This is a genomic window from Acinetobacter sp. CWB-B33 (assembly GCF_039655955.1).
In the GTDB taxonomy this organism is placed as follows: Bacteria; Pseudomonadota; Gammaproteobacteria; order Pseudomonadales; family Moraxellaceae; genus Acinetobacter; species Acinetobacter bouvetii.
Genome location: NZ_JAGFEU010000004.1, coordinates 1 through 57,671 on the forward strand (window position 1 = coordinate 1; position 57,671 = coordinate 57,671).

Below are 57,671 nucleotides of genomic sequence, written 5' to 3' on the forward strand. Positions count from 1 at the left end.
TCTTAGCGCTGATGGTAGTGTGGGGTTACCCATGTGAGAGTAAGTCATCGCCAGCTCATTATTCGAAAAACACCCCTAACTCAAGCAGTTAGGGGTGTTTTTTTATGCATTAAATAAAAATAGAAAGGATGAAGCGGAAGGACGGGCAGAGTCAGAAAGCCAGCATAAGGTTAATCTGCTGTTTCAATAGAATTCAGCTGCCGGCGCGCATGCTTTAGTGCGGTGCGGAGCCTAATATTGATGAACAGATTATTGAATTTTGCCGCCGCATTGACAATTTTTACGGTATTGATTATCGCTTAGGAAGTGATTTCGACACTTGAATAAGCCGCATTTTACTTAATTTCAGTAAGTTCTTTTAATGCGGATAAAGTCGAATTATTGAATCTCGAAATCGACACTAAATGTTAAAAATGAGACTTTGTATTTGTTTATCTCTATTTTATTTATAGAATTTCATAGAAATGTGAATAATATGAATTGATATGTGATTCTTTGAAAATAATTGAAAAAAATGACTTAATTTAATCAATGTATCGATTAATACCTGTTTGTTTAAAAAGTTATAATATTTTGATAAATAATGATATTTTTTTAAATTTGCTTTGTTTTATACCTTCCGATAAATGGCTTTGATTTTTATTATTAATTTATCTTTAATAATTATGAAGCGATTATTTTAATGGCCAAGGTGATTTATGAAGAATATTATATTTTCAATAATGACATCAGGCTGTTTATTATTTTCTGGATGTATGAGTACAACCAATATGGGCACCGCTGGCGCAGACCGTAAACAATTTATGGTCATTCCTGAAAAAGTATGGACCGCCCAATCAGAGCAATCCTATACACGGTTTGTGAATAGGGCGAAAGATCAGCAGGTTTTGGTCATTGATGCAAAGCTGAATCAAGTTATGGAACAGCTTCGCACTGAAGCAGATGCATTCCGCACAGGATCAGAGCAGTGGAAGTGGGATATTAAAGGCAATTTAAATGGTGAATTAAATGCACATAGCTTGCCTGGCGGAAAAATTATTGTGAATACCGGCCTATATTGGGGGCTGAAGCTGAATCAAGATGAGCTGGCTTTTGTTGTGGCGCATGAAATGGCGCATTCGCTGCGGGATCATAATCGGGAAAAAGCATCGATGCTGCTGGCAAGCAATCTTGCCATATTAACTGCTACAGCAGGTGCAGGCGCAATTGCTTCGGCAGCCGCCAGTGTCACCAGCCAAGCGGCTTTGATTCCGAAGGGCTGGAATTTAGAAGTTGAAGCAGATGTGATTGGCTTGGATATTATGTCCCGTGCCGGCTATAACCCCAAAGCAGCTGTAGACTTCTGGACAAAATTTCAGAATGAAAGCAACCGCCGCAAAGCTTTCGATATAAAGCCGCTGATGAATGATGCGCTATATGCAAAACGCATCGCAAACATTGAAAAATATTTGCCGGAGATGCAGGCAAGATATGCACAGGTTCTAGCCACCAAAGCCCATTCAAGCCAATATGCAGCGCGGAATATCGCGCAGTAAGTTTTGGATTGTAATCGGTCTAGGTTTTCAGCATCCGCAAGGGTGCTTTTTTTTGATTATCAATCGAGGCGTTTTGTATAAATTATAGTCAAGCAAGATGAATGGAATTCATGTTAAAATGATCGGCTTTCATCTTTGATCTGATCTTCAGGTCTTTCATCTGCCAGCCGAGAATTGCTAGCCATGTCTACTGCTTATACCATGCAGACCGCGCCGAAAGCGCTGTTTGATTACGACAAATATTGGGCGTCGTGTTTTGATCCTGCGCCATTTTTGCCGATGTCGCGCGAGGAAATGGATCAACTCGGTTGGGACAGCTGTGACTTTATTCTGGTCTGCGGCGATGCTTATATTGACCACCCGTCTTTCTGTTCAGGCATCATCGGGCGTACCTTGGAAGCACAGGGTTTTCGTGTCGGGATCATAGCGCAGCCTGACTGGACTTCGGCTGAAGCATTTAAAGTTTTAGGCAAGCCGAATATTGCCTGGGGTGTCACTGCAGGCAACATGGATTCGATGATCAACCGTTATACGGCTGACCGTAAAATCCGTTCAGATGATGCCTATTCTCCTGATAATCAGCCGAATAAGCGGCCAGACCGCGCAGCAACGGTGTATTGTCAGCGTGTGCGTGAAGCCTATCCGGATGTGCCTGTATTGTTAGGCGGGATTGAAGCTTCATTGCGCCGCATTGCCCACTATGACTATTGGTCAGACAAAGTGCGCCGGTCTGTGCTGATGGATTCCAAAGCCGATTTGCTGATGTACGGCAATGGTGAACGTTCGATCACTGAAGTCATGCACCGTCTGGCTCGCGGTGAAAAAATCACGGACATTACGGATGTTCGCGGTACCGCATTTATTGTCAATAAACATAACCGCGCCTCTAAAGCGAAGTTCGTGGAAATTGCTTCCAATGACGTCGATGCGATTGGCCGTGTTGATCCAATCATCAATCCTTATGTGATGACTGAGGATCTGGACGGTTGTGAAATTGAGCAGGGCAAGGGCAATTCTTTAACGCAATACCAAAATTTCCAAAAAGAAATCGTTACGAATCAAATTGTCCGTGAAGGCGATAATCTGGATGAAAATACCCAGATTGTGCAGCTGCAGCCTGCATCGAAAGCGATTAAACATAAGTTGCCGCCGCGTGAATTGGCGGTGATTCGCCTGCCTGCATTTGAAGCGGTGGCAGATGATCCGGTTTTATATGCACATGCCAACCGGATCTTGCATCTGGAAACCAATCCAGGCAATGCGCGCGCCATGGTGCAAAAGCATGGCGAGCGCGATGTGTGGCTGAATGCGCCGCCGATTCCGTTGACCACCGAAGAAATGGACTATGTGTTTGACCTGCCTTATGCGCGTCTGCCGCATCCTGCCTATGGTGAAGCGCGTTTCCCTGCCTTTGACATGATTAAATTCTCTGTGAATATCATGCGCGGCTGTTTTGGCGGCTGTACCTTCTGTTCGATTACGGAACATGAAGGCCGTATTATTCAGAACCGTTCTGAAGAATCGATTCTGCGCGAAGTGGAAAAAATCCGTGATACCGCGCCGGGCTTTACCGGCATTATTTCAGACTTGGGCGGCCCAACCGCCAATATGTACCGTCTGGCATGTAAAGATCCTGAAATTGAAAAGAACTGCCGTAAGCCGTCATGTGTCTTCCCTGGGGTATGTCAGAACCTGCATACCGATCATGCGCCATTAACCCAGCTGTACCGTAAGGCGCGTGCGATTAAAGGCATTAAAAAGATTTTGATTGGTTCAGGCTTGCGTTATGACCTTGCAGTATTGAACCCTGAATATGTCAAAGAGCTGGTGCAGCACCATGTCGGCGGTTATTTAAAAATTGCCCCTGAACATACCGAAAAAGGCCCATTGTCGAAGATGATGAAACCGGGAATTGGGACGTATGACCGCTTCAAGCAGATGTTTGAGCGGTTCAGTAAGGAAGCCGGCAAGGAACAGTATTTAATTCCGTATTTTATCGCAGCGCACCCGGGCACCACAGATTATGACATGATGAATTTGGCCATTTGGCTGAAGAAGAACGGTTTCCGTGCCGATCAGGTGCAGACCTTCTATCCGTCGCCAATGGCAACTGCAACGACCATGTACTACACAGGGAAAAACCCGCTGGCGAAAGTCGCGCGTTATACCGAAGATGTGGATATTGTCAAAGGTGAGAAGCGCCGCCGCCTGCATAAAGCATTCTTGCGCTACCATGATCCAAACAACTGGCCGCTGCTGCGCGATGCCCTGAGAGAAATGGGCCGTCAGGACTTGATTGGCAACTCGAAACAGCATTTGATTCCAACCTATCAGCCTGCAAGTATTGAAGGTGAATATAAATCTGCACGTAAGAAAAATTCGAGCGTAGCAGGGGATTCACAGAAACGTACCGGTGAGCAGGGAAATCGTGGAAAAGCGGCACAAGGTCAAAGCCGTCCATCGAATACTAAAAAGCGCCCTGAACGCGGTCAGATTTTGACGCAGCATACGGGCTTGCCGCCGCGTGAAACAGGCGATAAAAAGCCGTTTGGCGGCACAAAGAGCAAAGCAAAAGCCAAATCCAAGGCTTAACTAATTAAAGACTAAGGGCGCTGCGGCGCCCTTAGTCTTTGGTAAAAATCAGTTTATCGGAATTGTTAGACAATCATCTAAAACAGCCTTGCCAGATTTTCCTGAAATAGCATACAGTAAGAAGATTAGCCGGTGATGGGCTATATTTCTCATATAAATAAGCATGTGCAGTTACAAATAAGTGACACAGCTGTTGATCCGTTTTAGTGGATAATTAAGCTTGGTGAGAAATTTTTAAATCGCAATTTTAACAATAAGACCCGTTGCAGACTGAGTTGAATGAACACGCTGCAGCTTAAAACGATTATAAAAAATGTAAAGGATTATGAGAGATGGCAATTTATATTGTGATCGCGAGCATACTGCTCGGCTGCATGCTCATAATGGCTTGGAAAAGTCTAGAAAATAATGCCAAGCAGCAAGATAGCGCATTGAAACAGCGCGCTATTTTCAATATTAATGAGCAGCTGACCTATACGCGCCTCAAGGAGATTCTGCCAAATCATACTATTTTGGCGCATGTTTCTTTTGATGCACTGCTGACAACCAAGTACTACCGGACGCGCAATAAGTACCGGAATATGGTTGCAGATTTTGTTGTGCTGGATGAAAGCCAGCAGATAAAGGCGATTATTGCTTTGGATGATCCTATGATATTAAAGCGCATACAGCGTTCACAATATCAGGATGCTTTGCTGCAAATGGCTGGCTACCGTGTGATCCGCTATGATGATGTGCCGGAGTATGCTCAGCTGAGGGATGATTTTTTGAATGGGCATGCGCGATTTAAGCCAATAGCGCCGGTGAGCGGCCTGAAAAAATATCATCTGTATTCGGATTTGGAACGCAAGAAGCTGAAAGCGCTGAGCTGAAGCCAATAAAAAAGCATGCCCTAAAACGCATGCTTTTTTATTATCAATGCAGGCTTATTGGGGATTTATGCCGCTTTAACCGCAACCACGGTCAGTTCTACCAAAACATTGGGATCATAAAGCTTGGCTTCTACACACGTGCGCGGCAATGCTTCAATGTCTGAAACCCATGCATCCCAAACTTCATTAAACGCTGCATAATCTTTTTCAATATCTTTTAAATAGATGGTCACAGACATGATATGGCTTTTGTCTGTGCCTGCATCTGCTAAAAATTGATCAATGATATCAAGTGTCTGTTGGGTTTGGCCTTTGATGTCTAAGCTGAAATCACTGGCCAGTTGACCTGCCAAATGAACTAAATTTCCTGAAATGGCAACTTCAGAAAAGCGTTTTGCAACATGCAGGCGTTGTACAGTCATGATCATTCTCAAATCTTGTTTATCTTTTAAAGTTTACGTGAACATTGCCATTCTGCAAATCTGCTTTTCCAGACTTTGTGTTATGTGTTGGTGAGTGCGGCAATGCGAACCAAGGTTTTGTATTTAAAAATAATCAGGCAGTTTTGCGCAGGGCAGACAATTAAATTGCCGAGGTTTAAGAATTGTATTTTTGCAGTCCGCAATTGGTTTAAGCACAAGGCCATGGAGCATTGGAGCGGGCAAAGCTGCTGGATATTTTCGATATTTGGCTGTTTTTGAATGGTGGCAATATTCATTTTAGAACCTATTGATTTGATGATTTTTTTGGTTTAAAAAACCGTTAAAAAGTGGATGGTATTGCACCATCCACAGCGTTGAGATGAATTATTGAGGCGGGGTGTAGGATTCAAGTTCGCGCTCCGGCCTGTTGCTGATTTGATACCAGTCAATATGCCGGGTAATGAACATCACCACAGCAAGCACAATGAAGGAGATCACAGAACCGATCAGGAAAGTTTTGCCTGAAGACTGCAATAGCATATACATGATGGCGTAGAGTGTGCTGAGAATAATTCCAAATAAAATCGCAGGCTTAATACCTTTCATGACGAAGAATAAGTACCATGTCATCAGGCCCACGCAGGCGATGCAAGCCACCGCATATGCCCATGCAAAGGCATAGTATTCACTGATTGAAAGCAGCAGGACAAAGAAAATGCCCTGCGCCATGGCCACCAAGGAGTATTGAATTGGGTGGATACGCAGGCTTTTCAGCACTTCAAACAGGAAGAAGCAGCCAAAGGTTATGATGATAATGACGATCCCGTATTTAATCGCGCGGTCTGTTTGGGTATAGACATTCACCGAATCTAAGAATTCAGTGCTTAAACCAATTTTCTGATTATTTTCAGTTTCATATGCTGTATTTTTTGCAATGTAGCCATTGCTGAATTGGCGGATGCATTCACTATTATCACAGTCAATGAGCCGGTTGATGTTTTGATGGCCGAGTGCAATGTTTTTCCAGCCGGCCGTAAATTGCTGGTGACTGCTGGTTTTTTCAAAGGGCAGGTTTTGCCCTGAATATTTGGTGTCTGCCCAATTGCCTTTGGCTTGATAGTTCACGCTGCGGCTGGTTGGAATCAGCGTGAATTTGCCTAAACCTGTGATATTTGCAGTGAGATGAAAATTAAAACCATTTTGAATCGCAGGAATTAACTCAGGATATTTCTGCGCAGAAATACTCATGAAGTCAAAACCTGCATCGTCATGGCCTTGCGTACTGAGTTCAAAAGCATAGTTTTTATTGAATATACTGAGTGACGGCTGTGTGTCTAGCCCGCGCGGGTCATGCACTGGGAAAAGGATTTCAGCTTTGTCCCATTGGTAATTTTTATTTTCCAATGCTGGTTTTTGAAAGATGCCTTTTGCCGTTAAGTTGGCCTGGTAACTGATTGCGCGATAGATGGTGCGCTTATATTTATGGTCTGTAACATCAAAGCTGGATTGCCATTGGGTGCTGTCAGCACTGATATACATCGATTTTTCTTGGGTACAAGCGTAGGCAACTTTTTGTTCATCTAGGCAGCTGGCTTGTTCTTGATAAGGCACGCGCACATAAGGTGAGATAATGGTTTGCGGGCTGATATTGTTTTGGGTAATTTCTTGAAGAAATGCCTTTTGGTAGCCTTGCCGTTCAGAAACAAGGCTGCTGATAAAGAATAAACCTATCCAAAATATAGCCACTAAAATCACGATGGCGATGATTTTGAGGGTGAGGAAGCTGGATCGCATCACTGATTTCCTGAGCGGTTGTTTTTGTCAGTGGTCAGTGTGCGAAATTGACATGTGTTTTGTTTGAGCGGGGCTTGTGCTTTATATGAAGTTTGGGTGAAGCCGCAATTACGGCAATTGAATTTTCACCAATACACCTTGTCGATGCGGTTGAAGAATCGAAATCGCATTCTCGCGGATATTTTGAATTTGGATGCGCCCATGATGCTGTTCAATCACTTGTTTGACAATGCTTAGACCAATGCCTGAACTGCGCTGCTGACTCAGCGGGCGGGGCAAAGAAAAGTAGGTATCAAAGACTTGGGAAAGGGCATAGTCAGGAATCCATTCCCCCTCATTAAAAAGATTCAATTCAATGCGCTGCTTGTTTTGCAGATGATGTGAACGATGCAGCTGAATCAAAATTTTCGCCGTATCGGCTGAAAAATCTAAAGCATTATCTAAAAGATTGGCAATGGTTTGCTGCATCCAAAAGCGGTCTGCGCGAATCAAGCAATTGGGTTCAAGATCCAATAAACACTGGATTTTTTTGGCCTGAATCTGGCTGGCATGCTGGTCTAAAATTTGCTGAATCAGTTCAGATAAATTAAAACTGTGAATTTCAATTTGATGCTTGGATTTTTCTAAGCGGGTCAGTAAAAGCATCCGATCGATCAAACTGCGCAGGCGATGGCTCTGCTCATGAATATGTGCAGCAAATTGCTGTTGATCCTGCAGCGGCAAGTCTTCTTTAAGCAGTTCCGCACTGGCTTGAATTGCGGTGAGCGGGCTTTTTAACTCATGGGTCAGCGTGTTGACATAGTGTTCGACATAAGCGCGGTCTTCCAGTTTTTCACGCATATTTTCAACCGCTTGCGCCACAAGATTGAGTTCTTTGGCTGAACGGAAATGCGGCGTTTGATTGACGGGCGCCAGCGCTTGGGCATATTTTCGCACCCGGTCAATGCTGTGTTTCAGCCAATAGGCCACCAGACTGGCTAAGAATAGACTGAGTAAGGCAATCCAAGCGGCTTGGCGGATCAGCTGATTTTCGGCACGTTGGATATAAGGCTGCACGGAAATATTGGGTTTGCCGATACTGACTACACCAATGAGTTTGGGCTGCTGATTCACCTGATAATAAATCGGGGCAGCAATAAACATGGTGCTGTTATTGCTGCCAAGATCATTGCCCTTTGCATCGTAATTGCGGGTGGAGCGAACGCCGTATTTTCCTCTCAATGTCAGATATACATCATTCCATTGTGAATAGTCTTGCCCCGTTGCCATCCCTTGTGAATCATAGATCACCATGCCTTGGCCATTGGTAATATAAATCTGCTGATTGATTTCTTTTTTATTAAATTGCCAAATTTTTGCATTCAGTTTTCGGTTGAGCGCTTTTTGAATTTTTTCATCAAATTGCGGTGTAGTGACCTTATTTTCATAGACATCTTCAGCGACGAGCATCGCAATGATATTGGCATTTTCCGCAAGCGTGTCTTCAACGACCTGCCTCACATTCGGTTTCACTTGCTGGTTAAAGGTATAGGACATAAACCACAAACCCAGCAGGATAATCAGCCCGAAGAAGAACCAAATGCGGATAAAAATGGACATCAAATATTATTCCTAGCCTTGAAACAATTCAAATATAGAACGGTTTAAACTATAGATCATGGTTAAATTCATCGCGTTATTTTCTATCCCAAAGCACCCATATCGGGGCTAAGGCTAAAAATATGGAAAGTAAATAGAACGCTTTAAAATAAAAAGCGAAAGCAAATATATAGGCACTGAAGCAGCAAGCATAGAGACTCAATTTAAAGCAGTATTCAATCAATTTTTCTTTAGGTGTTGGAGTTTCTTCATCTTCAAAATGCCATTCTTCGCTATATACGTCAGGGATAATGAATAACAAACAAATAATCATGATAAATAGAGCCGGAATTAAAATAATCAGCCCAATCTTGATCAAGTCGATATTCATCTTTTATCCATTTAAAATCATATTTTTTTCAAGCTGTAGCCAAAACCGCGATGGGTTTCAATCGGGTCTTGATCCCGCGAGATCTGCTTGAGTTTATTGCGGATACTTTTGATATGTGTATCTACAGTGCGTTCCAGACTGTGTTCAGGATGTTCCCACACATGGTCCATCAGCTGCTGCCGGCTAAAGACTTGTTCAGGACGGTCAATCAATAATTTGAGCAGCCGGTATTCATAGCGCGTGAGCTGAAGCGCAGTATTCAAATATTGAATTTGCAGGGATGCATCATGGCATTGCCAAGTGTTAGAATCTGATTTTGCAGGCTGAACAATCAGTTGGGCGCTGCTTTGCAATTGGCTTTGGATGTCCATTCTGCGCCAAATGGCTTTGATTCTTGACACAATTTCACGCGAGCTAAAGGGCTTGGTGCAGTAATCATCTGCGCCTATTTCCAAGCCGACGATTCGGTCGATTTCATCATCCCGTGCGGTTAAAAAAAGCAGCGGAGTATGATGCAAGAGGCGGATTTTTTTACAGACTTCAAAGCCGTTCAAATCAGGCAGGCCGACATCGAGAATAATAAAATCAAAGCTTTGCTGTTGAATAGAATCAATGGCCTGCCGTCCGGTATTGGCCCAAGTCACTTGCCAGCCTTCACGTTCAAGCGCATAACGCAAAGGCATCAGAATGGCAGCATCATCTTCTACGCATAAAATCTGCTTTTTATTCTTCATTGCGGTTCAAGCTTCTTTTGAAAAAACATCCGGCTGAGTTTGAGTGTACTGAAATTGCAATCTTTAGGCGAATGATTTAAATGAAGTTTAGGTGAACTTTGTACTGGATGTATGAATTGATTTTAAAATGAAAAGAACAGGTTTTGAGCGGAGAGAGTGCGATGGGGATGTATGAGCGCCCTGCAATATTCGGATTGGATCGTCACGCCAATTACAGGACATTATGCTGAAAGTAAAGGTGATTTTCAGCATCTCGGCGCATACATGGATAAATGCATCGCGCCATTAGATTACCCCAAATTTGCTGAAAGTGAAGCGCAATTTGCTTTATTTTTATTCTTCTGTGCAAAACTTGTACAGCAATGGCGTTTTAAAGCAGTGACAGCTGCGCTTCTTCCTGCAGGGCTGTCAGCTGATAAACACCAATGCCAATCAGCCGAAATTGAAAATTTTCAGGCAGATGCATTTCTTCCAGCAGCTGAATCAGCACGCGTTCTAAATCTGCCTGTGAACTGAGCGGTGTTTTAAAACTCTTGCTGTGCTGCAGCACTTGGAAGTTTTTCTGTTTCAGCTTGGCGGATACGCCGCGCGCATTCAGCTGCTTGCGCTCCAGGCTGCGCCAGACTTGATCAATCAATAGGGGCCAGTGAGGCAGGCACTGGGTTAAGGTCAGGTCATCATCAAAGGTGGTTTCTTTGGAGATCTGCTGCCGTTCACGTTCGGCCTGCACAAGGCGTTCATCAATGCCTTGCGCATATAAAAACAGCTGTTTGCCGTATTTGCCGAAATGCTGCACCAGCAGCGCTTCTTCAATTTCCTGCAAATCGCCCAAGGTTTCCAGCTGCATACTTTTGAGTTTTTCCTGTGTGACTTTGCCGACCCCTGGAATTTTTTTTAATGGCAGATCATGAATAAAAGCCTTAACTTTTGAGGGCTTAATAATGCATATGCCATTGGGCTTGTTCCAGTCGGAAGCGACTTTAGCGAGAAATTTATTGGGCGCGACGCCTGCCGATGCCGTTAATCCTGTAGTCTGAAAAATCTCTGCACGGATGCGCATGGCCACTTCGGTGGCGCTGGAAATATTTTGCAGATTATCCGTTACATCCAAATAGGCTTCATCCAGCGACAGCGGCTCAATGAGTGCGGTATAGCGCTGGAAAATTTGATGAATCTGCGCCGAAACCGTGCGGTATTTTTCAAAATCTGGTTCAATAACAATGACCTGCGGACAAAGTTTGCGGGCTTGGCTCATCGGCATGGCGGAACGCAAGCCAAACTCGCGCGCAGGATAGGAGGCTGCGCAAATGACCGCCCGCGGATGGTGTGAAGACACCACCACGGGCAAATGGCGCAGCTCAGGGCGTTCAAGAAGTTCTACAGATGCAAAAAAGGCATCCATATCGATATGAATGATTTTTCTCACACAAGCCGCATCGCTGGAAATAGACCGATGACTGAGTATCGCATAGCTGGCCGGCAGCAGGTAGCGCTTAAGGCAGACTGTACGACACAGGTTGACTCAGTAAAACGACCTGTGTTTTCTGTTTTGCGGCCGCATCAATCAAAATCTGCATGCTGCGCGCAGTATTGTCTGCTGCGCGGGGCAAAAACTGCAGCGGCTGATGCAGGGGCTGGAAAAAATCATCCCAATGAATCGGCACCACAATTTTCGGTTTTAATGTGCCCAATGTTTGCATCAAATAGCGCTGCTGATAGCCGGGCGTTTGTCTGGACAGCTGCGCAATGCCTAAAAATAAAACATCGGCGCGGATGTTTTTGAACTGATTGGCGATGGCGCCGGTACTGGCTTTGACCAGTATGCGGCAGCCATGATGCTCGATCAGGTAATCAAAACTGTGGCCTTCCTTAAATTCAGAAAAGCGTGCAGGCAGCGGCAAAGGGCGCGCAATTTCTTGGCCTAAGTCGTTATTTACCGCTGTGGGCGGAGTATGCTGAGAAGGAATGGCGGTAATGCTGAAATGGCCAATCTGCATAGTTTTCCAAGGCTGGACTGGAACCAGCTGCTGTTCAGGCACATGCCCGCCGCGTGCGATATTTAAGGTGCTGCCGGAGCCGATAATTTGAAGCTTTGGCAAGCGCTGGCCCAGCGCAGCAACATCCAGCGCATGATCATAATGGGAATGGGTGACCAGCAGGGCTTTGGCACGCTGCAGCTGCAGCTCCCGAATCATCTGTTCAATCAGCTCTGAATTGCTTTGAATCGGCTGCAGTAAAACTTGGCTTAATGAGGGCCGGCTGAAAAATCCGTCAATCAGGATTTGCTCCTGTCCATCATCAAACAGCAGGGTTGAGACGCCAAAAAATTTGACGGTTAATTTTGAATGATGCGCGGCGCTGCTGAGGGGCTTATATTGCCACTGCTGAAAATTGCGCAGCTGGCCCGAGGGCTGCAGCAGATAGGCGATGCTTAGGCTCAGCAGAATAATCAGCGTTGCTGCTAATCCGGTCAGCCGCTTTTGCGTTTTAGACATGCGTTGCAAGTTCCTTTGCATATTTTTATTATTTAGCTGGCTGCATCAAAGCGCAGGCGATTCCGCATCTTGTTATTTTTCCGCTTGTTTTGCAACGGCCTCATTAATTTTTAAGCCGTTTTTCAGTAAAAAAGCATTCCATTGCTTTTGTGTGCCATTAAAGACATTCAAATCGACCGTTTTGGGAATGCCTTGAATTTGCCCCTGATTGGTGTGCTGCCAGAACAGCCAGTCCGGATTGTTTTTTAACTCAGGTTTGCCTTGGTACTCCCGCACCCACAGCGGTGTTTCTTTAAATTCGCCGGCCAGCACTATGTTGTAGAACGTTTTGGAAATATAGAAAATCGGCTGTTTGCCATAGTGGCGCATGAGCCGGTCGTGCATGAGCTGGATTTCTTTCAGCAGCTGTTCTTTGCTGTAAGTGTTGATGCATTGGCTGTCATATTCCAAATCAATGACCGGCGGCAGCGCATCCTCTTTTTTTGGCACGGTTTCGATGAAGTTTTGCGCCTGAATGCTGCCGTCACGGCACAGGCGGTAAAAATGATAGGCGCCGACATGAAAACCCTGTTCACGGGCCTGCAGCCAATTCTCCTGAAATTTGGTGTCTTTAAAATCGCCGCCTTCCGTGGCTTTTAAATAGACAAATTGATACGCGCGCGGCGAAATTTTTGTCCACTGCACATCGCCTTGATGGTGCGAAATATCAAAACCTTTCACGGGATATGCTTCTGCAGAGGCAAAGCGGTGCGGCATGATCAGCGCATAGGCCAGCAATGCCGTGACTGCAAAGCCCAATAGTCCCAGCGCCGGCCGGCGGTAGGTTCGCAGTGCGGATGCGGCGGATTTGCGTTTTTTCATGTGCAGCGGATTCATGCCGATATTGGATAGACATCATACCGCGATGCGGGTTTGGACACTATGCGCTTTCTGCGGAGCATGTTTTAAACCGCCGTATCTTTTGGAATGCGCCAGAAAATCATGGCGGTAATTAAATTGATGCAGCCCAGGAAAATCAGGGTTGCATGAAAGGCGGAAGTTATCTGCGCAGCCTCAAAAAAAGCGCTGAACACATTGACCAGTGTGCCTGCCAAAGCCACGCCGATACTCATGGAGACCATCATGATCATGGACAGAAAGCTGTTGCCGCTGCTGGCATCCTGCTGCGGGAGGTCTTTCAGCGTCAGGGTATTCATGGACACGAATTGCACTGAATTCAGCACGCCGAAAATGAAAAAATGCAGGGCGCGCAGCCAGATCGGCGTATCGGCGCTGCTTAGGGCAAAGCTGGCAATGCAGGCGCCAACCAGCAGGGTATTGAGCAAAAGCACATTGCGGTAGCCAAAGCGCTGAATAATCGGGCGGATAATCGGTTTGGACGCCAGTGAACCCAGCACGGTTGGAATCATCATCAGGCCTGTGACAAACGGTTCAAAACCGAATGCCACCTGCAGCATCAGCGGAATCAGAAAGGGCATCGCATTGCCGCCGAGGCGGGCAAAGAAATTGCCGACGATGCCGATAGCGTAAATCCGGTTATTAAACAGCTTGCTGCGGAACAGCGCATTTTGATGAGTATGCGAGTGCAGGGCATACAGCACGGCAGCGGCCAGCCCTGCGCAAATCAGGCCGAGGCTCCAATACAAAGACAGCGAGGTGCTGGCAAAGTTTTCAATCCCGAGTGACAGGCCAGCCATGGCAATGACCAGCAGCAGGAAGCCCCATAAATCAAAGCGCTGCACACTCGGTTCCGTGACATTCGGCATAGCCTTAAAGGTGATCAGGCAGCCTAAAATCCCCATGGGAATGTTGATCAGGAAAATCCAATGCCACGTGGCCGCTTCGGCCAGCCAGCCGCCCAGCGTTGGGCCAATCAGCGGGCCGATCAGGCCTGCCAGGCTCATCAGGCTCATAGCGGACAGAAACTGCGCGCGCGGAATGACTTTCAGCATGGCTAAGCGCCCAACCGGTAGCAGCAATGCGCCGCCAATGCCTTGCAGCACGCGGTAAGCCAGCAGTTCATTTAAACTGTCAGACTGGCCGCAGCCGAAGGACGCCAAAGTAAAAATAATGATCGCGCTGAAGTATGTATTGCGCACCCCGAAGCGGTCAGCCAGCCAGCCGCTTAACGGGATGCAGGCCGCTACAGACAGCACATAGGCCACCACCACACTATGCATATTGAGCGGGTCTTCATTTAGATGCGCAGCCATAGAGGGAATGGCGGTATTGACGATGGTGGTATCCAGCCCCTGCATAAAAAAGCCAATCGATACCAGCAGAACCAAAAGTCTGAATTCAGGCTGCAAGGCCTGATGCGAGGGCGTGGCATTCATAGTATTTTAAAATTTAGAGTTTTAAGCAGTTTAGCTGAAATTCAGTGCGGCGGCTGTTGCAAAACTGCAGTCTTTTTCTTGCAGTTTCATAAAATCATCCGTTTTTTGGCAGGGTAAAACGGATCAGGCAAAAAGAAATATTCCCCCAGTGCAAGGCAAATGAAATATCATGGGCTCACTTTTTAGGATGCCTTGGCTGCAGGATGGGGGCTTTTTTGATTCAGGTCTTTGCAATACGATGACAATTGAAATTTTAATGGTCATTGGTTTCTGTTTAGCGGCTTATTCCATTGTCGGCAATGATGTGCCGCAAACGCTGGGCACATTTATTTCATCCAATGCGCACCGCCCCTGGTGGCTGCTGTGGCTGTATGTCAGTTCAATTTTAACCGCTGTGCTGCTGTACGGCTGGTTTGCGTCTGGGGTGGGGGATGCGTCCTATGGACGGCTGAACACGATTCCATTTCCGGAAGACGGCGTCACATGGCTGTATATAGTCCCGCCGATTCTGCTGATTATATTGACGAAATACGGCATTCCAGTCAGCACCACTTTCTTAGTGCTGACCATTTTTTCGCCCAGCAGCTTAGGTTCCATGCTGACCAAATCGATGATGGGCTACGCGGTGGCGTTTCTTGTCGCTATTGTGGTTTATAGGTTTGTCATCAAGCAGATCTCCATCCATTTCAGCAAAACCCGCCATGAACCGCATTCCCGTATTTGGGTGGGCCTGCAGTGGGTTTCTACGGCATTTTTATGGAGCCAATGGCTGATTCAGGACTTGGCGAATATTTTTGTCTATTTGCCGCGCGCCGTACCGCTGTGGTTCTTACTCTTCGCCATCAGTGTTTTTGTCATTTTGCTGGGGATTATTCTGTACCGGCGCGGCGGCGCGATTCAAAACATTATTGATACTAAGACAGGGGTGGCGGACATTCGTTCAGCGACCATTATTGACTTCATTTACGCCACGATTCTGCTGGTATTTAAGGAGTGGAGCAATATTCCCATGAGCACCACGTGGGTGTTTTTGGGCTTGCTGGCAGGGCGCGAGTTTGCCATGGCCATGCATCTGCATGAGGTCAATAAATACAAAACTTCCCGCAATGTCAGTAAAGATGCCATGAAATTAATGTTCGGCTTAGTGATCAGTATTTTTCTGGCTACAACCTTGCCGTGGTTTTATTACGCGGTGTCAGGCAGATAAGCCCTCAGTTCAAATTTTAAAGCGTAAAAAGCGGACTGTGCAGTCCGCTTTTTACGCTTAGGCGTGCTTAAACCACAAAGTGTTCCGGGGAATCCAAATTTCTCAACGCGCTGAAAATTTGCTTTGATGAATTGCAGACAATCAGCTTGGCGCGGTGCTGCGGCGGCAAGAATCCTTCCTGCACAGCATGGTCCAGCTGTGCAATCAATGCATTGTAAAAGCCATTCACGTTATACAGCATCATTGGTTTTTGATGCTGGTTCAGCTGCCCCCAAGTGGCTATTTCCAAAATCTCTTCAAAAGTGCCTAAGCCGCCCGGCAAGGCTACAAAAGCGCTGGCGCGTTCCGCCATCATGGCTTTGCGCTCATGCATGGTCTGAACCACGTGCAGTTCCGTTAAGCCATTATGGGAAATTTCATAGTCCAGCATAAATTCAGGAATGACCCCGACGGCCTCACCGCCATTTTGCACCACGGCATCCGCCACTTGCCCCATCAGGCCAATGCTGGCGCCGCCGTAGACCAAGCCAAAACCTGCATCAGCAATGCCTTTGGCCAAAGCAATGGCCTTTTCTTGATAAATTGGATTGTTGCCTGAGCGCGAACCGCAATACAGGGCAATCAGCGGCTGCGTAGTTTGAGGAGAAGAGAGATTCAATGATTCTGTCATTTTTAATACGCTATTCATTTCGTTTTATTCACCTTATCACTTTATTTTTTATCGCTCTAGCATAGTGCGGAAATATGACAGCAAGATGCAGCCTTTGCATTGCGCAGCAAAATTTCACGCTGCGGCGGGGCGCCGCTGCAAAAAAAGATGAAATTCTGTCCCAGCTTGCTATACTGATTCCTTGTTTTTCCACAAATGAATCGTCATGGGCAGTGGTTGTTGTCGCTCCGCAAAAAAAAATTTCTTAAAAATTAATCACCTTGGTGCTGCAGCGCGCACCTTTTTCAATTCGAATATGCCAAACATAAATGCAAGACGGCATTCTGCTCAGGAGATGCATATATGATCTTTGAGTGGATGTCTGATCCTTCAGCATGGGTCGGTTTGCTGACCCTCGTGATTCTAGAAATTGTATTGGGTATCGACAATCTGGTCTTTATTGCGATTCTGGCGGAAAAATTGCCGCCGGAACAGCGCAATGCCGCGCGGATTGTAGGCTTATTGCTGGCGCTGTGCATGCGCTTGGTGCTGCTGGCTTCAATTGCCTGGGTCATGACGCTGGTTGCGCCGCTGTTTCACGTCTTTGGCCATCCGTTCTCCGGACGCGATTTGATTCTGCTGTTCGGCGGGGTATTCCTGCTGTTCAAAGGCACGATGGAATTGCGTGAGCGCCTTGAAAATAAGCCGATGCTGAAAGAAGAAAATCCCGTGCATGCAACGTTCTGGATGGTGATCATTCAGATTGTGGTGCTGGACGCGGTGTTCTCCTTAGACAGCGTAATTACTGCGGTCGGCATGGTGAAACATCTGCCGGTCATGATGATTGCCGTAGTGATTGCGGTCGGCATTATGCTGTGGGTGTCTAAGCCGCTGATGAATTTCGTCAACCGTCATCCGACGGTGGTGATTCTGTGCCTGTGTTTCCTGATGATGATCGGCTTCTCCCTGCTGGTCGAAGGCTTCGGCTTCCATATTCCGAAAGGCTATCTGTACGCCGCTATCGGCTTCTCTGTGCTGATTGAATTCCTGAACCAGACCATGCGCCACAATCAGGAAAAAACCGTCACGACAACCGATCTGCGTTACCGGACAGCCTCTGCGGTGATGCGCATGCTGGGCGGCAAAAGCGGTTCAGAAATGCAAAAAGATGAGCATGAAGATGTGCTGGCGACCCGCGCTTTTGCCGATGATGTCTTCGATGAAGACAACGGGGCATATCACAGTGTGATGGTGCAAGGGGTGCTGGGCTTATCCGAACGCCCTGTGAAGTCGGTGATGACGCCGCGCCCTGAGCTGGAATGGATTGATTTGGAAGAAGACGAAGCGTCCATTAAGCACCAGCTGCTGAGCATGACGCATTCGCGCCTGATTGTTTCCCGCGGTGAGCTGGACAACATTGCCGGTGTGGTGCTGACGCATAAGGTCATGAATGAATACATTGAAACCGGTGTGCTGAACTTTGAAAAGCACCTGCGTGAGCCTGTGATTGTGCATGAAAATGCGCAAGTGCTGATGGTGATGGAGCAGCTGCGTCAGGCGCCGCTGCAAATGGCGCTGGTGCTGAACGAATACGGCTCCATTGAAGGCATAGCAACGCCGATTGACGTGCTGGAAGCGATTGCGGGTGAATTTCCGGATGAAGACGAACTGGAAACGGCGGCTGCAAGTTTGGAAGACGGTTCGCTGATTCTGGAAGGCTCAACCGATATCCGCCATGTTTCTTTACTGTTGAACCGCGATTTGGTGGATGATTCAGAACAGTATTCTACGCTGTCAGGCTATATCCTATTTCATTTGGGCCGTTTGCCTGAAAATGGTGAAAAACTCACAGCCGATGGGCACATTTTTGAAGTGGTGACTATGGATGGCCATAAAATTGAAAAAGTGCATGTCACTGCAATTGCCCATAATCTGCATGATAAGGAAAGATAGATTCTGAATTCAGAGCCGTCTTCCGTTAAAATAGCCTGCATTGCAGGCTATTTTTTTATTTGAGATGCACATGACAGAAAAGCAATGCCCTTGCGGTCAGGGCGGGTACGCCCAATGCTGCCAGCCGCTGCATGCGGGCAAAGAAAAAGCGCAAAGCGCAGAACAGCTGATGCGTTCGCGCTACAGCGCATTTGCCCAGCATGAAATTGATTACATCGTGAAGACCACAGCATTGGGGCAGCAGGCAGCCTTGGATGTGCCTTCCATTGCAGATTGGAGCAGATCCAATCAATGGCTGCAGCTGGACGTGGTGCAGGCCAATGAAAAGCTGGATAAAAGCCATGCGCAAGTGGAATTTAAAGCGCATTATCATGACGGCAAGCAGGCGCATGTGCACCATGAAGTGTCGCATTTTGTGAAGCAAAACGGCGCATGGTTTTTCCTCGACCCGACGGTAGATCAGCATGTCACCCTGAAACAGCCGTGCATTTGCGGTTCAGGCAAAAAATTTAAACACTGCTGCGCGCAATATCTGTAGTTTTTTTCTGAAGATGCCTTAAAATAGCGCGCATCTGTTACCCATCAGTGGATGAAGGGCCATGTTACTCACCGTTATTTACATTATTGCAATTACGGCAGAAGCCATGACGGGCGCACTGTCCGCGGGACGGCGGAGCATGGACTGGTTTGGGGTGATTTTAATCGCCTGTGTGACGGCATTAGGCGGCGGTTCTGTGCGCGATGTGCTGCTGGGGCATTATCCGCTGACGTGGGTCAAGCATCCTGAATATCTGGTGCTGACCTGCTGCGCCGCGCTGTTCACGATTATCATTGCCAAATGGATGAAGCATTTGCATTCCATTTTCCTGCTTTTAGATGCTTTGGGTCTCATCGGCTTTACCATTATTGGCTGTCAAATTGCCTTGCAAATGGGGCACGGTTTTGTGGTTTCAGCCGTTGCCGGCGTGCTCACGGGTGTCTCTGGCGGCATTTTGCGGGATATTCTGTGTAATGACGTGCCTCTGGTGTTCCGCCGTGAGCTGTATGCTTCAATTTCTTTTGTCGCCGTAATCTTCTACTGGTTCTGCATTGACTTTGGGCTGTCGCTGGAAATTACCGTTATCTCAACCTTGGTGTTTGGCTTTTCCCTGCGCTGCATCGCGATTTATTTCGGCTTAGAAATGCCGAAATTTATCTACAAGGATCATGATGAGCAGTCGGCCTCTTCCAAAGACCCGTCTTAAATTGCGCAATTAAGCGCAAAGCCTCAATGGAAAATGCTTCATTGGGGCAGTTTGGCGCATCATATTAAAAAGAGCACAATCATAAAATCCTGTTGTGAAGGCAGCATGCACCCTTTCACCTCATCAGAGATCTTGTTATGGACTTAGTCTCACGGATACAGCGCTTGCCGATAGGCAAGTTTCACTACACATTGCTATGGGTCATTGGACTGGGCTGGATGTTTGACGCCATGGATACAGGGCTAATCTCCTTTATCTTGGCGAAAATGGCGGAAGACTGGGCCATGAGCCCGGCTGAAAAGGGCTGGGTGGTGTCGATCGGCTTTGTCGGCATGGCGATTGGCGCAGTCTTTTCCGGGGCGCTGGCAGACCGGGTTGGTCGTAAAACGGTATTTGCATCGACATTGGTCATATACAGCTTAGCCACGGCAGCCTGCGCATTTGCGCCGGATTTAACCTGGCTGCTGGTATGCCGCTTTATTGTCGGTTTAGGCTTAGGCGGCCAATTGCCCGTAGCGGTGACGCTGGTCAGTGAATATATTCCTGCGCACGTGCGCGGCCGCTTTATAGTGCTGCTGGAAAGCTTTTGGGGGCTGGGCTGGCTGTGCGCCGCGCTGATTTCTTATTTTATCATTCCGCATTACAACTGGCATGCCGCCTTTTTAGTCGGCGGTTTGCCGGCGCTGTATGCCATTGTCATTTGGAAAATGGTGCCGGAGTCTGTTCCGTACCTTATCAACCGCGGCCGTTTTGAAGAAGCGCATGCGCTGGTGAAAAAAATTGAGGCCAAATGCGGTGTGCAGGTGCTGGAGATCTTTGAAGTCAAACCTGTGGCGGAAAAGCAAAATACCTCATTCAGACAGCTGTGGTCAGGCATATTTGCGCGCAGAACATTGATGCTGTGGCTGATTTGGTTCGGCATTGTGTATTCGTACTATGGCATTTTTACCTGGCTGCCCAGCCTGCTGGTGAAGCAGGGCTATACCATTGTGCAGTCTTTTGAATATGTTTTGGTGATGATCCTGGCGCAGCTGCCGGGCTACATTGCAGCCGCATGGCTGGTGGAGAAACTGGGGCGCAAAGCGACGCTTGCTGGCTTTATCGGCTGCTGTGCGGTTTCTGCCTACTTCTTTGGCCAAGCCGAAACGGTGACCATGATTGTGGTCTGCGGCTGCCTGATGTCTTTCTTTAATTTAGGCGCATGGGGCGTGCTGTATACCTATACGCCGGAACAGTATCCAGCCAATATCCGCGCCTTCGGTTCGGGCTGGGCTGCGGCGGTTGGCCGCATGGGCGGCATTGTGGCGCCGTTGGCGGTGACGCATATGATGGTTATGAATAACGGCTTCAGCTATGTCTTCAGTATGTTTACTGCCGTGCTGCTGGCCGTGGCTTTTGTGATTGTAGTGTTGGGTGAAGAAACCAAAGGCAAGACCTTAGAGTCCATGGGTTTATAAAATTGATGTGGCGGCAAAAGCGCAGCACGGTGAAAAGCCTGCTGCGCTTTTTTGCTTTTTGAACGAGCATTTTCAGCTGATTTTGCTGAATGGAAATGATTCATTGGCCAATGCTGCTTTGAAATAGCGCGCTGAAGCGATGAATTCAGATGAAATCCATAGGCCAAATGGAAATTAGAAGTTGCTCATTTTAAAAAAAATGGATAATTTTACGGCATTAGATCGATCATAAGACACGATTTGTCGCTGTGTTGAAGAACATACCCTTGTGTATGCGCCAGCTGCGACATAGCATAAGAACCCAGATATAAAAACGAATTTATTAGGATTACAGGTTGTTATGACAAGCCTTGCGCATCATGCGACAGAAAACCGTTCCGTAGCGGAATTTACCGAACAAGCCTATCTCAACTACGCCATGTACGTGATTATGGACCGTGCATTGCCGCATATCAGTGACGGCTTGAAGCCTGTGCAGCGCCGTATCGTGTATGCGATGAGTGAATTGGGCCTCAAGCCCAGCGGCAAGCCGAAAAAATCGGCGCGGACGGTGGGTGATGTGCTGGGTAAATACCATCCGCATGGCGACTCTGCCTGCTATGAGGCCATGGTGCTGATGGCGCAGCCGTTCAGCTACCGCTATCCTTTTATTGAAGGCCAGGGCAACTGGGGTTCGCCGGACGATCCAAAATCCTTTGCCGCCATGCGTTATACCGAAGCCAAGCTGTCGCCTTACAGCGACTTGCTGCTGTCTGAATTAGGACAGGGGACATGCGACTGGCAGGACAATTTTGACGGCTCCATGAAAGAGCCGGTGAACCTGCCGGCGCGTGTTCCGAATATTCTGTTAAACGGCACCACCGGTATTGCCGTGGGCATGGCCACAGATATTCCGCCGCATAACCTGCGTGAGGTGGTGAAGGGCACAATTGCTTTGATCCGCAACCCGAATTTAACTGATGAAAAAGTTGCTGAATATATTCCGGGTCCAGATACCCCGACCAGAGCGGAAATTATTACTGCGCCGGATGAATTGCTGAAACTGCAGACCACAGGCCGCGGAAGCTACCGCACCCGTGCGGTTTATACCATTGAGAAAAATGAAATCATCATCACTGAGCTGCCATATCAAGTCTCTGGCTCCAAAGTGATTACCCAAATCGCCGACCAGATGCAGGCGAAGAAATTGCCGCTGGTCAGCGACCTGCGTGATGAATCAGATCATAAAAATCCAACCCGCCTGGTGATTGTGCTGCGTTCCAACCGCATTGATGCAGAATCGGTGATGAGCCATTTATTTGCCACCACCGATTTAGAATCCAGCTACCGCGTCAACATGAACATGATTGGAGCAGATGGCCGTCCGCAAGTGAAATCCATCCGCCGAATTTTGTTGGAATGGATTGAAATCCGTAAAAATACGGTGACCCGCCGCCTGCAGTACCATTTAAATAAAATTGAAAAGCGCCTGCATATTTTGGGCGGTTTGATTATTGCCTATTTAAATATTGATGAAGTGATCAAGATCATCCGTGAAGAAGATCAGCCGAAGCCGGTGCTGATGCTGCGCTTTAATATTGATGAGATTCAGGCCGAAGCCATTTTAGAACTCAAATTGCGCCATTTGGCTAAGCTTGAAGAAATGGAAATGCGCCGTGAACAGGATGAATTGGAAGCCAAAGCCGCCATCATCCGTGAACAGCTGGCCAATCCTGAGTCGCTGAAAAACCTGATCATCAATGAACTGAAAGACGACGCGAAGAAATTCGGCGATGACCGCCGTTCGCCAATTGTGCGCCGTGAAGATGCGCAGGCCATTAATGAACAGGACATGCTGCCGGCAGATCCTGTGACCGTAGTGCTGTCAGAAGCCGGCTGGATCCGTTCCGCCAAAGGCCATGAAGTTGATGTGGAAAACCTGAACTTCCGTGCCGGCGATCAATACCTCAGCCATGCGCAGGGCAAATCCAATCAGCGGGTCTATGTGCTGGATGACGCAGGCCGCAGCTATGCGCTGGCCATTAACTCGCTGCCATCGGCGCGCGGCTTCGGTGAGCCGCTGAGTTCAAAGCTTTCACCGGCCAGCGGAGTGGGCTTTAAGCAAGTGCTGATTGCTGAAGATGACGCTGAATTGCTGGCCATCAGCAGCAAAGGCTATGGCTTTAAAACGCAGGCGAAACAGCTGGACACCAATGCCAAAGCCGGCAAAGCCTTCCTGAGCCTATCTGATGATGCCCAGCCAATGAATTTGCAGATGATTGAACAGGCGACGCATCTTGCGCTACTCAGTTCAGCGGGCCGTTTGCTGGTCATCGATTTGGCGGAATTGCCAAGCCTGAATAAAGGCAAAGGTAATAAATTGATACAACTCGAGGCTAAGGATCAGCTCGCATCTATGATAGCGTTGACTTTAGATGATGTAATTCAAGTGGTTGCAGGTCAGCAGCAATTAAAATTAAAAGGCGATGATCTGCAGAAATATATGGGCAAGCGCGCTTCGAAAGGCGTGACCCTGCCGCGCGGATATCAAAAAGCAAATAAACTGTGCATTCAAAGATAATACTAGCATCCATGGATCGAAATACGTTATATATGCAAAGTATTCGTGAAATGGATGCAATATTAGGCTCACACAAGTTAAATAATGAGCGGCTTAATATTGAGAAAAACAGTTGAATTATTAAGGATTACTGACAGGAGAATCGGGCGTTATGGAAAAGATTTGGTTCGCAGAATACCAAAAGACGGGTATTCCAGAAACTGTAGAATTACCGCCGGAAAACACATCACTGAATGATATTTTTGAACATAATTTTCAGAAATTCGGTTCGCGTGATGCCTTTATTTTTATGGACAAAGTCCTGACATTCAGCGAGCTGGATGAGGCAAGCCGTAAATTTGCGACCTATTTACAAAGTTTAGGTCTGGCAAAAGGTTCGCGTGTTGCGGTCATGATGCCGAACGTTCTGCAGTATCCAGTCGTGGCCTTGGGGGTGTTCCGCGCTGGTTTGGTTTTGGTCAACGTTAATCCGCTGTATACCTCGCGTGAGCTGGAACATCAGCTTAATGATTCAGGCGCAGAAGTGCTAGTCATTGTTGAAAACTTTGCTTCTGTCTATCAGGCGATTCTGGGTAAAACGCCTGTGAAGCATGTGGTTGTGGCTTCAGTTGGCGATATGCTGGGTGCATTGAAGGGCACTCTCGTGAACTTTGTATTGCGTTCTGTGCGCAAGCAAATTCCGGCTTGGGACATTCCAGGCCATATCCGCTTTAATGCCGCGATGTCTAAGGTCAGCGCAAGCAACTATAAGCGTCCAAGCTTAACCTTAAGCGATACCGCTGTACTGCAGTATACCGGCGGTACGACGGGTGTTTCTAAAGGTGCAGAATTAACCCACCGCAACCTTGTTGCGAATATGCTTCAGTGTGACGGCATTTTCCAAAGCAAGTTTGGCCAGCAAGACGGCCAGCCGGATGACCGTATTTTCTGCGCATTGCCGCTGTATCATATTTTTGCCTTCATGGTCTGCGCGCTGTACGGCATGTACAAAGGCCAAGCGAATGTACTGATTCCAAACCCGCGTGATTTGCCGGCTGTAATTAAAGAGCTGCGCAAATACCAGCCGACCTTCTTCCCGGCAGTGAACACTTTGTTTAATGCATTGGTCAACAATGAAGAATTTAAGCAGCTGGATCACAGCAAAATGAAAATGGCGATGGGCGGCGGCATGGCTGTTCTGCCATCCACAGCGGCGGCATGGAAGAAAGTCACTGGCACGAATATTATCGAAGGCTACGGCCTGTCAGAAACTTCACCGGTTGCGACGGCGAATCCGCCATCATCTATGGAATTCAGCGGCACGATTGGCATTCCATTGCCATTAACCGAAGTTGCTATTCTTGATGATGACGGCAATGAAGTTGCATTAGGCGAGCAGGGTGAAATTTCAATCCGCGGCCCTCAAGTGATGAAGGGCTACTGGAACCGTCCGGACGAAACTGAAAAAGTCATGAGCAATGGCTTCTTCCGTACCGGCGATATCGGTGTGATGGATTCCCGCGGTTATATTAAAATTGTTGACCGCAAAAAAGACATGATTCTGGTGTCGGGCTTTAACGTCTATCCTTCTGAAATTGAAGAAGTTGTTTCTAAGCATCCAAAAGTGCTTGAAGTGGCTGCGATTGGCGTGCCGGATGAAAAATCTGGTGAAGTGCCAAAGCTTTTCGTTGTGAAAAAAGATCCGTCTTTAACGACTGAAGAAGTTTTAGCCTTCGCAAAAGAAAACCTAACCGGCTATAAGCGTCCGCGTTATGTTGAGTTTATGGATGAATTGCCAAAATCTAATGTGGGTAAAATCCTGCGTAAAGATTTGCGTAAAACGGCTTAATCTGCACCATAAAAAAAGCGCCTTCAGGCGCTTTTTTTAGTGCTGCGCTTTTATTTTTTCATCAGCCAGCGGTCAAAGTAGCGGCGTCCAACGCCAAAAATGCCGAGAAAAATAAACATGGCGCCAAACTGCAGGCTGAATTGGCTTTGCTTAAAGGTCCCGTGGCTCAGCACATTGTCAATGATGCAATACACAAGAATGGCAACAGCCCAATGCCATAACGGCCATTGCTTAATGGATACCGCGTAAAATGCCGTCCAAAGCATGATAAAGGTAAAGACGGTCGACCAAACATTCATATTGGCGCAGATCACAGTCAGCAGAAAAGCTGTAACAGGGGTTACAATCTTTAAAACGCGGTCTACCTGCAGCTGGTTCTGGCGCTGCTTTTCCAGCACCTCGAACATTTCTTTTTGATCCGGACTGACCATATTCAACCTATACACAATTAAAGAAAACACTCTATTTAACAAAATTTATTGACGAATTGCCATGCTATGATGGCACTTATAAATTCATCAAGAGAAAAAACACATGCAAAGCATAAGTGGGATCATTTATCTCATTTTGGGCGCTTGTCTGCTCCCTTATGTTTTTACCTTTATTGCAAAAAAAGCGTCAGGCCTGACAGCAAAAGACCATCAAAATCCAAGAGAAGCATTGGCTAAAGCCACAGGCATTAGCGCTCGCGCCAATGCGGTCCAGCAAAACAGCTTTGAAAGCCTGCCTTTATTTATCGGCGCTGTGCTGATGGCTGAATATATGGTAATTCCGCAAAGCTTTATTATGACCTTGGGGATCGCCTATATTGTGCTGCGCATTATTTACGGCATCTGCTATTTGGCCAATTGGGCAACTTTGCGTTCCATTATTTGGACGCTGTCCATGCTGTGTCCTGTATGCCTGCTGCTGATTATTATTAAAATTGTTTAAGCCCAATCGCATTTAGATGAAAATTTTAATGCACAGAGGCAAAATCAAAAAAAAATACCGAAAAACCGTTATAATTGACGCGGTTTAAAAGATTTAACTTGTTAAAGAGCAATGCTATGAGCTACAGCAATATCCCAGCGGGTAAAGATGCGCCAAATGACATCTATGTAATTATTGAAATTCCTGCAAATGCAGCGCCAATCAAATACGAAATCGACAAAGATTCTGATGCGCTTTTTGTTGACCGTTTCATGGGTACAGCAATGTTCTACCCAGCGAACTACGGTTATGTGCCAAACACGTTGTCACTGGATGGCGACCCGCTAGACGTGCTGGTTGTTACACCGCATCCAGTAGAGCCGGGTTCTGTCATCCGCTGCCGTCCAGTGGGCAAATTGAACATGGAAGATGACGGCGGCGTAGATGCAAAATTAATCGCTGTACCGCATGACAAATTGACACCGCTTTATAAAGATGTCAAAGAATATACAGACCTTCCAGAATTGCTGATCAAGCAAGTTGAGCACTTCTTTGCTCACTATAAAGATTTAGAAGCTGGCAAATGGGTTAAACTCAGCGGCTGGGAAGGTTCTGAAGTTGCTAAGCAGGAAGTGCTCAGCTCTATCGAAGCGTATAAAGAAGCAAACAAATAATTCCACTTGGAATATAGCTCTGTTAAGTTCACTTAATTGAGCCATAAAAAACCTGCACATTGTGCAGGTTTTTTATTGGCTTGAATATCGTGTGAATTAGAATAATTTCACAGGGATATCCAAGAAAATGCGCCATTCATTGGTATCGCCAATATAAGCGCCTTCATATGCGCTGTTTGCGCGGTAGATTGAGTTGCGCAGGCGCAGGCTGGCATCTTTGGCAAAACCGCTTTGCACCGTATATTTGACTTGGTTAAAGAATTCGTTTTCTTTACCTTCGTCTGCTGTGCCGGCAACATTAATATCCCAGCCATAAACATAAGCGGTTGTCCAGTTTAAGCCTGGAACGCCTAATTTGCCGAAATCTAAGTTGTACTGTACTTGCACTGATTTTTCATGGTTGCCGATAAAGTCAGACAGGTATGAGTTCGGCAAGTAAATGCTTTGGAAACCGTCTGCATTTTGGCCATAATCATAGCCGACATTACCGGTATTTTGCTGGTACGCCAGCATGAGGTTGTGCGCGCCAGTATTATAAGTGCCTGAGATCGCCCAAATATTATTGGTTTTTTCTACGCCGGCAACGCCAGTATCAGTGTAATTTGATGCTAATTCACCCGTCGCAGAATAAGTTACAGCATTTTTATCAAATTTAGTGTGGTAGCCGCTGAAGTCATATGTCAAAGAGCTGCCGTTTTCCAAAGCTTGCTTATAGTTGGCATTTACATAGTGGCGGTCTAATTTATTTTTACTGTCTAAGCCATAGTATGAGGCATTCAGGGCATCGCTGAATTTATATTTTGCGCCCCAGACGACTGCGCTGTCCAGGTGGTTGCCGTCGGTATTGATTTGTTCAGACATTTGGTTTTTCGTGAATTTACCGGCAGTCAATTCCAGGCCATTGATTTCGCGGCTTGTCGCTAAAACACCTTCGAAATATTCAGGCACCATGCGGCCAGTATTGCTGGCAAGCACAGGCAAGTCTAGAACTTGTGTACCGTAGCGCACTTCAGTATTTGAAATGCGCGCTTTCACATTGGCGCCGCCGCGTGCCCAGTGGTCATATGTATCACCGGCCTGTTTCTTGCCATTTAATGTTTCACGGGGAATCATGTTGTTGCCGGCATTTTTGTTTTCGCCCAGCTTGAATGAAGCATCGCCAACGGCACCTATACCAAAGCCAATCACGCCTTTGGTATAGCCAGACTCTAAATCAAAAATTGCAGACTGAGCTGCAGAGCTTTGGTCTTTTACGCCAGGCGCTTTCTTATCACGGTTAATGTAACCTGTGCGGAAAAGCACCGATCCTTCGGCATCTTCTACAAATCCTTTTGATTCGCTTTGTTCGCTTGCAAATGCGGTTGAAATTAAAGCCGCGTTAACAAGCAGCGCCAGTGTAAGCTGTTTTGATTTGAGCATTGGGGTAAAGCCTTATGCAGAAAATATATAGTTAAAGAGTTCATAGATTGTATAAGTTTTCTATAAAAAAAGATCATTTTTATTGTTCTTATTACACTAAAGTTACGCATATTTTCGATAAAGTGTATAAAAAAATCTGCTAACAAAAACTAAATATTCCTAAGATTATTTTTTAATTTTAATTAAAAACATAGAGATATATTTATTTTAAAGCGGAATGGCTATTTCACGTTGCAGCTTTGATTTTCTTGAAGCTGTATCAGCAGTGCAAAATTCAGAACGCTTAAAAGCGGTGGCTGACAGATTGCTTTTTTTGCCGTGTGAGCGCTCAAAATAGGGTGTTCTGCAAAACTGAAGCTGCTGACTGGTGTTTAAAATATTCTCGTGAAAAGTATATCAATATTGTTGATTAATTGAACTAAATTTTGAATTTTTCCTGTCCGGAATCTGCTGAAAGTGAAAATCAATAGATGCGCGGTCAAGCTTAAAGTTTCATCATATCTGAAATATAAGTTTACCAAAAGTTATAAAAATAATTAAAATCCGGCCTCGGGAAAAACAATTTTGCAAATATGCATATAGGGGAATCATGCCTGCATTTTCACACCGGACAGCAATGGCGCTATTGCTGGCTTTGACTTCATTTCATGCGTTCGCTGCAGACAATGCAGAGGCGTCCACAGCGCTTACCGGCAGCGTGTCCATTTTAAGCAAGTATATTTACCGCGGCGGTGTGGAAAATGATGATGCGGCTTTGCAGGCGGGCTTAGAATATGCGCATAGCAGCGGCGCATTTGCCGGCTACTGGGGATCGACCTTAGATTATGATGCAACGGATGAAAGCAAAGACTCGGGTTTTGAGCATGATTTTTATCTGGGCTATGGCCGTACGCTGAATGAGGACTGGAGCTACAGAACTCAGCTAACCGCTTATGTCTACCAAAATGGCGGCGCGGTTTATAGTGAAGATGGCAGTGAAAAGCGCCGTACCACAGGTGTAGAGCTGCTGAATAACCTGGATTATAAAAACTTAAGCGTGGGGCTGGCGGTCATGCTGGCCGATGTCAATTACAGCAATGCCGGCGATATCTATTTAAGCGCGGCATATGAGCATGCATTGCCGCAGGATTTTGCCTTAAGAACTTCTGTTGGCGGGTTTATCTATAATGACTGCCGCGATGATGGCATTGTTGAAACGGCGGAACATGCTGTATTTTCCGAGGCGCGTATTGGCTTAGCAAAGGCCTTGGGCAAGACAGGCGCTGAAGCGGTGCTGGAATATGTCTGGGGCGGCCGGGACCGCATGGGTGAATCACTGGAAGATCAGACATTGATTGGATTGAATTACAGCTTCTAAATTGATGCCGCAATCCGGATAGATCCTCTAAAAGTGTATAAATGCAAATTTATGCACTTTTTTTAAGCACTTTTGAATGGTGTGGTGAAAAAATGTACTCAAAAAGAGGCATTTTTTATAATTGGTTACAAGTTGCTTATTTGCATGGCTTTCAGCATGCATTGTGAAGATGCTTTACAGTGCACCAAAGAATCATGCGCTTACGCATTGCCATGATTTAAAATTAAATAATTAAAAAACAAGAGGGTAAGTTCTTGAACTGGTGTCTTATAAAACGGCCATGAATTTTTTATCCAGCTGTTTTGAAAAGTTGGCACAGCGTTTGCTAATTCTCAGTGAGTTTCAAAAATCTTCTGGGGATTCCAAAATGTTAAAAAAATTACTTGCTGTGACTGCTTTAACTGCTGCATCAGGCGCTGTATTTGCTGAAGATGCGCCAGCAATGCCATTTGGCTTAACCTTTAGCGGCAGCGCTGCGGTGACCACTGATTACCGTTTTCGCGGTGTGACGCAAACTCAAAACGACCCAGCGGTACAGGCCGGTTTTACATTAGGACATTCTTCAGGTTTGTATTTTGGCCTTTGGGGCTCAAATGTGAATTTTGGTTCAGGCACGCCAAGCTTAGAATTAGACCCGTCAATTGGTTATGCGAAAACTTTAGAAAGCTTCAGCAGCAAGCCAGTACTTGATGTAGGTGTGGTGTATTACAATTACCCAAGCGCGAGCGACTTAAACTGGGCAGAACTGTATGGGAAGCTGACATTTAAAGAGGTTCTTGCCTCAGGTGACAGCCTGTTAACCAACATTAACTATACCAATGACTACGCAGGTGCGGATACCAGCAGCTGGAACATCAATGCAGGCTATTCAGTTCCATTTGGTTCATCAGGCTTTGGCGGAGTGGCAGGCTTAGGTTATACCGTTGTAGATGATGAAAACAAATATGGATTTAATGGCGATGATAACTATATTGACTGGAAAGTCGGTGTGACTTACGGCTTTAAATCAATTCCAGGCGCAACAGCTGAATTGGCAGCCATAGGCACTAATATGGATACGGATGGCATCTATGAGCCATCTTCACGCGCTGTGGAAACAGGCGCAGTTTTTACTTTAACCAAAACTTTCTAATTTAGCATGTGCTGAAAAAGCCCTGGATGCTGATGCATCCAGGGCTTTTTTATGCTTATCTCTGGGCTGTGCGGCTTTTGCACATCCGCACTATGGCACTTGCCCCCTGTAGGACAAGGCCTCTGAAAGATGCTGTGTTTGAATGCGCTCTTCTAAAGCCAAATCAGCAATGGTACGCGCCACCCGCAGTACACGGTGGTAGGCTCGGGCAGACAGATTCAGGCGCTGCTGCGCCATATTCATCATGTTCTGCGCTGTGCTGTCTAGAACAACATGCTGTTCCAGCTGTTTGGGACTGAGCGCCATATTGGCGAAGTTTTGCCGTTCGATTTGCTGCTGATAGGCTTTTAACACCCGTTCGCGCACTTGGGCGGAGGTTTCAGTGGGCTGTTTATCCTGCAGTTCAGATGCCTGCAGCGGCGGGACATCAATATGCAAATCAATTCTGTCCAATAAAGGCCCCGAAATCCGGTTCTGATAGCGCTTAATCGCATCTGGAGAACACTGGCAGCGGGCATCCTGATTGAATGCATAGCCGCAAGGGCAGGGGTTCATGGCGGCAATCAGCTGAAAGTTGGCTGGAAACGTAATCTGCCGCGATGCGCGTGAGATAATAATTTCTCTGGATTCCAGCGGCTGGCGTAAAACTTCCAGCACTTTCCGGTCAAATTCCGGCAGTTCATCTAAAAACAGCACGCCTAAATGCGCTAAGGTGATTTCACCGGGTTTGGGGTTGGAGCCGCCGCCTACCAGGGCAATGGCGGACGCCGTATGATGCGGTGCGCGGAAGGGACGGTGGCCAAATTCATGCTTTGCGCTGGCAATCGAATAGATGCTGGCGACTTCCAGATTTTCCTGCAAATTCAATGGCGGCAGAATGCTGGATAAGCGTGAAGCCAGCAGCGTTTTTCCTGTTCCGGGCGGGCCGCGGAACAGCAGTGAGTGCCCGCCGGCTGCGGCAATTTCCAATGCGCGGCGCGGCCGCAGCTGGCCTTTGACATCAGCCAAATCAAATTGATAGCTGGAGGAAGATGCCGGCTTCACTGCATTAAATTGCAGTAAAGGCGCGATTTGATTCAAATGATCGCAAACATCTTTTAAATGGGTGGCCGCAAAAACTTCAAAATTAGGCAATTGAGAAGCTTCCTGCGCATTCTGCTCCGGCAAAATCAGCTGATGCTTCGCCTGCTGGCAGGCAATGGCGATGCTTAAAGTGCCGGTGGTCGGGCGCAAATAGCCATCTAATGCCAGCTCGCCAATAAATTCCAGCTGTTCTGCGGCGTTTTCAGGCAATTGGCCAGATGCGATCAAAATGCCTAAAGCGATGGCGAGGTCTAAGCGTGAGCCATCTTTGGGCAAATCAGCAGGCGCCAAATTAATGGTTAAGCGTTTGGTGGGAAATTGAAATCCGCTGTTGATAATGGCTGATCTGACCCGGTCTTTACTTTCCCGAACAGCCGCTTCCGCCAGTCCAACAATGGTTAAGGAGGGCAAGCCTTGGCTGAGATGGACTTCAACTTCTATTAAAGGGGCATGCAGGCCCAATAGCCCGCGGCTATAAATTTTGGCAAAAGACATATTATTGTTCCGTTATAGTGCATTTTTTTTAATCGTTATGCGTCTTATGCTGCACTAAAAAAGTGCTTATTTTTTGTTCTGTATTTTCAATTCGAGTGATTCCACTTGTTTCAGCAGCTCATTCAAACGCAAATTTGCATTATCCAAAGCGGTGCGCTGACGTTCAATTTCTTCCTTAGACACTAAATCCATCTTGCTGACCGCTTCGTTCAGCAGTGCGCGTACATTATGTTCCAGATCTTTTTTGGGCTGATCCAGCTGTTCCATAATGGCTTGAAGTAAAGTTTCAAACATTTTTGATCTCCGTCTGATGCAGATGAGCGGGCAGTGTAGCATTGCCTTGCTGCAGACTATAGTATTTGAACTAAAAATAAGGCTGCTTCCGATGGGTAATATGATCATTCTTATGATAAATATGTCTAATTTTCGCGTCTAAAGCAGCATTCGAAGCCTAAAATAGGTTATAAATAAAACTCATGCCGGAAGCTTCTATTTTCCCCGACCTTGGAACTTTTGGCATGAAAATTGAACATAAAACCTTACTGGTGAAAGAAGCCGAAGGAAACCACACATGAAGCTCGTAACTGCAATTGTAAAACCCTTTAAATTAGATGATGTGCGTGAAGCGCTGTCTGAAATTGGTGTTCAAGGGATCACTGTCACTGAAGTGAAAGGATTTGGCCGTCAAAAAGGTCATACAGAACTATACCGCGGCGCGGAATATGTTGTTGATTTCTTGCCTAAAGTAAAAATTGAAATCGCAATCAGCGATGAAATGGTGGATTCAGTGATCGAATCTATTACACGTGTTGCAAGCACAGGAAAAATTGGCGACGGAAAAATCTTTGTTACCAATTTAGAACAAGTTATCCGTATTCGTACTGGTGAAACTGGTGCTGACGCTGTCTAAAAAATTGGCACGAAGTTTGCTGAGTACCTAATAACTCACAAAATAGGTCGGGGGATACGAATGAAAAAAATGCTACTCGCGCTCAGTCTGTCTGGCGCACTCTTAGGCGGTTCTGTTGCGTGGGCTGAAGAGGCCGTAACAGCACCTGCTTCTTCAGAAACGGCAGCCGCTTCAGCAGCTGAAACAGCAGTTGCGCCTGCAGCTGCAGAAGTTCCGGCAGCGGCGCCTGCGCCAGCACCTGCAGAAGAAGGGCCAAAACTGGACACAGGCGATACCGCCTGGATTTTAGTTTCAACAGCGCTGGTGCTGCTGATGACGATTCCCGGTTTGGCGCTGTTCTACGGCGGCATGGTCCGCAAGAAAAACGTGCTCAGCACCATGGCGCATAGCTTCGTCGCTGCGGCTATCGTCAGCATCACTTGGGTCGTGATTGGCTATACGCTGGCGTTTGGTTCAGGCAATGCCTTTATTGGCGGTTTGGATAAACTGATGCTGTCCGGCATTACGACCGCTGCGCTGACGGGAACCATTCCTGAAATTCTCTTTGTTATTTTCCAAATGACCTTTGCCATTATTACGGTTGCCATCATTACCGGTTCTATTGCAGAAAGGATGAAATTTGGCGCTTTTGTGGCTTTCATCACCGTTTGGTCCATTGTTGTCTACGCGCCAATCACGCATTGGGTGTGGGGCGGCGGCTGGTTAGGCAGTGATGGCGCGCTGGACTTTGCAGGCGGTACCGTGGTGCATATCAACTCGGGTGTTGCAGGCTTAGTGGCTGCGTATATGCTGGGCAAGCGTATGGGCTTGGGCCGCGAATCGATGGCGCCGCACAATCTGGCTTTAACAGTTATCGGTGCAAGCCTGGTATGGGTCGGCTGGTTTGGTTTCAACGGCGGATCCGCTTTGGGGGCAAATGGTTCTGCTGGTTATGCGCTTGTGGCGACTCAAGTAGCGGCGGCTGCGGCTGCGGTAGCATGGCTGATTACTGAAAAAGTGGTGCGCGGCAAATCATCAGTATTGGGCGGCGCGTCTGGCGCGGTAGCTGGCTTGGTGGTGATTACTCCGGCAGCCGGTTTTGTGACGGTGGGCGGCGCAATGGCGATGGGCTTAATCGGCGGCGTTGTCTGCTTCTGGGGCATTACTGCACTGAAACGCGCATTGAAAGCCGATGACTCTTTGGACGCTTTTGGCCTGCATGGCGTCGGCGGTATCGTGGGCGCAATCTTAACCGCATTCTTTGCCAGCCCGTTCATTATGGGTGACAAAGCGCCAACAGACGTAATGCATCAATTATGGGTGCAAGTTGAAGGAGTGCTGGCAACAATTGCTTACTCTGCAGTCTTGACATTCATCATCCTGAAAGTGATTGATCTGGCCATTGGCATCCGTGTTGAATCTGATGATGAACGCATGGGCTTGGACTTGAGCCAGCACGGTGAACGTGTAGAATAATAATTCAGCGCAACAATTTATATAAAATATCAATATATTGTGTAAAACAGCCCGAAAGGGCTGTTTTTTTTCCATATATTGCGTAATGCTCTACAAAACTCATAATTTTTGCTACACTTTAAATCCATCAGGATTTGTTCAATTAAACCGCTATGCATTGTCCATTTTGCAACGCTGCAGACAGTAAAGTAATCGACTCGCGTTTGGCGGCTGAAGGCTGTCAAATTCGCCGGCGCCGTGAATGCGTGTGCTGCGGCGAGCGGTTTACGACTTTTGAAAGCTACGAAGTCGTGATGCCCCGCGTGATCAAGTCAGACGGCAAGAGTGAGCCTTTTGATGAAGCTAAACTGCGCCGCTCGCTGATGCACGCGCTGCAGAAGCGTCCCGTTACGCAAGAACAGATTGAAACAGTGCTGAGCGATATTCAATTGCAGATTCGCCGTTTGGGCGAGCGTGATGTGCGTTCATTGACCATTGGGGAAATTGTCATGCAGTCACTGTTTGCGCTGGATCATGTGGCCTATGTGCGTTTTGCTTCGGTGTATCAGGACTTTCAGGATGTCGAAGCGTTCCGCCGCCAAATTGAGCAAATGCAGCATCGTGGCCAGTAAGCAAATTCAAATGAGATATCAACATGTCTGAAACCAAGTCTGATCAGGACTGGATGCAATTTGCATTGACGGAAGCAGCTTCGGCTGTTTACCGGACACGGCCAAACCCTGCAGTCGGCTGCGTAATTGTCAAAAATAATCAAATCATTGGGCGCGGCGCAACAGCCCCTGTGGGCGGGTCGCATGCCGAAGTTTTTGCCCTCAGGCAAGCGGGAGAGCAAGCCCGCGGCGCAACTGCCTATGTGACTCTAGAGCCGTGCGCGCATTATGGACGCACTCCGCCATGCGCTAAAGGGCTGGTGGAAGCGGGGATTGTGCGGGTCGTCATTGCCTGTGCAGACCCCAACCCATTGGTCGCAGGCAAAGGCGTACAGATTTTAAAAGATGCCGGCATTGAAGTCGTGCAGGGCATTGGTGAAGCGCAGGCCGCGGCGCAAAACAGAGGCTTTTTAAAAGCCATTGCGACGGGAATGCCGTATGTCCGCTTGAAAATCGCCTCCAGTTTAGACGGCCGTACGGCCATGGCATCCGGTGAATCCAAATGGATTACGGGTGCTGAAGCGCGTTTGGATGTGCAGCATTGGCGCGCCATTTCCGGTGTCGTGATTACCGGCATTGAAACGGTATTGGCGGATGACTGCCAGCTGAATGTGCGCCAGCTTAAAGACACTGAAGACTTAAGCGGCGTTGTGCAGCCGAAACGGCTGGTCTTAGACCGTCAGGGGCGTCTGCCTTTGAATGCTAAAATACTGATGCAGCCTGAAATGCTGATGGTTATGGGGCCATTCCGTCAGGAACTGGCAGATTTAGGCGTCACGCAATTAAGCGTGCAGCCTTTAAACACACTGCTGCAGAGCTTATCCCAGCAGTACCAGATATATGATGTGCTGGTGGAAGCCGGAGCGACGCTATCGACTGCATTTTTGCAGGAAAAATTAGTTGATGAACTGATCAGCTATGTTGCGCCGGTATTTTTAGGCCGTTCAGCACGCGCGATGTTCAATGCGGAATTTGACCGCATGGCAGAGCAGCTCCGCTTTAAGCTGGTGGATATTGCCCAAGTGGGTAACGACATCCGCTTAATGCTTATTCCTTCACAAGAGACACTATGAACTCAGAGTCTGCGGTTTATCACAAACGCCGTCACGCGGCACGCACTACCGATGAATATCTTTTCCATCAGCTGGTTCCTTATTTAGGCAACAAGCGCCGCTTGCTGCATCTGATTTTAGAAGCGCTGGAAAGTACGGGAACGCTGAACCGTGAAGATGGCCGGGCGCCGATATTTGCCGACTTTTTTGCCGGTTCTGGGGTCGTATCGCGCCTTGCCCGTCAAAATGGCTACCGTGTCATTGCCAATGACTGGGAGCCGTATAGCCACGCCTTAAACAGCGCGATTTTATCCTGTGTCGATGCGCCTGCGTTTAAAGAGCTGGGCGGCTATCAAAAAGCCATTGATTATTTGAACCGCTTGCCTGAAGTGAAGGGCTGGGTAACGCATAATCTGTGTCCGCGCAATGATGAAATTTATGATCCGGCGCGCGACCGCCTGTTCTTTAAACGCCGCAACGGCATGCGTATAGATGCCATCCGCCAGCAAATTGCCGCATGGCAGGCGCAGGGCGCGATTGATGATGTGGAAATGAGCGCTTTGCTGGCGCCGCTGCTGTATTCAGCAAGCTTTGTCAGCAATACCAGCGGGGTATTTAAAAGTTTTCACCACGGCTGGGGCGGCAAAACTCAAACTGCGCTGGAGCGGATTGAATCGCTGCTGTGGCTGACGCCGAGCCGTTTTTGTGAAATTGGCGATCCAAAACGCCCTGCTGCGGAAATGTGGTGTGTCGATGCGCAGCATTTGGCCAGCCAAATGAGCAGTTTTGAAGTGGATGTAGCATATCTTGATCCGCCGTATAACCAGCATGCATACAGCAGCAACTATCATGTGCTGAATGCGCTGACATTGTGGGATCAGGTGGACTTGCCGACGCCGGATACCAAAGGCTTCAAGAGCGGGATTGACCGCGCATGGCGCAAAGAGCGTCCGAGTCCTTACAACTCTTCTAAGCATGCCAAAGAAGCCTATGAAAAATTATTGGAAACAATTAATGCGCGCTTTATTCTGACCAGTTATTCTACAGACGGCAATATTGGAGCGGCTGATCTGCTGCAGGCCAACTTAAAGCGCGGACGTGTGACTTTGTTAACGCAAGATGTGCCGCGCTACCGCGTCAGCAAGCAGCGCCAGTCTGAACGCGCTCGGGTATTGGAATTTATTGTGATTACCGATACCCATGCTAAATCAGGCCCGCCGATCCGCCAGCTGCTCGGCCAGCTGCATCATTTTGCAGAGCTGGGCGGTGTTGACACTTCCGGTGTCAGCACTCAGCTGGACTTGTGGTAACCCATTTAAAAAATTGAGTACGCTATGTTTACAGGCATTATTGAAAGTTTAGGCAAAGTTGCCAGTGTGCAAAATGTAGGCGGCGATGTGCGCCTACGCATAGAAACCGATCTGGATATGTCTGATGTGCATTTGGGCGACTCCATTGCGACCAACGGCATCTGTCTGACGGTGATTGACTGGGGCGAAAACTGGTATGTTGCAGACGTTTCCCGTGAAAGCCTGAACCGTACGACTTTAGCTACATGGAAAGCTGGGCATCCTGTCAATGTGGAAAAAGCCATGCTGCCGACCACCCGCTTTGGCGGCCACATTGTCAGCGGCCATGTTGATGCGGTCGGTGAAATTACCGTGGTGCGTGAAGATGCGCGCTCTCTTTATTTTGAAGTGGCTGCGCCGGCAGAAATTGCCAAATATCTTGCTGAGAAAGGCTCGATTACCGTTGATGGCGTCAGTTTGACCATCAATCACCTGCGCGGCAACATTTTGAGCCTGAATTTGATCCCGCATACAGCCGAACGCACCAACATCGGCACTTGGAAAGCGGGGGTAAAAGTGAATTTAGAAGTCGATGTTTTAGCGCGCTATATCGAACGCTTATTGCTGGGGGATAAAGCCGCGCAAGCGCCGCAGCAGTCCAGAATCAGCATGGAATTTCTTGCGGAAAATGGCTTCATGAAATAAGCTGAATACTGAAAATAAAAACAGTCTGGTTGAAAAATTAGACTGTTTTTTTGTTTTTAGCTGTATTTTTGGGTCATAATGTTGACCGGAATGGCTTGAAACATCGCTTGGACAGGTGTAGATGATTGATTTTTTAATGAATATTGAACAATGGCTGCCAATGCTGCTGGACCAATACGGTGTATGGATTTACGCCATTTTGTTTCTGGTGATTTTTGCAGAAACGGGTTCGGTCTTCATGTTCTTCTTGCCGGGAGACAGCCTGCTGCTGGCGATTGGCGCCTTATGTTCTACTACAGACGCGGTGCATCTGCATTATATGTTCAGCCTGCTGTTTATTGCTTCAGTGCTGGGCTATACCGTTAATTACTATACCGGCAGTGTGCTGGGGCTGAAATTTTTCAATCAGCATTCGCGTTATTTCAAGCCCGCATATATGGTTAAAACCAATGCTTATTTTATGAAGCATGGCGGAAAGACCATTTTAATGGCGCGTTTTGTCCCTTTTGTCCGCTCTTTCGCGCCTTTTGCCGCAGGGTCTGCGCGCATGAATTTCGCTGTTTTTACGTTTTATAATGTGGTGGGCAGCTTGTTCTGGCTGGGCTTGCTGCTGGGGGTCGGCTATGGATTGGGCCATACGGTCAATGCGGTTGCAGATTCATTTTAAAATCAACACGGGTTGATATAACTCAATAAAGCCCGAAGAAGCGGGCTGTATCAAACAAACTGTTGGTTAATGCTTGGTCACAAGAAGGGCCGTGCTGCCTAAGCGCATGGAGGGTTCATCCGCTGCTGCAAGGCTGAAATGGCCTTTTCGAGCTTCAAGCGTTAAAAATGCTGAAATGGATTGAAAATCGCTGCGGCTCATCCAGAGCTCCTGTGCGGTGACAGTCCATTGCCCTCCGGCAGGGAGAGCTTCAATTGTTCTGGAAATGCGGTTCAAAATGTCCATTTACCTGTCCTGATCAAAGCGGTGCGTCCGCTGATTAAAGGCATGCAGAAGAAGATTCTGCTGAGTGCATGAACATCGTGCTGCAAAAATATGTCAATTTAATGACATAAAGTTATTGATATGATAATTAATATTAACTTTTTGGAATTTCATTTGAAAAATTAGAGTTTTTCAAAATATATTCAATTTCTTCCTGCGCCGCCGCCTGCAGTTTGGCCCGGAAAGCGGCAACAGCCTGCTCAATTTGCGTTTCGGCTTCCAATTCTAAGCGCAGCCGCACACTTTCCAGTTCGGACAGCATTTCTTGATCAGAAACCGACAGGCCTTTGGCAAAATTGAAAGGCGCGCTTTCAGGGTTTTTATGATACCGCGAGGTATACGTCTGAGTATCGCGGTCGATTGTTTGGCGGATGAGCGCTAAAGTTTGCGCCTGTGCTGCAAATTGGCGCAGTTCATCCTGTTGCAGCCGTTCCGCATAGGCCTGCTGTTCGGCGCGCTTTTTTTCCAGCGAACGTTCCAGTGCCTGCTGTTTGCGGATGCGCGCTTCTTCAATCAGCTGCGCTTTGCGTTCCGCATATGCTGTTTCAATGCGTTCAAAGGACAGAGCTTGCCTTTTTTGATCATGCTCCAGCCATTGCTGGACATTGCTGTCGGGCTGGAGTACATCACAGATGCGTCCAAGGTCATCAATAAAGGTCTGACGCACAGCTTCAGGCACATTTAACCAGCGCTGTTTAAAATCTGGACCAACATTTAATGCCACTGCAGCATCTCCTCAAATTGATAATTGAACACCAGTTAAAGCTTGAACGTCTGCGGTTCAACCCCTAAGTGGCGGTATTTTTTGAATTTCTCACGGCCTACAATTTTAGCCGACTCATTGTTTTCAATAATTTCAATAATGTGACTAAAATTTACATATTGTTCAAGTGCTTGATCGTTAAAATTAAACACAATCCAATCCTGCTGTTCAGGCAGATGCTCTGAAATGCATACTGGCGCATCCTGCTGATTGATGCCGTGCGGAATGAAGCCTGCCGCATCAAAGCTCCACAGGCGTTCATCCAGCTGCTGCCGCAATTCTGCATCTTGGCTGAACAGCCAAATCCGCGCGGATTGACGCAGAATCTTACGGCATAAACGGCAAGCGCTTTCGACTTGCCGTTCAGGGCTTTTTTCAAACAGATAAAAGCTGACTTTAGCCATTGGCTTGAGTACGGTTGATCAGGAATTGCATCAGTAAAGGTACTGGACGCCCAGTTGCGCCTTTATTGGCGCCTGAATTCCATGCTGTGCCTGCAATATCCAAATGCGCCCAGCGGTAGTCCTGTGTGAAGCGCTGCAGGAAACAGGCTGCAGTTACTGCGCCTGCTTTAGGCCCGCCAATGTTGGCAATGTCGGCAAAAGGCGAATCCAGCTGCTCTTGATAGTCGTCAATGACCGGCATGCGCCATACACGGTCAAATGAGGTTTGACCGGCTGCTGAAATTTCCGCCGCCAGTTCATCATCCGGTGTGAACATGCCGGTGAGCACTGAACCTAATGCCACAACACAGGCGCCAGTCAAGGTTGCAATATCAATAACCAGGGCAGGGTTGAAACGCTTGATATAGGTTAAGGTATCGCACAGCACCAAACGGCCTTCAGCATCGGTATTCAGAATTTCAACGGTTTGACCGCTCATGGTGGTCACAATATCGCCCGGGCGGGTTGCATGGCCAGACGGCATATTTTCCGCAGCAGCGATTGCGCCAACCACATGAATCGGCAGCCCAGATTCACATAATGCGCGGATCGTGCCCAGTACAGAAGCTGAGCCGCACATGTCGAATTTCATTTCATCCATGCCGGCGCCAGGTTTCAATGAGATGCCGCCGGTATCAAACGTCACGCCTTTGCCGACTAAGACAACAGGCGCTTCTGGACGGCTGGCTTGATATTCAAGGGTAATGATGCGCCCCGGGCGGTCTGACCCCTTGCTGACGGCAAGGAATGCGCCCATGCCTAAATCAGCCATCTGCTGTTCGTTCAGCACAGTCACTTTCAGCAGGTCTGGGAATTCCGCCGCCAAAGCCTGCGCCTGTTCGGCCAAATATTCAGGGAAACAGATATTGCCCGGGCGGTTGCCCAAGTCGCGGGTAAAGTTCTGGCCATTCTGAATCGCCGCAATCAGGGCTAACTGCTGTTCTGTCAGCGCTGTTTGCGCAGCAATCAAATGAATCTGCTCAAGGGTGCCTTCATTCTTTTTCGATTTGTACTCATCAAAAGCATAAGCGGCCTGCGTCAGGCTTAATGCGAATAAATAATGCAATTCTTGCGGAAGCGCTGAAATATCAATGCTGATGTGCTGGAATTTTTTTTGTGAAGATTTGATAATTGTTTGTGCAATTTTCGCTAATTTTGCCGGCTGCAGTTCTGCCGCTTTGCCAATTCCGATCAGGGCCGTGCTGAGGCAGGCTTTGACTGAACCGATTAGCGCTAAAGTTTCATTGAAGCCCGCTTTATATTGAACGGCTTCCATTATTTTATTTAAATCATTGATTTGATATGAGTCGGCAGCATTTTGAACGTGTTCAGAATCTACTAATATCAACAAAGACTGGCTAGACGCATTCGCTTGGAATGACGTATTAATCGTTAGTTTCATAGACGGTATTCGTGCCTTTTTAAATTTGCAAACCATTAAACCATTGAAACATTTTCCTGAACAGAGTTTCAATGCGCAACATAGGGAAAGGTTTTTTATTTTCAGCATTCGGGTAAACTAGGGCTAGTTTTATCCGCTTATCTTTTTGGAAGAATTAATTTGATTATTCGGCGTTATCTGGTCAAGCAAGTTGTTTCGACATCTTTGGTTGTGATTGCCTTATTGACCTTGATCATGATGGGTGGCCGGCTGATCAAGTACTTTGGCGTGGCGGCGCAAGGCCGTTTAGATGCAAGCATTCTGTTCAGCATCATTGGCTACCGCCTGCCGGAGTTTTTAACGTTAATTTTTCCGCTGGGATTTTTTATTGGCCTGATGCTGGTGTTTGGCCGCATGTATGTCGACCATGAAATGGCGGTGATGAACGGCAGCGGGATCAGCCGCCATCAGCTGGCGCGCCTGCTGATTCCTATGACAGTCATTTTCTTAGCAATACAGTCTTTTTTAATGATGTGGGCATCGCCATGGGGGCTGCGCCAGTTTGAAGCGCTGACCACCAGCCAGGCCGTGCGCACGGGCTTTGACTTGGTGCGGCCAAAGGAGTTTATTTCCTCAGGCCCGTATACCATTTATGCCGGTGATTTATCGGATGACCGCAGAAACTTAAAAGATATTTTCTTTTATCAGCGGGCGGAAAAAGAAGGCAAGCCGGATGTGATTATTTTGGCCAAGGAAGCCACCCGTGTTGAAATGCAAAATGATGCCGCCAGTGTAGTGGACTTGACTGAAGGCCGCCGTTACGAAATTTATCCCGGCAAAGCCCGCTATTCGCAGGCTGAATTTCAAAGCTACCGCCTGCGTTTGGAAAATGATGCTGAAGCCAAGTTTGAAAGCGCGGAAGTAGAAGCGCTGCCAACCTCAAAATTATGGAAGAACCGTCAGGACCCTGTGGTTGCCAGCGAGCTGGGCTGGCGCATTTTTGTGCCATTTTCTATTGTGGTGGCGCTGATGCTGTCCGTTGCCTTGTCTGAAGTCAGTCCGCGCCAGGGCCGCTACTTAAAGCTGTTTCCGGCGTTATTGATTTTCGCCAGCTTGATTGTGGCTTTAATGGCCGTCAAAACCCGAATTTCCAAAGGTGAGATGGATATCTGGATCTATCCGGTGATTTTATTGGCGTATGCCGTTGCGGCAGCGCTGTTCTCGCGCAAGCAAAAACTCGCGCCGAAAATTAAGAAGCAAATTCAGCGAGTGAGGTCTTAACAATGTTAGCGCGCCGTATTATTGCCAAACATGTGACCCAAACCACTGCACTCGCTATGCTGGGTGCAACTGCGGTCTTGTCCAGCCTGCAGGTGCTGTTTACCTATTTGGGAGAGCTAGGCTCTCTAAAAGACGGTTATGGCGCATGGGATGCATTCCTGTATGTGCTGTGGGGCGCACCGCATGCGCTGTATGAAATTTTACCCATTTCGGCGCTGATCGGCGCTGTGCTGGGGCTGGGCACGCTGGCGTCGAACAGTGAATTGATTGTGATGCGCTCTGTCGGAATCAGCCTGTGGCGCATCGTCGGCTGGGTTATGCGTTCTGCACTCATTTTGGTGATTTTATCCTTCGCTTTGAGCGAATGGGTGGTTCCCTATACCAATGAGAAATCAGAAAGCATCAAAAGCCACCGGACTGCCGCTGAATTGGGTGAGGTCAAAGGCTACTGGTCGCGTGAAGGGCAGCGCTTTATCTATATCGACTATGCCAATTCGCAAGGCCAATTAAAAAATGTCCAAGTGGTGGATTTCGATGACAGTTACCGGCTGCGCGGCACGCTGGAAGCGGAGCTGGGGCAATTTGTCAAAGACGGCAGCTGGACATTGCAGAATGCCAAGCAAATGGATATTTTGAAAACCGGCGATGCCGTGCTTGAACAAAGCGCGAAACTGCCATTGTCTTTGGCGCTGCAGCCGAAATATGTGCATATGGTGACGCTGGATCCTGAAGATTTGTCGCCAAGCCAGCTGGTCAGCTTCATGAGCTATTTGAATGAATACAGCCAAGTGCCTAAAACCTATCAATTGGCATTTTGGCAAAAAGCCGCTTCGCCGCTGGCGCTGATCGCCTTGGTGGTGATCGCCTGTTCCTTTATTTTCGGGCCGCTGCGCCAGCAGTCGATGGGCTTCCGCTTGGTGATTGCCTTGTTCATCGGTTTGGGCTTTTTCTATCTGCAGGATTTCCTCGGCTATGCCAGTTTGGTTTATTCGCCGTCGCCTGCATGGTTTGTTTTTGTGCCGATTGCGCTGATTTTTGCAGCTGGCGGCTACCTGCTGCACCGCGCAAGATAAGCGGTCAGTATCGGGGAAAGCTATGTTCCTGAACAGGATTAACCGTGCCGGGATCATAGAGTCTTGACCGAAAATTCGGTAAGATAGCGTGATTAATTTATAGACCTGAAGAGTGTGCAATTATGTCGGATGCAGCTGCTAAAAAAATCCCTCACGTTTTAGTGATTATGGATGGTGTGGGACATCGTGTTGAAGAGAAAGATAATGCCTTCTTAGCGGCGAAACGCCCTAATTTGACAGCGATGGAAGCAAAGCATCCGCATGGTTTAATTTCAGGTTCTGGCGAAGACGTCGGCTTGCCGGACGGACAGATGGGCAACTCAGAAGTGGGGCACATGAACCTCGGCGCAGGGCGCGTGCTGTATCAGGACTTTACCCGCATTACCAAAGATATCCGTACCGGCGCATTCTTTGAACACGAAGTACTGGTGGATGCTGTAGAAAAAGCCAAAGCAGCCCATGGCGCAGTGCATATCATGGGCCTGCTGTCGCAAGGCGGCGTGCATTCACATGAAGATCACATTGTGGCGATGGCGGAGCTGGCGCTGAAACGCGGCGCGAAGGTCTATCTGCATGCATTCTTGGATGGCCGTGATACGCCGCCAAAAAGCGCGCAGCCGTCTTTAGAAAAATTGGATGCGCTGTTTGCGCAATATCCTGGCCAAGGCCGTATTGCAACGATGATTGGCCGCTATTTTGCCATGGACCGTGATAACCGCTGGGACCGTGTAGAACAGGCTTACCGCTTGCTGACAGAAGGCGAAGCGCTGCGCACGGCTGCCACAGCTGTTGAAGGCCTGGAACAGGCGTATGCGGCTGGAGAATCTGATGAATTCGTGAAAGCGACCCGCATTGGCGATGTTGCAAAAATTCAAGATGGCGACAGCGTTGTCTTCATGAACTTTCGTGCAGACCGTGCGCGTGAAATTACCAAAGCGTTTGTGGAAAAAGACTTCGCTGGCTTTGAGCGTAAAACTGTCCCAGCTTTGTCTAAATTTGTCATGCTGACCCGTTATCAAGCAACCATTGATGCGCCTGTAGCCTATATGCCGGAAGCGCTGGTGAATTCGATTGGCGAGTACTTGTCGGGCTTGGGCAAAACGCAGCTGCGCATAGCTGAAACAGAGAAATATGCGCATGTGACCTTCTTCTTCAGCGGCGGCCGTGAAGATGAATATCCAGGCGAAAAGCGTATTTTGATCCCTTCGCCAAGCGTTGCAACGTATGATTTGAAGCCGGAAATGAGCGCATACGAAGTGACGGATGAACTGGTGGCTGCCATTAATTCAGGTGAATTTGACCTGCTGGTGGTGAACTATGCCAATGGCGACATGGTTGGCCATACAGGCGTATTTGATGCTGCTGTGAAAGCGGTTGAAGCGGTAGACACTTGCCTTGGCCGGGTCTATGACGCGGTCATGGCAAACAAAGGCCACATGATTATTACTGCTGACCATGGTAATGTGGAACAGATGCAGGATTATGTCAGCGGTCAGGTGCATACGCAGCATACCACTGAGCTGGTGCCGTTTATTTATGTTGGGCCAAATGCTGCAGAAATTGATGAAGGCGGCGTGCTGGCGGATGTCGCGCCGACATTGCTGAGCTTAATGAATGTGCCGGTTCCAGCAGAAATGCAGGGGCGCAATTTAATACACGTGAAGGCTTAAGCATTAAGCATATGCAAGGATAGAGGAATGGCGAAAGCGCATTGGCGGTCTGCGGTACTTTTTACCACACTGATGTGCGCGGGCCATTTGACGTGGGGAGCAGGAAAAATGCCTGCTTCCGATGATTTTGACGGGGAGTTCGAGGCAACTTACCAAGAGGTTCCTGTCGAATCCATTCAGCAGTTTGTGCAAATTTACGGCATCGTCAAAGATAATTATGTCAAAGAAAAAAATGACGATGAACTGTTCCAGCAAGCCATCAAAGGCTTATTGAGCGGCTTAGACCGCTATTCCAGATATTTGTCGCCAGAAGACTATAAACAGCTCCTGCAATATACGGAGGGCGATTTAGCCACGGTTGATTTTGATCTGCGCTTTGATGCGGCGCTGCAGCATTGGGTGATTCATAATTTAAAGCCGGATGCGGACTCGGCTAAGCTGGGCCTGAAAAATGGCGTGACGGTGTATAAAGTTGAAGATCAGGAACTGAAGAAGCTGAATCAGGATCAGGTAAAGCATGTTTTAGATGGCGCAATTGGCTCGACGCTGAGCCTGCAGCTGTCCGCCAACAGTTTGCCGATGAATTTGGTGCGCAATACTAAAATTGAAACGGATATTGAGTCCCGGTTGCTGAATAATCAGGTGCTGGTGCTGCATATTAAAGTGTTTCAGCAGGACACCGCCAATGAAGTGAAGCGCTTGATTGAAAGCCATGCGTCATCCAAATTAAAAGCGGTGCTGTTTGACCTGCGCAATAACCCTGGCGGTTTGCTGTCAGCGGCAGTGGAATCGGCCGATTTATTTTTAAATCAAGGCGTCATTGTGTCGACCAAAAGCCGTTCCGAAGGCGATCAGCAGTTTCAGGCTTTGCCCAGCTTTGAATTTCAAAATTTGAAAGTAGGGATTTTAATTAACAGCCGTTCAGCATCTGCCGCGGAAGTGTTTACAGCGGCGATGAAAGAGCATGGGCGCGCATGGGTGGCCGGCGAAAAAAGCTACGGCAAAGGTGTGGTTCAGAAATTATTTCCACTGAGCAACGGCGCAGCGCTGCAGATGACGGTTTCGCAGTACTATACGCCAAATGGGCGCATGATTGAAGGCACTGGCATTCAGCCCAATCTGAGCTATCCGATCCCGCATGATATGCGGGAGGAGAGCTATATTGAACATGTTGCAGATTTGCTGCTGCTTCAGAAATAAAGCGGATGAGGGTTTAGTCCTCATCTGTATCCAGGCCGAATTTCTTTAAACGGTAACGCAAAGACCGGAACGTCATGCCGAGTTTTTTGGCGGCGACAGTTCTATTCCAATGCGTTAAATTCAGCGCATTCAGCAAAATTTCTTTTTCAATTTTTTCCAGAAAAATTTCTAAACCTTCTTCGGGCAGTTTTTTGGCGCTCTGAGGCGGATCAGTCAAGCCATTGTGCATGGATGGTTCTGCGGATGATGCGAACAGCTGCGCCATTTGACGCTGCGGCGCGCTTTGCAGCTGAGGCAAATCGATATTGCCGTCATCGCTTAGGGTTATGGCGCGTTCAATGATATTGCGCAATTCACGCACATTTCCAGGGTAATACTGCCCCGTCAGAAACTCTTTCGCGCGGGCGGTCAGCTGCTTGGCCGGGATGTCCCATTCTGAACTGATTTTGTGAATGAAATGCTGCGCCAGAAGCAAGATATCTTCACCGCGCTCACGCAGAGGCGGCAGGATCAAGTCCATGACATGAATGCGGAAGAACAGATCCTGACGGAACTTGCCTTGCTGTACCAAAGCTTCCAAATCTTGGTGGCTGGCGCTGATGACGCGGAAATCGACATCAATTTCAGCATCTGAACCGACAGGGCGGATGCGCTTTTCCTGCACCGCGCGCAGCAGTTTGACTTGCATGCTGAGCGGCAATTCAGCAATTTCATCTAAAAATAAACTGCCGCCGTGTGCCGACTGAATTAAGCCCTGCTTGTCTTGAGTGGCGCCGGTAAAACTGCCTTTTTTATGGCCGAAGAGTTCGCTTTCCATCAATTCAGTGGGAATCGCGCCGCAGTTGATGGCAATGAACGGGCCTTCATTGCGGTTGCTTAGCCGGTGCACTAAATTGGCAACCACTTCTTTGCCTGTGCCGGACTCGCCTGTAATAAATACAGGCGCCTGCGAGCGGGCGATCTTTTTCAGCGTGACCCGCAGCTGCTGCATCGGCTGTGACTGCCCGATCAGCATTTTGTGCTCCAGCGCATCGGTTTGCAGCTGTTTAGGCTCAGCAGGCTTGTTTAGCGCTTTTTGCAGCAGCTGTTCCAGGTGCTTCGGGTTCACAGGCTTGCTGACAAAATCAAATGCGCCTGCTTTTAAGGCGGCGATGGCGATTTCCATATTGCCATAAGCGGTCAATACCGCAACAGGCAGGCTTGGACCATGTTCATTGATCCATTCCAATAGCTGCAGGCCGTTGCCATCCGGCAAATTCAGATCGGTTAAGCAGGCGTCATAGGCATGTTCAGCCAGACATTTTTTGGCATCGCTGAGGCAATGCGCGCTGTGCGTATCAATACCCATGCGTGACAGAGACATCTGCATGAGCAGACACAAGTCTTCTTCGTCGTCTACCAGTAAGACCAGTGGCCGTTTTTCCACAATTTCACCCCAAAAAAAATTAAATCGCTGCACGCTGGCAAATCAGCCTAAAGCAGGCGCCCCGTTGTTGTTCTACATAAGCCAGCTGAGCCTGATTGGCTTCACAGAAGCTGTGCGCAAGATACAATCCTAAACCAGTTCCAGTAATTTCGGTACTGAAAAAAGGCTGAAATAGTGAAGTGCGGTGCTGAATAGCAACGCCGCGGCCAAAATCCCGCACATCCAGCCTGATGATCTTCTCATGCGGATAAATGTTGAGCTCAATAAAAGGCGCATCTGCGTCATTGTGGCGGATTGCATTTCTGATGAGGTTAATCAGTACTTGGCGCAATTGCGCTTCATCAAAAGAAATCAGGCAGTCTTTTTGTATATTCAGCTGAATTTTCTTTTGCACATCCGCTAAATCCTCCTGAATCAGCTGCGGTATAAAGCGGTTCAAGCAGAGCTGCACAGCATGGGTTTCACGGTTTTTCACCATATTCAGCGTATCCTGCACAATGCTGTCAATGCGCTGCGCCTGCTTGCTGATCATTTTGCTGAGCATCTGCTGCTGGGCTGGGCCGCTGCCGTTTTGCAGTTCATTGGCCTGGACAATAGCCGCCAAAGGGTTGCGGATTTCATGGGCGATACTGGCGGAGAGCTGGCCCAGAGCGGCCAGTTTCAGCTGCTGCACCTGCTGGTTCAGCTTTTGCGCATCCTGCAGCACCAAAAGCGTCAGCAGCTGATGCGGCACAATCAGTTTCTTCACATGGACATGAATATGGTAAAGGCTTTGCTGAGATTCAAACTGAAATTTTTCGCCATCTTTGAGGTCTTCAAATTTCAGCAATTCGAATAAATCAGGCTGAGTCATATACAGGGGGTATTTATCTGCGCTGTAGGCTGCAGGAATGCCAAGCAAATGGCAGGCGGCAGGGTTGCTGAGCACCACATGGCAGTTTTCGTCCAAGACCAGGTAGCCGGTTTCAATCTGTTCCAAAATATAGCGGTTGATATTTTGCAGCTGGTGCAATTCGATCGACTGTGAAAAGTTCAAATTTTCCAGAATCTGGAAGCGCCTTACCGCAATTTGCCCGCAGCCATAGACCACAAAGAATAAGAAGGCCAGCAGGGCGCTGTTGCCAATATTGCGCAGTGAGGCAAAATCTAAAATGGAGCCTAAAAAGAGCTGATAAACTACACTGATCACAGCAATCAGGGTAATCACCAGCGCTTTTCTGGCATCCAGCAGAATTGATGCGGCGAAAATGGTGATGACAAACAGCAGGCTGATATGCAGGTTAGGGCCATCCAATGCCAAAGTCAGCAGGCTTAATGCTGTAACATCGGCAAAAAAAATCAAGATCATCTGCTTCGGGATGGCGGTTTTGATTTTATTCAGTGCAAAAAATTGCAGGCTGTTCACGATGACATAAATCGTTAACACATAGAGGTAAAGCTTAGGATACTGATACTGATTGTTGAGCTGGTTATAGGTAAATAAAAAAATAATCAGCAGGCAGCTGCTGATAATAAAACGGTAAGCGCTGTACCAAATGCCCAGATGATATTGATTAAGTTCTGAAAGATTGGGGCGCTGACTCATGTGACCTGCAAAGTAATGAATTAAGGTTTAATGAGTCCGTAACGAATGGCTAAATGTGTCAATTTGACATCACTGTCAAGATTCAGCTTTTCAAAAATACGGTATCGGTAAGTGTTGACGGTTTTTACGCTGACAAACAGCTTGTCCGCAATTTCCTGCGCGCTGATGCAATTCACCACCATCATCGCAACTTGCATTTCACGTTCCGACAAAGCGTCAAAAGGGGATTGCTGTGTATCCGACAAATAAGAGCTGGCCAACTGCTCGGCAATATCCGCACTGAAATATTTTCCGCCCTGCATGACTTTATTGATGGCGCGCACCATTTCAGTGACCGGAGCGCCTTTGGTAATGTAGCCTTTGGCGCCCGCTTTCAGCAATAAGGATGGGTAAGGCTCTTCGGCTAAGCCGCTGACCGCCAGCACCTTGGTTTCTGGCGCAGTCTGCAGCAAGCGGCGTGTCGTTTCTACACCGCCAATCCCCGGCATATTGACATCCAGCAACACGACATTCGGGTGGTGCTGGCGGACTAAGGAAATCGCTTCTTCACCAGATTCAGCTTGGCCAATAACCTGAATTTCTGCATGGTCTTCGAGCATTCTGCAAATCCCTGTGCGTACCAATTCATGGTCATCTACAACTAAAACTGTGATCACCTGTACTCTCCCTGTCTGAAAATCGTTTTTTTTGTTACATAAAGCAAAATAAGCTTGCAATGAAACGACAAAATTAGCAATGCTATTCTTATCAAAAATGGAGAACTTATTAAACTTTCTTTGAACGTAATTTGTTCTCTATTGCGTCAATGTACGGCATATTAGAGGCAATAGGCAATTATTGCCTTATTGAGTTGAGTAAATATGGTGAAGACTTCAAATAAATTTCTAATGCGCGCGCTGGGAATTTCATTTCTGTTTGGCATGAGCTCGGTGAGTTTTGCAGACATCGTAATGAATTCAAATCCCAATCAGGCAAACCTCAGCTGGTCTTCAGAAGAAGCCAATCAGCTGCTGAATGCTGACGTATCCGCATCTGCTGAGCTGGCAGACGAACCTTCACCGCAAGGCTCAACCAAAGTCAGTACGTCTATACGCAGTTCAAATGGCGCAGTGCAGTCTGCGCCGTCTAAAACGGTGCAGATTTTTGATACCAGCGTCAATGCGCATCAGCCTTCGGTAAATGCCCGCGCTGCTCTGGTCATGGATGGACAGACTGGAGAGGTGCTGTACAGTAAAAACAGCAATACCGCTTTGCCTATTGCATCCATTACTAAATTGATGACAGCAGTGGTGATTGCAGATTCGCGTTTGAATATGTCGGAAAAAATTACTTTACAGCAGGGGGATTTTTCTTGTTCGGGCTGTAAAAGTTCCAGTTCAACACTGCGTGCCGGCGACAGCATGAACCGTGCAGAAGCCTTGCTGTTTGCATTGATGAAATCTGAAAATCCAGCCGCTTCGGCGTTGGCGCGCACTTATCCAGGCGGCCGTCCCGCATTCTTTGCAGCCATGAATGCTAAAGCCAAGTCTTTGGGCATGCATTCGACCCGTTATGTAGAATCAACGGGCCTGCACCCAGGCAATGTGTCTTCTGCGCGCGATTTAGGCATTTTGGTGAATACGGCTTCACAATACGGCTTGATCCGCCAATTTTCGACTACGCCAAGCTATGATTTTAATTTAGGCTACCGTGTTCTGAAATCCAATAATACCAATGCATTGGTGCGTAATGGCGGCTGGAATATCAACATTTCAAAAACCGGCTATATTAGTGAAGCGGGCCGCTGCGTGGTGATGCATACGACGTTGAATAACCGTCCTGCAGTGGTTGTATTGCTGGGCGCTGATTCTTCGGCAGCGCGCACCAATGATGCGACCCGTCTCATGACCTGGGTTTCTCAGCTTCCAAAACGCATTTAAGCGCATTCATTTGATACCGTACATGGAATTCACTTGACTGAATGCCTGAACATTACATGTTCAGGCATTTTTATTTCGGCGGCCAATGCGCGCCAGCCATAAAAAAAGCCCTGCAATTGCAGGGCTTTTTCAGTCTGAATATGAATTACATATTTGACAGAATCGAGTCTTTAACCTGATCCATGGTGGCATCAATAGATAGCATCACGGCATCTTGGCATTGCTTGATGGCCGTATCAGGATCTTTCAGGCCGTTGCCAGTTACAGTACAAACAATTACCGAACCTTCTTTGATTTTGCCAGACTTAATGTCACGGATTGCGCCGCCAACAGAGGCCGCAGAAGCAGGTTCTACGAATACGCCTTCATACATCGAAAGCATACGCTGTGCATCTAAGATTTCAGCATCAGTGAGTTCGTCAAACCAGCCTTGTGAATCACGGACAACTGCTTTGGCATGGTTCCAGCTTTGCGGATTGCCAATACGGATGGCTGTCGCTACTGTTTCAGGGTTAGCCACTGGCGCACCGCGAAGGAATGGCGCAGCGCCTGCAGCTTGGTAGCCCGCCATAATTGGCAAGCCAGCTGGTTTAGGGCCTGTGAATTGGTCAGTCTCAGCGTCATAAACCACTTGTTCAAACTCATCTTTCGATTGGTTTGCAACCGCTTCTGTATAACCCATCCAGTGCGCAGTAATGTTGCCTGCATTGCCGACAGGCAGGCAGTGGTAGTCGGGCGCACGGCCCAATGCTTCAACGATTTCGTAGGCAATGGTTTTTTGACCTTGCAGGCGGTATGGATTGATTGAGTTGACAATCGTTACCGGCGCTTGGTCAGCGACTTCTTTAACAAGGCGCATGCCGTCATCGAAGTTGCCGCGGATTTGCATAGTGATCGCGCCATACATCATGGCTTGCGCCATTTTACCCATGGCAATTTTGCCTTCTGGGATTAATACGAACGCTTTGATGCCTGCACGCGCAGCATAGGCAGCAGCGGCAGCAGAAGTGTTGCCTGTAGACGCGCAGATGATGGCTTTAGAGCCTTCTTCGACTGCTTTTGTTACCGCCATAGTCATACCGCGGTCTTTAAATGAACCAGTCGGGTTTAAGCCCTCGTACTTCACATAAATTTCAACATTTTTGCCGGTTAAACGTGGAATGTTCTCAAGTTTAATCAGTGGCGTGTTGCCCTCGCCTAATGAAATTGCGCGAGTGGTTGCAGACACTGGTAAACGGTCGCGATAACGGTCAACTAAACCAGTATAACGATTGGCATTCGACATGATGATGTTCCAATTGTGTGTAGAGCTTGGCGAGAGGAATTGAAAATATTCCCCTCGACCCGGTGATTAATTATCAAGCGATTCTAAACGAATTCGCACAATTTCGCCATGAATGACAGGCAATGCTTGAATTTGCTGAAGGGCTTCATCCATTTTTGATTCTTTAACTGGATCAGTCAGAATCACGATAGGAATAAGGTCTTTTAAGCGCGGCTGCTGCATGATGGCGTCGATGCTGATGCCGGCGCGGCTTAAAATAGTCGTCACATCGGCAAGTACGCCAGTTTGATCTTCGGCATTAATGCGGATGTAGTAGCCAGTGGTCATTTCTTCGCGCGGCAGAATCGGCAAATCGGTTAATGCTTCAAATGCCAATTGCGGAATAGTGCCCGCACCGTCTTCGGTATATGAAATGTCGCGGACAATATCGACAACGTCAGCAACGACTGCAGATGCTGTTGGGCCTGCGCCTGCGCCTGCGCCGTAGTAAAGGGTAGGGCCAACGGCATTGGCTTGAACCAAGACTGCATTTTTTACGCCGTTGACATTGGCAATCAGCTGATCTTCTGGAATCAGCGTTGGATGCACGCGAAGCTCAATGCCTGTTTCTGCACGGCGCGCAATGCCTAAATGCTTAATGCGGAAACCTAAGTCTTCAGCATATTTCACATCCTGCGCTGTAATTTTACTGATGCCTTCAGTGAAAACTTTGTCAAACTGCAGCGGAATGCCGAATGCGATTGAGGCTAACAGGGTCAGCTTATGCGCAGCATCAATGCCTTCAACGTCAAAGGTTGGGTCTGCTTCTGCATAGCCCAGTTCCTGCGCTTCTTTCAGCACGTCTGCAAATGCGCGGCCTTTTTCGCGCATTTCAGTCAAAATAAAGTTGCCTGTGCCGTTGATGATGCCCGCCAGCCAGTCAATTTTATTGGCAGCCAGGCCTTCGCGCATGACTTTAATAATGGGAATGCCGCCGGCAACTGCGGCTTCATACGCAATTTGTACGTGATGATCATCCGCAAGCTTAAACAATTCATTGCCGTATTCGGCTAAAAGCGCTTTATTGGCAGTCACGACTTGCTTGCCGTGCTTGATCGCTTCCTGAATGACTTCAAAAGCAGGATGAATACCGCCCATGACTTCAACCACCACATCAACATCCGGCTGACGCACGATGTCCATCAAGTCAGAGCTTTGCTTGACTGATGCAGGCAGATCTAAATCTGGGCGCGGACGGCGTGTGCCGACATGGGTAATTTCAATTTCACGACCGGTGCGACGTTTAATCTCAGCAGCATTTTCTTTTAATAGTTTAAGGGCACCACCACCCACAGTACCAAGACCGAGGATTGCCAGACGAACTGGTTTCACGTCACACTCCAAATATTCATCAACATTAAGCGAACCTAGATCATAGCTAAAAAAATGCCATGACTCTAGGAGATTCACAACTTTCTATCCATCTATAAAAAACAGTAATTTAATCAATAAAATTTATTTATTTAAACGTTCGGCCAATTCATTCGGCTCCATGTAGCCGCCCAAATAAACACCGTCTGTGCTGTAGATGGCAGGTGTGCCGTTTACGCCAATGTTCAGGCCCATTTGATACATGTCGCGCACTGGGTTTTTGCAGGCAGCTGGCGCTAATTGAACGCCAGAAATGGCTTGGTTAAAAGCTTCTTGGCGGTCTTTGCTGCACCAGACGCTTTCCATTGCCGGAATGAACTGTTCGCCGCGCGGCCATGCGATATAGCGGACTTCGATGCCTTTGCTGTTGATCTCATCCATATGCTCATGCAGTTTATGGCAATACGGGCAGCTGGCATCAGTAAAGACATATACCACGTGCTTGGTTTTGCCTTTGGCTGGATAAACAATTAAATCTTCAGTTTTCAGTTGATCAAAGAGTTTTTTGGCATTGGCGGCCTGCAGATTTTGGCTGACATTATGCAGTTCTTTGCCGCCTAGGCGCACAATTTCACCCTGCAGAATATATTTACCGTCAGCTGTCGCATAAACAGAAGGCATGCCTTCAAAGCTGATCCAATACAGGTTGGGCACTTCAGTCGGCTGCGCATCTGTAATTTTGGCATTGATATTGGCTTTTTTCAGGCCGTCCTGCAGCGTGCTGATCAGGCGCTGCTGCGCATTGCGTTCAGTCAATGTGGAGGCCTCACCTGTTGCGGGGGTGCTGGCGGTCAAGGGCGCTTGTTTTTCTTCATTATTGGATTTTGAACACGCGCTTAGCCCCATGCCTGCGGCAAGCGTGCATGCAATAAAAAATGTTGAACGGGTAAATAACATAAACAACCCTTTTTCTTTTAGCTTTATAAAACTGGTGGATTAGCATAGCAAAAAAAACGCAGAGCAATAAAATTTCTTCGTCTTATCGCGCTGCGCTTTATGCGCGAGGATGATGCGCCGCATGCAGCTGCTGCATGCGCACCTGTGCGACATGGGTATAAATTTGCGTGGTAGACAGATCGCTGTGGCCGAGCAGCATTTGCACCACACGCAGGTCTGCGCCGTGATTCAGCAAATGGGTGGCAAACGCATGCCTTAAGGTATGCGGTGAGAGTTCCGACTGGATATTGGCCTGCAGCGCATAGCGCTTAATGGCATACCAAAAATTCTGCCGGCTCATGATGCCGCCGTGCTGGGTTAGAAATAAATAATCGGTTGAGGTTTTATACAATGCAGGCCGGGCTTCGGACAGATATTTCTCCACCCATTCGCAGGCGATTTGCCCTAAAGGCACGAGGCGTTCTTTATTGCCTTTGCCGACAATGCGCAAATAGCCTTGCTTTAAATTGATCAGATCAAGCCGTAAATTCAGCAGTTCGGTCACCCGCAGGCCGCAAGCGTACAGCACTTCAAGCATGGCCCGGTCACGTAGGCCTAGGGCGGTTGCAGTTTCCGGCGCTTGAATCAGGGCTTCAACATCGGCTTCAGACAAATCTTTGGGCAGCGCCCGTCCTAATTTTGGCGTTTTGTGCATACTGACAGGGTTGTCATCGCGCAGCTTCTGCTCCTGCAGGAATTTAAAAAAAGAGCGCAGGGCAGATAGGCAGCGGGCAATGGAACGCGGGCTCTTGCCTTGCTTAGTGAGGCTTAAAAGCACATCGGCAATATCATCGCTGCTCCACTGCGGCATAGCGGCCTGACAGCATTCGCTGCATTGAATTAAATCAGAGAGGTAGGCATTGCGTGTATGCGGGCTGACGGTCTGAGCGATCAGGAAATCCCGGAAACCCTGCAAGAAGCCTAACTGTTCAGGAATTGTAACGGGCGCAGGGACGCGCGGTTTTTTATTTAACATGCAATTTTCAACTTATCGGCGCTACGCCCTCAACTGGCGGGCTTTCTGCAATGTAATGCAATTTGCTTTTCCTGTCGATGCGCTGTTTGGAAATGAGAATTGAAATCAAATCTGATTTGGTAATTATTCTCATTTGCTTGTATAATATTCAAAATTTTTTAGGATTAGATGCGTGCGTTTATCTGATTTGAAAGTCAAACAATCTGCCATCATTCAAAAGGTTCACCGTATTGAAGATGAGCGCTCCCAAGCTGATCTGGTGGCGGGCCGTTTGGAAACATTAGGCTTTATTCCAGGTACAAAAGTGCAAGTCATTACTAAAGGAATTTTTGGCGGGGACCCGATTTTAATTCAGATTGGCTTTACCCGGTTCGCATTGCGTAAAGCGGAAGCGCAGAAAATTGAAATTGAAGGAGCGCCTGCATGAGTGATGCGCTGCGTATTGCCCTTGTTGGTAACCCTAACTGCGGTAAAACATCATTATTCAACCACTTAACAGGTACCCGGCAAAAAGTTGCCAACTATGCAGGGGTAACGGTTGAACGTAAAGTC

At 47.6% G+C, this 57,671-nt stretch carries 54 protein-coding genes (1 of these 54 running past the window's edge); 28 read left to right on the plus strand and 26 right to left on the minus strand.

From position 1 onward, the window contains the following. The first annotated feature begins 755 nt into the window (after positions 1-755). From JZ784_RS12130 to JZ784_RS12140, 3 genes are all read left to right on the plus strand, one after another. On the plus strand, positions 756-1,535 hold the full coding sequence (locus JZ784_RS12130; RefSeq protein WP_346315050.1) for a M48 family metallopeptidase: 780 nt from the start codon (positions 756-758) through the stop codon (positions 1,533-1,535). A gap of 183 nt (positions 1,536-1,718) precedes the next feature. Beyond that, positions 1,719-4,127, plus strand: a complete 2,409-nt coding sequence (locus JZ784_RS12135) for a YgiQ family radical SAM protein (protein WP_005013505.1) — start codon at positions 1,719-1,721, stop codon at positions 4,125-4,127. Between the two features lie 332 nt (positions 4,128-4,459). Continuing rightward, positions 4,460-4,999 carry a DUF2726 domain-containing protein gene (locus tag JZ784_RS12140; protein ID WP_005013504.1) on the plus strand — a complete coding sequence of 180 codons (540 nt, stop codon included), beginning with the start codon at positions 4,460-4,462 and terminating at the stop codon, positions 4,997-4,999. A 65-nt stretch (positions 5,000-5,064) separates the two neighbouring features. On the opposite strand, the gene JZ784_RS12145 is transcribed toward JZ784_RS12140, so the two are convergent. The 10 genes from JZ784_RS12145 to mdtD form a co-directional block, all read right to left on the minus strand. Then, on the minus strand, positions 5,065-5,421 hold the full coding sequence (locus JZ784_RS12145) for a RidA family protein (protein WP_130144098.1): 357 nt from the start codon (positions 5,419-5,421) through the stop codon (positions 5,065-5,067). An 80-nt stretch (positions 5,422-5,501) separates the two neighbouring features. Then, positions 5,502-5,717, minus strand: a complete 216-nt coding sequence (locus JZ784_RS12150; protein ID WP_219190497.1) for a hypothetical protein — start codon at positions 5,715-5,717, stop codon at positions 5,502-5,504. Between the two features lie 88 nt (positions 5,718-5,805). Further along, positions 5,806-7,215, minus strand: coding sequence for a cell envelope integrity protein CreD (gene creD / locus JZ784_RS12155; protein ID WP_346315051.1), 1,410 nt, complete (start codon positions 7,213-7,215; stop codon positions 5,806-5,808). A gap of 108 nt (positions 7,216-7,323) precedes the next feature. Beyond that, positions 7,324-8,814 carry a two-component system sensor histidine kinase CreC gene (gene creC / locus JZ784_RS12160; RefSeq protein ID WP_346315052.1) on the minus strand — a complete coding sequence of 497 codons (1,491 nt, stop codon included), beginning with the start codon at positions 8,812-8,814 and terminating at the stop codon, positions 7,324-7,326. Positions 8,815-8,890: 76 nt separating this feature from the next. Further along, entirely contained in the window at positions 8,891-9,184 is a 294-nt protein-coding gene (locus JZ784_RS12165) for a hypothetical protein (protein ID WP_346315053.1), read from the minus strand. Positions 9,185-9,201: 17 nt separating this feature from the next. Continuing rightward, a complete protein-coding gene (gene creB / locus JZ784_RS12170) occupies positions 9,202-9,918 on the minus strand; it encodes a two-component system response regulator CreB (protein ID WP_346315054.1) in 717 nt (238 codons plus the stop codon). A gap of 370 nt (positions 9,919-10,288) precedes the next feature. Further along, complete coding sequence (gene dinB / locus JZ784_RS12175) at positions 10,289-11,344, minus strand: DNA polymerase IV (RefSeq protein ID WP_346315055.1); 1,056 nt, start codon at positions 11,342-11,344, stop codon at positions 10,289-10,291. A 67-nt stretch (positions 11,345-11,411) separates the two neighbouring features. Next, the gene (locus JZ784_RS12180; RefSeq protein ID WP_346315056.1) at positions 11,412-12,413 is read right to left on the minus strand and encodes an MBL fold metallo-hydrolase; all 1,002 of its coding nucleotides are present in this window, start codon (positions 12,411-12,413) and stop codon (positions 11,412-11,414) included. Between the two features lie 72 nt (positions 12,414-12,485). Further along, positions 12,486-13,169 (minus strand): GH25 family lysozyme, encoded by a 684-nt coding sequence (locus JZ784_RS12185; protein WP_346315219.1) that lies wholly within the window; start codon positions 13,167-13,169, stop codon positions 12,486-12,488. Between the two features lie 188 nt (positions 13,170-13,357). After that, positions 13,358-14,749, minus strand: coding sequence for a multidrug transporter subunit MdtD (gene mdtD, locus JZ784_RS12190; protein ID WP_346315057.1), 1,392 nt, complete (start codon positions 14,747-14,749; stop codon positions 13,358-13,360). 238 nt (positions 14,750-14,987) lie between these two features. Here mdtD and JZ784_RS12195 point away from each other — a divergent pair, with 238 nt between their 5' ends. Then, a complete protein-coding gene (locus JZ784_RS12195; RefSeq protein WP_346315058.1) occupies positions 14,988-15,956 on the plus strand; it encodes a hypothetical protein in 969 nt (322 codons plus the stop codon). A gap of 67 nt (positions 15,957-16,023) precedes the next feature. Here JZ784_RS12195 and JZ784_RS12200 read toward each other — a convergent pair whose 3' ends face one another. Then, complete coding sequence (locus tag JZ784_RS12200) at positions 16,024-16,644, minus strand: TIGR00730 family Rossman fold protein (protein ID WP_130144090.1); 621 nt, start codon at positions 16,642-16,644, stop codon at positions 16,024-16,026. A gap of 324 nt (positions 16,645-16,968) precedes the next feature. Here JZ784_RS12200 and JZ784_RS12205 point away from each other — a divergent pair, with 324 nt between their 5' ends. From JZ784_RS12205 to JZ784_RS12230, 6 genes are all read left to right on the plus strand, one after another. Continuing rightward, a complete protein-coding gene (locus JZ784_RS12205) occupies positions 16,969-18,558 on the plus strand; it encodes a TerC family protein (RefSeq protein WP_005013467.1) in 1,590 nt (529 codons plus the stop codon). Between the two features lie 70 nt (positions 18,559-18,628). Continuing rightward, on the plus strand, positions 18,629-19,096 hold the full coding sequence (locus JZ784_RS12210) for a YchJ family protein (protein ID WP_346315059.1): 468 nt from the start codon (positions 18,629-18,631) through the stop codon (positions 19,094-19,096). 61 nt (positions 19,097-19,157) lie between these two features. Next, positions 19,158-19,802: a trimeric intracellular cation channel family protein gene (locus JZ784_RS12215; RefSeq protein WP_005013464.1), complete on the plus strand. Its 645-nt coding sequence runs from the start codon at positions 19,158-19,160 to the stop codon at positions 19,800-19,802. A gap of 137 nt (positions 19,803-19,939) precedes the next feature. Beyond that, a complete protein-coding gene (locus tag JZ784_RS12220; protein WP_005013458.1) occupies positions 19,940-21,259 on the plus strand; it encodes an MFS transporter in 1,320 nt (439 codons plus the stop codon). Positions 21,260-21,599: 340 nt separating this feature from the next. Continuing rightward, positions 21,600-23,819 (plus strand): DNA topoisomerase IV subunit A, encoded by a 2,220-nt coding sequence (parC, locus tag JZ784_RS12225; protein ID WP_346315060.1) that lies wholly within the window; start codon positions 21,600-21,602, stop codon positions 23,817-23,819. Between the two features lie 151 nt (positions 23,820-23,970). Continuing rightward, a complete protein-coding gene (locus tag JZ784_RS12230) occupies positions 23,971-25,647 on the plus strand; it encodes a long-chain-fatty-acid--CoA ligase (protein WP_005013456.1) in 1,677 nt (558 codons plus the stop codon). A 50-nt stretch (positions 25,648-25,697) separates the two neighbouring features. Here the strand turns inward: JZ784_RS12230 and JZ784_RS12235 are convergent, their stop codons facing one another. Continuing rightward, positions 25,698-26,078: a hypothetical protein gene (locus JZ784_RS12235; RefSeq protein ID WP_346315061.1), complete on the minus strand. Its 381-nt coding sequence runs from the start codon at positions 26,076-26,078 to the stop codon at positions 25,698-25,700. A gap of 103 nt (positions 26,079-26,181) precedes the next feature. Between JZ784_RS12235 and JZ784_RS12240 the strand changes: the two genes are divergently transcribed. Together JZ784_RS12240 and ppa are read left to right on the plus strand one after the other, a co-directional pair. Continuing rightward, a complete protein-coding gene (locus JZ784_RS12240; protein ID WP_346315062.1) occupies positions 26,182-26,580 on the plus strand; it encodes an MAPEG family protein in 399 nt (132 codons plus the stop codon). A 116-nt stretch (positions 26,581-26,696) separates the two neighbouring features. Continuing rightward, positions 26,697-27,233, plus strand: a complete 537-nt coding sequence (gene ppa / locus JZ784_RS12245) for an inorganic diphosphatase (RefSeq protein ID WP_005013444.1) — start codon at positions 26,697-26,699, stop codon at positions 27,231-27,233. A gap of 96 nt (positions 27,234-27,329) precedes the next feature. On the opposite strand, the gene JZ784_RS12250 is transcribed toward ppa, so the two are convergent. Next, complete coding sequence (locus JZ784_RS12250; protein WP_346315063.1) at positions 27,330-28,652, minus strand: OprD family outer membrane porin; 1,323 nt, start codon at positions 28,650-28,652, stop codon at positions 27,330-27,332. Positions 28,653-29,241: 589 nt separating this feature from the next. Here JZ784_RS12250 and JZ784_RS12255 point away from each other — a divergent pair. After that, positions 29,242-30,009: a TorF family putative porin gene (locus JZ784_RS12255; RefSeq protein ID WP_346315064.1), complete on the plus strand. Its 768-nt coding sequence runs from the start codon at positions 29,242-29,244 to the stop codon at positions 30,007-30,009. Between the two features lie 367 nt (positions 30,010-30,376). Continuing rightward, positions 30,377-31,141: a TorF family putative porin gene (locus tag JZ784_RS12260; RefSeq protein WP_005013438.1), complete on the plus strand. Its 765-nt coding sequence runs from the start codon at positions 30,377-30,379 to the stop codon at positions 31,139-31,141. Between the two features lie 90 nt (positions 31,142-31,231). Here the strand turns inward: JZ784_RS12260 and JZ784_RS12265 are convergent, their stop codons facing one another. Both JZ784_RS12265 and JZ784_RS12270 read right to left on the minus strand, forming a co-directional pair. After that, on the minus strand, positions 31,232-32,719 hold the full coding sequence (locus tag JZ784_RS12265) for a YifB family Mg chelatase-like AAA ATPase (RefSeq protein ID WP_346315065.1): 1,488 nt from the start codon (positions 32,717-32,719) through the stop codon (positions 31,232-31,234). A gap of 66 nt (positions 32,720-32,785) precedes the next feature. Continuing rightward, the gene (locus tag JZ784_RS12270) at positions 32,786-33,013 is read right to left on the minus strand and encodes an accessory factor UbiK family protein (RefSeq protein WP_005013434.1); all 228 of its coding nucleotides are present in this window, start codon (positions 33,011-33,013) and stop codon (positions 32,786-32,788) included. 277 nt (positions 33,014-33,290) lie between these two features. On the opposite strand from JZ784_RS12270, the gene glnK reads away from it, so the two are divergent. From glnK to JZ784_RS12305, 7 genes are all read left to right on the plus strand, one after another. Continuing rightward, the gene (gene glnK / locus JZ784_RS12275) at positions 33,291-33,629 is read left to right on the plus strand and encodes a P-II family nitrogen regulator (protein WP_004650081.1); all 339 of its coding nucleotides are present in this window, start codon (positions 33,291-33,293) and stop codon (positions 33,627-33,629) included. A 60-nt stretch (positions 33,630-33,689) separates the two neighbouring features. Beyond that, complete coding sequence (locus tag JZ784_RS12280) at positions 33,690-35,084, plus strand: ammonium transporter (RefSeq protein ID WP_346315066.1); 1,395 nt, start codon at positions 33,690-33,692, stop codon at positions 35,082-35,084. A 152-nt stretch (positions 35,085-35,236) separates the two neighbouring features. Next, positions 35,237-35,695, plus strand: coding sequence for a transcriptional regulator NrdR (gene nrdR / locus JZ784_RS12285; RefSeq protein WP_005013430.1), 459 nt, complete (start codon positions 35,237-35,239; stop codon positions 35,693-35,695). A 23-nt stretch (positions 35,696-35,718) separates the two neighbouring features. Beyond that, a complete protein-coding gene (gene ribD / locus JZ784_RS12290) occupies positions 35,719-36,807 on the plus strand; it encodes a bifunctional diaminohydroxyphosphoribosylaminopyrimidine deaminase/5-amino-6-(5-phosphoribosylamino)uracil reductase RibD (RefSeq protein ID WP_346315067.1) in 1,089 nt (362 codons plus the stop codon). Continuing rightward, positions 36,804-38,096 carry a DNA adenine methylase gene (locus JZ784_RS12295; RefSeq protein WP_346315068.1) on the plus strand — a complete coding sequence of 431 codons (1,293 nt, stop codon included), beginning with the start codon at positions 36,804-36,806 and terminating at the stop codon, positions 38,094-38,096. Before ribD ends, JZ784_RS12295 begins: the two co-directional genes overlap by 4 nt. A gap of 24 nt (positions 38,097-38,120) precedes the next feature. Next, positions 38,121-38,780: a riboflavin synthase gene (locus tag JZ784_RS12300; protein ID WP_346315069.1), complete on the plus strand. Its 660-nt coding sequence runs from the start codon at positions 38,121-38,123 to the stop codon at positions 38,778-38,780. Between the two features lie 121 nt (positions 38,781-38,901). Then, the gene (locus JZ784_RS12305) at positions 38,902-39,447 is read left to right on the plus strand and encodes a VTT domain-containing protein (RefSeq protein WP_005013422.1); all 546 of its coding nucleotides are present in this window, start codon (positions 38,902-38,904) and stop codon (positions 39,445-39,447) included. A gap of 66 nt (positions 39,448-39,513) precedes the next feature. Here JZ784_RS12305 and JZ784_RS12310 read toward each other — a convergent pair whose 3' ends face one another. The 4 genes from JZ784_RS12310 to JZ784_RS12325 form a co-directional block, all read right to left on the minus strand. Then, positions 39,514-39,732, minus strand: a complete 219-nt coding sequence (locus JZ784_RS12310; protein WP_130144072.1) for a hypothetical protein — start codon at positions 39,730-39,732, stop codon at positions 39,514-39,516. 133 nt (positions 39,733-39,865) lie between these two features. Then, positions 39,866-40,495, minus strand: a complete 630-nt coding sequence (locus JZ784_RS12315) for a hypothetical protein (RefSeq protein WP_130144071.1) — start codon at positions 40,493-40,495, stop codon at positions 39,866-39,868. Positions 40,496-40,530: 35 nt separating this feature from the next. Then, positions 40,531-40,938, minus strand: a complete 408-nt coding sequence (locus JZ784_RS12320) for a DNA polymerase III subunit chi (protein WP_346315070.1) — start codon at positions 40,936-40,938, stop codon at positions 40,531-40,533. After that, positions 40,931-42,379: a leucyl aminopeptidase gene (locus tag JZ784_RS12325; RefSeq protein WP_005013413.1), complete on the minus strand. Its 1,449-nt coding sequence runs from the start codon at positions 42,377-42,379 to the stop codon at positions 40,931-40,933. Before JZ784_RS12325 ends, JZ784_RS12320 begins: the two co-directional genes overlap by 8 nt. A gap of 159 nt (positions 42,380-42,538) precedes the next feature. On the opposite strand from JZ784_RS12325, the gene lptF reads away from it, so the two are divergent. From lptF to JZ784_RS12345, 4 genes are all read left to right on the plus strand, one after another. Beyond that, positions 42,539-43,639, plus strand: coding sequence for an LPS export ABC transporter permease LptF (gene lptF, locus JZ784_RS12330; RefSeq protein WP_005013411.1), 1,101 nt, complete (start codon positions 42,539-42,541; stop codon positions 43,637-43,639). Positions 43,640-43,641: 2 nt separating this feature from the next. Further along, positions 43,642-44,712, plus strand: a complete 1,071-nt coding sequence (gene lptG / locus JZ784_RS12335) for an LPS export ABC transporter permease LptG (protein WP_346315071.1) — start codon at positions 43,642-43,644, stop codon at positions 44,710-44,712. A gap of 122 nt (positions 44,713-44,834) precedes the next feature. After that, the gene (gene gpmI / locus JZ784_RS12340) at positions 44,835-46,382 is read left to right on the plus strand and encodes a 2,3-bisphosphoglycerate-independent phosphoglycerate mutase (protein ID WP_346315072.1); all 1,548 of its coding nucleotides are present in this window, start codon (positions 44,835-44,837) and stop codon (positions 46,380-46,382) included. A 27-nt stretch (positions 46,383-46,409) separates the two neighbouring features. Further along, positions 46,410-47,582, plus strand: a complete 1,173-nt coding sequence (locus JZ784_RS12345) for a S41 family peptidase (protein WP_346315073.1) — start codon at positions 46,410-46,412, stop codon at positions 47,580-47,582. A gap of 13 nt (positions 47,583-47,595) precedes the next feature. Here JZ784_RS12345 and JZ784_RS12350 read toward each other — a convergent pair whose 3' ends face one another. From JZ784_RS12350 to JZ784_RS12360, 3 genes are read right to left on the minus strand one after another with little or no spacing between them, the layout of a single operon-like run. Then, positions 47,596-49,008, minus strand: a complete 1,413-nt coding sequence (locus JZ784_RS12350; RefSeq protein WP_346315074.1) for a sigma-54 dependent transcriptional regulator — start codon at positions 49,006-49,008, stop codon at positions 47,596-47,598. Positions 49,009-49,027: 19 nt separating this feature from the next. Beyond that, complete coding sequence (locus JZ784_RS12355) at positions 49,028-50,593, minus strand: ATP-binding protein (protein WP_346315075.1); 1,566 nt, start codon at positions 50,591-50,593, stop codon at positions 49,028-49,030. Between the two features lie 20 nt (positions 50,594-50,613). Continuing rightward, positions 50,614-51,249, minus strand: a complete 636-nt coding sequence (locus tag JZ784_RS12360) for a response regulator (RefSeq protein ID WP_005013391.1) — start codon at positions 51,247-51,249, stop codon at positions 50,614-50,616. Between the two features lie 204 nt (positions 51,250-51,453). On the opposite strand from JZ784_RS12360, the gene JZ784_RS12365 reads away from it, so the two are divergent. Further along, a complete protein-coding gene (locus JZ784_RS12365) occupies positions 51,454-52,512 on the plus strand; it encodes a serine hydrolase (protein WP_005013389.1) in 1,059 nt (352 codons plus the stop codon). 145 nt (positions 52,513-52,657) lie between these two features. Here the strand turns inward: JZ784_RS12365 and thrC are convergent, their stop codons facing one another. The 4 genes from thrC to xerD all read right to left on the minus strand — a co-directional run bounded on the left by thrC (position 52,658) and on the right by xerD (position 57,119). Then, entirely contained in the window at positions 52,658-53,797 is a 1,140-nt protein-coding gene (thrC, locus tag JZ784_RS12370; protein ID WP_346315076.1) for a threonine synthase, read from the minus strand. A 66-nt stretch (positions 53,798-53,863) separates the two neighbouring features. Further along, positions 53,864-55,168, minus strand: a complete 1,305-nt coding sequence (locus JZ784_RS12375; RefSeq protein ID WP_346315077.1) for a homoserine dehydrogenase — start codon at positions 55,166-55,168, stop codon at positions 53,864-53,866. 123 nt (positions 55,169-55,291) lie between these two features. After that, positions 55,292-56,104: a DsbC family protein gene (locus JZ784_RS12380; protein ID WP_346315078.1), complete on the minus strand. Its 813-nt coding sequence runs from the start codon at positions 56,102-56,104 to the stop codon at positions 55,292-55,294. Positions 56,105-56,201: 97 nt separating this feature from the next. Beyond that, positions 56,202-57,119 (minus strand): site-specific tyrosine recombinase XerD, encoded by a 918-nt coding sequence (xerD, locus tag JZ784_RS12385; RefSeq protein WP_346315079.1) that lies wholly within the window; start codon positions 57,117-57,119, stop codon positions 56,202-56,204. A gap of 172 nt (positions 57,120-57,291) precedes the next feature. Between xerD and JZ784_RS12390 the strand changes: the two genes are divergently transcribed. Continuing rightward, a complete protein-coding gene (locus JZ784_RS12390; RefSeq protein WP_005013373.1) occupies positions 57,292-57,546 on the plus strand; it encodes a FeoA family protein in 255 nt (84 codons plus the stop codon). Next, positions 57,543-57,671, plus strand: the 5' portion of a protein-coding gene (locus JZ784_RS12395) for a ferrous iron transporter B (RefSeq protein WP_346315080.1). Its footprint extends 1,725 nt past the window's final position; only the first 129 of its 1,854 coding nucleotides appear in the window; the start codon lies at positions 57,543-57,545; its stop codon lies beyond the right edge, outside the window. The genes JZ784_RS12390 and JZ784_RS12395 overlap by 4 nt, the downstream gene beginning before the upstream one ends.

Coding starts and splice junctions, on each gene's coding strand:
- JZ784_RS12145 (WP_130144098.1), bottom strand. CDS start 5,421: ATGACTGTACAACGCCTGCATGTTGCAAAACGCTTTTCTGAAGTTGCC.
- JZ784_RS12305 (WP_005013422.1), top strand. CDS start 38,902: ATGATTGATTTTTTAATGAATATTGAACAATGGCTGCCAATGCTGCTG.
- JZ784_RS12215 (WP_005013464.1), top strand. CDS start 19,158: ATGTTACTCACCGTTATTTACATTATTGCAATTACGGCAGAAGCCATG.
- JZ784_RS12345 (WP_346315073.1), top strand. CDS start 46,410: ATGGCGAAAGCGCATTGGCGGTCTGCGGTACTTTTTACCACACTGATG.
- JZ784_RS12250 (WP_346315063.1), bottom strand. CDS start 28,652: ATGCTCAAATCAAAACAGCTTACACTGGCGCTGCTTGTTAACGCGGCT.
- JZ784_RS12140 (WP_005013504.1), top strand. CDS start 4,460: ATGGCAATTTATATTGTGATCGCGAGCATACTGCTCGGCTGCATGCTC.
- JZ784_RS12200 (WP_130144090.1), bottom strand. CDS start 16,644: ATGAATAGCGTATTAAAAATGACAGAATCATTGAATCTCTCTTCTCCT.
- lptG (WP_346315071.1), top strand. CDS start 43,642: ATGTTAGCGCGCCGTATTATTGCCAAACATGTGACCCAAACCACTGCA.
- creB (WP_346315054.1), bottom strand. CDS start 9,918: ATGAAGAATAAAAAGCAGATTTTATGCGTAGAAGATGATGCTGCCATT.
- JZ784_RS12130 (WP_346315050.1), top strand. CDS start 756: ATGAGTACAACCAATATGGGCACCGCTGGCGCAGACCGTAAACAATTT.
- JZ784_RS12295 (WP_346315068.1), top strand. CDS start 36,804: ATGAACTCAGAGTCTGCGGTTTATCACAAACGCCGTCACGCGGCACGC.
- glnK (WP_004650081.1), top strand. CDS start 33,291: ATGAAGCTCGTAACTGCAATTGTAAAACCCTTTAAATTAGATGATGTG.
- thrC (WP_346315076.1), bottom strand. CDS start 53,797: ATGTCGAATGCCAATCGTTATACTGGTTTAGTTGACCGTTATCGCGAC.
- JZ784_RS12210 (WP_346315059.1), top strand. CDS start 18,629: ATGACAGAAAAGCAATGCCCTTGCGGTCAGGGCGGGTACGCCCAATGC.
- JZ784_RS12185 (WP_346315219.1), bottom strand. CDS start 13,169: ATGCCGCACCGCTTTGCCTCTGCAGAAGCATATCCCGTGAAAGGTTTT.
- JZ784_RS12365 (WP_005013389.1), top strand. CDS start 51,454: ATGGTGAAGACTTCAAATAAATTTCTAATGCGCGCGCTGGGAATTTCA.
- JZ784_RS12180 (WP_346315056.1), bottom strand. CDS start 12,413: ATGTCTAAAACGCAAAAGCGGCTGACCGGATTAGCAGCAACGCTGATT.
- JZ784_RS12270 (WP_005013434.1), bottom strand. CDS start 33,013: ATGTTTGAAACTTTACTTCAAGCCATTATGGAACAGCTGGATCAGCCC.
- JZ784_RS12150 (WP_219190497.1), bottom strand. CDS start 5,717: ATGAATATTGCCACCATTCAAAAACAGCCAAATATCGAAAATATCCAG.
- JZ784_RS12135 (WP_005013505.1), top strand. CDS start 1,719: ATGTCTACTGCTTATACCATGCAGACCGCGCCGAAAGCGCTGTTTGAT.
- JZ784_RS12205 (WP_005013467.1), top strand. CDS start 16,969: ATGATCTTTGAGTGGATGTCTGATCCTTCAGCATGGGTCGGTTTGCTG.
- JZ784_RS12300 (WP_346315069.1), top strand. CDS start 38,121: ATGTTTACAGGCATTATTGAAAGTTTAGGCAAAGTTGCCAGTGTGCAA.
- xerD (WP_346315079.1), bottom strand. CDS start 57,119: ATGTTAAATAAAAAACCGCGCGTCCCTGCGCCCGTTACAATTCCTGAA.
- mdtD (WP_346315057.1), bottom strand. CDS start 14,749: ATGAATGCCACGCCCTCGCATCAGGCCTTGCAGCCTGAATTCAGACTT.
- gpmI (WP_346315072.1), top strand. CDS start 44,835: ATGTCGGATGCAGCTGCTAAAAAAATCCCTCACGTTTTAGTGATTATG.
- JZ784_RS12165 (WP_346315053.1), bottom strand. CDS start 9,184: ATGAATATCGACTTGATCAAGATTGGGCTGATTATTTTAATTCCGGCT.
- JZ784_RS12280 (WP_346315066.1), top strand. CDS start 33,690: ATGAAAAAAATGCTACTCGCGCTCAGTCTGTCTGGCGCACTCTTAGGC.
- creC (WP_346315052.1), bottom strand. CDS start 8,814: ATGTCCATTTTTATCCGCATTTGGTTCTTCTTCGGGCTGATTATCCTG.
- JZ784_RS12265 (WP_346315065.1), bottom strand. CDS start 32,719: ATGTCTTTTGCCAAAATTTATAGCCGCGGGCTATTGGGCCTGCATGCC.
- JZ784_RS12220 (WP_005013458.1), top strand. CDS start 19,940: ATGGACTTAGTCTCACGGATACAGCGCTTGCCGATAGGCAAGTTTCAC.
- JZ784_RS12255 (WP_346315064.1), top strand. CDS start 29,242: ATGCCTGCATTTTCACACCGGACAGCAATGGCGCTATTGCTGGCTTTG.
- parC (WP_346315060.1), top strand. CDS start 21,600: ATGACAAGCCTTGCGCATCATGCGACAGAAAACCGTTCCGTAGCGGAA.
- JZ784_RS12260 (WP_005013438.1), top strand. CDS start 30,377: ATGTTAAAAAAATTACTTGCTGTGACTGCTTTAACTGCTGCATCAGGC.
- JZ784_RS12230 (WP_005013456.1), top strand. CDS start 23,971: ATGGAAAAGATTTGGTTCGCAGAATACCAAAAGACGGGTATTCCAGAA.
- JZ784_RS12355 (WP_346315075.1), bottom strand. CDS start 50,593: ATGAGTCAGCGCCCCAATCTTTCAGAACTTAATCAATATCATCTGGGC.
- JZ784_RS12310 (WP_130144072.1), bottom strand. CDS start 39,732: ATGGACATTTTGAACCGCATTTCCAGAACAATTGAAGCTCTCCCTGCC.
- ppa (WP_005013444.1), top strand. CDS start 26,697: ATGAGCTACAGCAATATCCCAGCGGGTAAAGATGCGCCAAATGACATC.
- JZ784_RS12235 (WP_346315061.1), bottom strand. CDS start 26,078: ATGGTCAGTCCGGATCAAAAAGAAATGTTCGAGGTGCTGGAAAAGCAG.
- JZ784_RS12320 (WP_346315070.1), bottom strand. CDS start 40,938: ATGGCTAAAGTCAGCTTTTATCTGTTTGAAAAAAGCCCTGAACGGCAA.
- JZ784_RS12240 (WP_346315062.1), top strand. CDS start 26,182: ATGCAAAGCATAAGTGGGATCATTTATCTCATTTTGGGCGCTTGTCTG.
- ribD (WP_346315067.1), top strand. CDS start 35,719: ATGTCTGAAACCAAGTCTGATCAGGACTGGATGCAATTTGCATTGACG.
- JZ784_RS12325 (WP_005013413.1), bottom strand. CDS start 42,379: ATGAAACTAACGATTAATACGTCATTCCAAGCGAATGCGTCTAGCCAG.
- creD (WP_346315051.1), bottom strand. CDS start 7,215: ATGCGATCCAGCTTCCTCACCCTCAAAATCATCGCCATCGTGATTTTA.
- JZ784_RS12195 (WP_346315058.1), top strand. CDS start 14,988: ATGACAATTGAAATTTTAATGGTCATTGGTTTCTGTTTAGCGGCTTAT.
- nrdR (WP_005013430.1), top strand. CDS start 35,237: ATGCATTGTCCATTTTGCAACGCTGCAGACAGTAAAGTAATCGACTCG.
- JZ784_RS12380 (WP_346315078.1), bottom strand. CDS start 56,104: ATGTTATTTACCCGTTCAACATTTTTTATTGCATGCACGCTTGCCGCA.